Source organism: Sphingobium chungbukense, from assembly GCF_001005725.1.
Taxonomy (GTDB): domain Bacteria; phylum Pseudomonadota; class Alphaproteobacteria; order Sphingomonadales; family Sphingomonadaceae; genus Sphingobium; species Sphingobium chungbukense.
This window is the reverse complement of record NZ_LBIC01000003.1, coordinates 113,186-170,856: the sequence shown is the minus strand read 5'-3', so window position 1 is coordinate 170,856 and position 57,671 is coordinate 113,186. Positions and strand designations below refer to the sequence as shown.

Genomic DNA, 57,671 nt, shown 5'->3' with positions numbered 1-57,671 from the left:
AAGAATATTGGGACTATGTCATCCGCATCTTCGATTGGGGTGACACGGTCTGCAACATGATCCTGGACGATGGCGGCGACGCCACCATGTTCGCGCTGTGGGGCGCGCGGGTCGAGGCCGGGGAAGAATTGTTCACGCCCGGCAATGAGGAAGAGGAAATCTTCGTCGCGACGCTCAAGCGCTTCCTGGCCGAGCGTCCGGGCTATCTGACCCAGACCGTCGCCGCGATCAAGGGCGTGTCGGAAGAGACCACGACCGGCGTCCACCGTCTCTATGAACTGGCGAAGAAGGGCAAGCTTCCCTTCCCGGCGATCAACGTCAACGACAGCGTCACCAAGTCGAAGTTCGACAATCTCTACGGCTGCAAGGAATCGCTGGTCGACGCCATCCGTCGCGCCACCGACGTCATGCTGGCCGGCAAGGTCGCGTGCGTCGCCGGCTTCGGTGACGTCGGCAAGGGTTCGGCCGCGTCGCTGCGCAATGGCGGCGCCCGCGTGCTGGTGACCGAAATCGATCCGATCTGTGCGCTTCAGGCCGCGATGGAAGGCTATGAAGTCGTGACGATGGAAGAAGCGGCCACCCGCGCCGACATCTTCGTCACCGCGACCGGCAACGAAGCCGTCATCACGGTCGATCACATGCGCGCGATGAAGAATATGGCGATCGTCTGCAACATCGGCCATTTCGACAGCGAGATCGAGATTGCCGGTTTGGGCAACATGGCCTGGACCGAGATCAAGCCGCAGGTGGACGAAGTTCAGTTCCCCGACGGCAAGAAGATCATCGTTCTGGCCAAGGGCCGTCTCGTCAATCTGGGCTGCGCGACCGGCCATCCCAGCTTCGTGATGTCCTCCTCCTTCACCAACCAGGTGCTGGCGCAGATCGAACTGTGGACCAAGGCGGACACCTACAAGAACGAAGTCTATGTGCTGCCCAAGCATCTGGACGAGAAGGTCGCCGCGCTTCACCTGGAGAAGCTGGGCGTGAAGCTGTCCAAGCTGACGCCCAAACAGGCCGCCTATATCGGCGTGACGCCGGAGGGACCGTTCAAGCCGGATCACTACCGCTACTGATGCGGATGGAAAGGGGAGGCTGCGGCCTCCCCTTTTTTGTTAGGGTGTTGAATGTCGCCGCTTAAGTGACACCTGCTCCCGCCTTCGCAGGAGCAGGTCGATGCTTCGGCCCAATCTGCCTTTTTTCTTGCAAAGCGCCTACGCCGTTACGGGTGCCGCATTCCGATTGTTGTCCATCCCGTAATTCTTTGTATCTCGGTGCTTCACGCTGCATCCGACTTGGGTTAGTCCCCTCATCGAACATGATCATGGGCAAGCATATCGCGATGAGGGTGGAATAGGGCGCAATGGCATCGTTGACGCCTTTTGCCGCTGTGATTTTGGGGATCGTTCTGGCCGCTTGGCTGGGTGCGGCGATATGGGCGCTGTCGAGCGGCCAGCGCCGCCGCCGCGAAGGAATGCAGGCGCAGGGCAAGCTGGACCGGCTGGCCGTGCTGCTCGCCTCCGCCCCGGCGGCACCGATCGTTATCCACCCCGACGGACGGCTGGAGGCGGCGGACCGGCTGGCGAAGTGGCTCGGCAAGGAACGGGTGCCGACCTTCGTATCCGAACTGACAGCGCCCGAGGGCGGGCTGGAGCCTGACGATGCCGCCGCCCTGGCACAGGAAATCGCGGCGTCCCAGCGCGCGGGGCGCAGCTTTGCCCTGCCGGTGCGTGGGGTCGATTCGTCCCGCCTGCTCCTGGTCCGGGGCGCGCCCGCGGGGCCTGTGCTGGCCGAAAGCGGCGGGGTCGTCCTGTGGATATTCGACGCCACCGACAGCCAGTCCGAAATCCAGGCGCTCAAGGGCAAGGTCGAACAATTGCGCGAGGCGCTGGAAGCGCTGGCCGGGCTGGTGGAAGCGGCGCCCTTTCCGATGTGGCACCGCGCGGCGGACATGCGCCTCAATCTCGTCAATACCGCCTATGTCCGTGCCGTGGACGGGGAAAGCGCGCGCGAGGTCATCGCCAACGGGATCGAACTGGTCGAAACGGTGGGCGGGCTTTCGCCCCAGGCCGCTGCCGGTCAGGCGCTGGAGGAAGGCAGGTCCATCGAGCGCATGGTGCCTGCCACGATCGACGGCGAACGGCGGACCATGCGCGTGGTCGACGTGCCGTTGGGCGCGGCGGGCGTCGCCGGTTTCGCCATGGACCAGAATGAACTGGAGCAGTCCCGGGTCGAGCATCGGCGGCTGGAATCGGCCCAGCGCGATCTGCTCGACCGGTTGTCGGCAGGCGTGGCCCGTTTCGGCTCCGACCGGGCGCTGCGTTTCTGGAACCAGCCCTTCATGAGCCTGTTCGGGCTGGACCAGGAGCGGCTGGCCGACAATCCGCCGTTCGAGCGCGTATTGGACCAGATGCGAGAAGCGCGGCGCCTGCCGGAAAATCGGGACTTCCCCGCCTGGCGCGCGGAGCGGCGCGACTGGTTCCTCTCGCCCGATCCGCGCGAGGAGAACTGGCTGCTGGCCGACGGCACCCATTTGCGCGTCTATGCCCAGCCGCTGCCGGACGGCGGGCTGCTGCTGATCTTCGAGGATCGGACCGAGCAGGTGCAGTTGTCGAGCGCCCGCGACACGCTGTTGCGGGTGCGCACGGCCACCTTCGACAATCTGTTCGAGTCGATCGGCGTCTTTTCCTCCGACGGCCGCCTATCGCTCTGGAACAGCCGGTTCCGGACGATCTGGGACGTGCCGGAGGACCTGCTCGCCAAGCATCCGCGTATCGACGAATTGATGCGCGCCGTGCAGTCGCGCCTCGCCAAGCCGCAGCAGGCCAATCTGGTCCGCGAACTTGTGCGCGCCGCCACGGTGGAGCGCAAGCAGCGCGTCGGCCATGTCGGCTTTGCGGACGGGCGCATCTTCGAATTCGCGGCGATCCCTCTGCCCGACGGCAATGCGTTGTTCACCATGCTGGACGTCACGGACAGCCGCCGGGTCGAGCAGGTGCTGCGCGACCGCAACGACGCGCTGGAGCAGGCGGACAAGGTCAAGACCGCCTTCGTCACCAATATGAGCTATGAACTGCGCACGCCGCTGACCACCATCGCCGGCTTCGCGGAGATGATGAGCGCGGGCTATGCCGGGGAAATGAGCGATTCCGCCAGGGAATATGTCGACGGCATATTGCAGAGCACCAATCGCCTCTCGATGCTGATCGACAATGTGCTCGACCTGACCCAGGGCGAGGCCGGGATGCTGCCGGTGGACAAGGCCCCGGTGGACCTTGCCGCCGAGGCACGCGATGCGGTGGCGCGGATCAGGGGCGATGCGACGGCCAAGGGCATCGACCTTGCCTTGTCGCTCCAACCCACGCTGGGCACGGTGCAGGGGGACAAGCGCCGGATCGGCCAGGCGCTGGACCATCTGCTGGAAAATGCGGTGCGCTATTGCAGCCGGGGCGGACGGGTATTGCTGCATGGCGATGGCGAGACGGACAAGGCCCGGCTGGTGGTGTCGGACAATGGACCGGGCATCAGCACCAAGCGGCAGGCGACGATCTTTGACGCGTCATCCCGCACGGAGCAGGCGCGCAATGGCGGCAAGGCGGGCATCGGCCTGCCGCTCGCCCGCCAATTGGCGCAGGCCCATGGCGGCACGCTGCAACTGGTCTCCGAACCAGGTCAGGGCACCATGGTGGTGATCGAGCTGCCGCGTGGCTGAGTCAGAAATCATCCTGGCCGGGGAGGCGGCGATGCTGGCTTTCGGGCAGAAACTGGCCGGGCTGGTGCGGATCGGCGACGTCATCGCGCTCGAAGGTGGCCTTGGCGCGGGCAAGACCACGCTCGCGCGGGGCATATTGGAGGGTTTGGGGCTGGAGGAGGAGGCGCCGAGTCCCAGCTTCGCCATCGTGCAGCCCTATGATATTCCGGAAGTCCGCCTGCCCGTCGCCCATGTCGATCTCTATCGGCTGGATGGAGCGGCAGAGGCGGAGGAACTGGCGCTGGACGACTATCTGACGGACAGCCTGCTGATCGTCGAATGGCCGGACCGGTTGGGGGAGGGCGCGTGGCCCGACGCCCTGCGGTTCCACATCGACATCGAACCCGACGGCGCTCGGCGCTTGACAGCACGCGTGCCGGGCGCTTGGACGGAGCGATGGTCACAGATATGATCCCGCCCGCCGCTGCCCCCGCCTTTCTCTCAGCTGCCGGATGGGGGGATGCGGCGATCGTCCCGCTGGCCGGCGACGCATCCTTCCGCCGCTATTTCCGGGTGATAGACGGTTCGCGCCGCGCGGTCCTGATGGATGCGCCGCCACCGCACGAGGACCCGCGGCCGTTCATCGCCATTGCCGAGCATCTGACGGGTAACGGCTTTGCCGCACCCCGGATATTGGCCCGCGATCTGGAAGAGGGCCTGGTGCTGATCGAGGATTTCGGCGACCTGCGCGTCAAGGAGCATGTCGAGGAACTGCCCGCCGCCGAGGTGGAGGTGTATAGCCGCGCGGTCGACCTGTTGGCCGAACTGCATCGCCTGCCCGCGGCCGATGTTCCGCCCTATGACCGGGCGGTCTATCAGCGCGAGGCGGGCCTGCTGACCGAATGGTATTGCCCCGCCATCGGCCTGGCCGTGGACGAGGATGCCTATGTCCGGGCCTGGGATGCGGTCCTGCCGATCGTCGAGCAGTCGGCCAGCCCGGTCGTCACGGTGCTGCGCGACTATCATGCGGAAAATATCATGCTGATCGACCGGGCGGCTTCGCATGGTCTGGGCCTGCTCGATTTCCAGGACGCGCTGGCGGGGCACCCGGCCTATGATCTGGTGTCGCTGCTCCAGGACGCGCGGCGCGACGTTCCACCCGCGCTTGAGGCCGCGATGCTGGATCATTATCGCGCCCTCGCCAATCCGCCTGTCGATTTCGACGCCGCCTACGCGGTGCTGGGCGCGCAGCGGAACGCGAAGATCATCGGCATCTTCACCCGGCTGTGGAAGCGCGACGGCAAGCCGCGTTACCTCTCCTTCCTGCCGCGCATGTGGGATTTGCTGGAACGTGACCTTGCCCATCCGGCGCTCGCTCCCGTGGCGGTATGGTTTGCGGCCAACATCCCCGCCGACAGGCGCCACAACGCCCTTGAGGACTTTGCCCCCGCATGATCGACACCGCGATGCTGATGGCCGCCGGATTGGGCAAGCGCATGCGCCCGCTCACGGCCACCCGCCCGAAACCGCTGGTCAAGGTGGCGGGCAAGCCGCTGATGGATCATGCGTTGGACCGCCTGGCGGCTGGCGGTATCAGGAAGGTGGTGGTGAACGTCCACTATCTGGCGGATACGGTCGAAGCGCATCTTCATTCCCATTGCAACGGCATGGCCGTCGCCATTTCCGATGAACGGCGCAAGCTGCTGGAAACGGGCGGCGGGCTGATGCACGCCAGGGAGCAGTTGGGGGATGCTCCGTTCTTCTGCGCCAACAGCGACAATCTGTGGATCGACGGGCCGCAGGAAACGCTGGGGATGATGCGCCGACTCTGGGACCCCGAGCGGATGGATGCACTGCTGCTGCTGGTGCCGCTTGCGCGCGCGAATTGCCACAGGGGGCCGGGCGATTTCCATATGGATGCGAACGGCCGCCTCACCCGGCGGAAGACGGCCCATGTCGCACCCTTCGTCTTCACGGGTGTGCAGATCATGTCGCCCCGCCTGCTGGTCGATCCGCCGGCCGAGGTCTTTTCCACCAATATCTTCTGGAACCGGGCGATAGAGGCCGGGCGCCTGTACGGCGTTTCGCATCAGGGCCTGTGGTTCGATGTCGGCACGCCACAGGCGATCCCGGTCGTGGAGTCGATGCTGGCCCATGGGTGATCGCACCCGGCCAGCCCTGTTCAACATCCCCGCGCACCGCGCCTTTTCCGATGCGCTGGTAGCGGGCATCCTCGCCCAGCATGGCGCCGATCCGATGAGGCTGGCGCAGGGGATGATCCTGTTGCCCAGCAACCGCGCCGTCCGCGCTGTCAGCGACGCCTTCGTGCGCAAATCGGGGGGCGGATTGTTGCTGCCCCGACTGGTGACATTGGGTGATCCCGATCTGGGCGAACAAATCGGCGGCGCGCTCGATCCGCTGGGCGAGGGGGAGGCTGTTGCGCCCGCCATCGCCGCCATGCGCCGCCAGATGATCCTTGCCCGCATGGTGCAGCAGGCATCGGCGCATCCGGTGGACGCGGGGCAGGCGCTGATGCTTGGCCAGGCGCTGGGCGCGGTACTCGACCAGATGCAGGTCGAGCGTGTGCCGGTCACGGCGCTGGGCGATCTTGGCCTGTCCGATGAACTCTCCCGGCATTGGCAGACATCGCTCGACCTCTTCTCCATCCTCCTGGCGCGCTGGCCGGATGAACTGGCGCGGCTGGGGTGCATCGATCTTGCCGATCGCCGCAACCGGCTGCTGGATCGCATGACGGCGCGCTGGGCAAAGGAGCCGCCGGGAGGATTCGTGATCGCAGCGGGCATTTCCACCACGGCCCCCGCCATCGCCGCCCTGCTGCGCCGGATCGCGATCATGCCGAATGGCGCGGTCGTGTTCGCCGGTCTCGATCAGGAGATGGACGGCGAGAGCTGGGACGCGATCGGCCCCTTCGATCCCGATCCGATCACCGGCCGCGCCCCGGCAGGCCATGAAACCCATCCGCAATATGCGCTCAAGCGTCTGCTCGACCGGATGAGTGCGACCCGCGAGGACGTGGCGCTCTGGCGCTGGGGCAGTGAGCATGACGCCCGGGCGGTGCGGGGACGCAACATCTCCAACGCCATGCTGCCGCCGCGCCTGACCAGTCGCTGGCGTGACCTCAGGACGGCGGATCGATCGCTGGCCGGGGTGGAGGCGCTGGAAGTCGCGACCCCCGGCGAGGAGGCGCAGGCCATCGCCATCGCGCTGCGCGAGGCGGTGGAGACGGAGGGGCGCACAGCCGCGCTCGTGACGCCGGACCGGCAATTGGCGACGCGGGTGTCGGCGCATTTGCGCCGCTGGGGCATCGAAGCCGACGATTCGGCCGGTCAGCCGCTGTCCCGCCTGCCGCCCGGCACTTTGCTGATCGCCATGGCGGAGGCCCTGGCCGAACGTTTTGCGCCGGTCGCGCTGCTGACCCTGCTCAAGCATCCGCTGGTGATGCGGGGCGAGGGACGCGTGACCTGGCTGGAGGGCGTGCGCGGGCTTGACCTGCTGCTGCGCGGACCTCGGCCACAGGCAGGGATACACGGCCTCGACCTGTTGCTTCAGGAGCGGGAGGGTGAGGACCGGCAGCGTGTCCTGCGCGCCCGCACGCGCCAATGGTGGGGGGAAGCGCGCATCCTGCTGGAACCGCTGGAACAGGCCTTCCTCACGGCATCCGATCTTGCCGCGCAGCTTGCCGCCATTCGCGAGCATGCGGGCCGTCTGACGCAGGATGCGATCTGGGCCGGGCATCAGGGTCACGCCGCCGCCGACCTTTTCGCCGAGATGGAGGAAGCCGCCGGCGAAGGCCCGCGTCAGGCGGACGTCCGCGCGCTCCCCGCCTTGCTCGATCACCTGCTGAGCGGCCTGTCGGTCCGGCCGCCCCAGGGTGGTCATCCGCGCATCGGCATCCTTGGCCTCATCGAGGCGCGGCTGGTGCAGACCGATCTCATGATCCTGGGCGGCCTCAACGAAGGCACATGGCCGGGTCTGCCTGCGCCCGATCCCTGGTTGGCGCCGCGCATCCGCCGGGAACTGGGCTTGCCCGGACTGGAAAGCCGCATCGGCCTTGCCGCCCATGATTTCGCGAGCGCGCTGGGCGCACCCCACGTCCTCATCACCCGTGCCCGGCGTGGATCGGGCGGCCCCGCCGTCGCCTCGCGCTTCTGGCTGCGGCTGAAGGCGATGGCGGGCGCGCAATGGAAAAGCGCCGACCGCTATGCCGCGCTGGCAGGGGTGCTCGACCATCCGGCCGCGCACAGGCCCGCGCGCCGTCCCGCGCCGGTCCCGCCCCTGTCGGTCCGGCCGAAGCTCATTCCCGTCACCGATGTCGACCGGCTGAAGGCCGATCCTTATGCCTTTTACGCCAAGCGCATATTGCGCCTCGCGCGGCTCGATCCGGTGGATGCCGATGCGGGACCGGCCTGGCGCGGGACGGCGGTGCATGAAATCCTCCAGCAATGGGCGGAGGCGGGCAACGGCGATCTGGCCGATCTGGAGGCACGCGCGCGGGCGATGTTCGATCGGCCCGATGTCCACCCCTTGCTGAAGGCGCTCTGGCAGCCGCGCCTGATCGAGGCGATCCGCTGGATCGCCGAGGAAGTGGCGAGCGACCTTGCCGCCGGGCGCAAGATCCTTGCGGTCGAGATCGAAGGCCGCGCGGAAATCGCAGGGGTCACGCTGACCGGCAAGGCCGACCGCATCGACCTGCTGCCCGACGGGAAACTCGGCATCGTCGATTACAAGACCGGCAAGCCCCCCAGCGCCCGGCAGGTCAGGGCAGGCTATGCGCTGCAATTGGGGCTGCTCGGATTGATCGCCGAATATGGCGGCTTTCCGGGCACTGATGCGGCGCCGGTGGCGGGCGGTTTCGAATATTGGTCGCTGGCCAAGAAGGGCGATGCCTTCGGCTATCGCGAAAGCCCGGTCGATCCGATGGGCAAGCGGGACAAGATCGTGACCGCCGACTTCACCTCCCATGCCCACGCCCAGTTCGACACGCTTGTCGCCGCCTATCTCAACGGATCGGCGCCCTTCGATGCGCAGGTGAATCCCGAAGTCGCGAATTATGGCGATTATGACCAGCTCATGCGGCTGGAGGAATGGTATGGCCGCGACGATGGTTAGGAAGGCCAGAGCCCTGCAACCGCTGGCCGGCGCGCAGACGCAGGCCGCCGCGCCCGACGCGCATGTCTGGCTGTCGGCCTCCGCCGGCACGGGCAAGACCCATGTGCTGACCGCGCGCGTGTTCCGGCTGCTGCTGCAAGGCGTGCGGCCGGAAAATATCCTTTGCCTCACCTTCACCAAGGCGGGCGCGGCGGAAATGGCGGATCGCGTCCATGACCGGCTGGCCGCCTGGGTGCAGATGGAGGAGGGCGATCTCTTCCACGATCTGGAGGCACTGGGCGAGGCGTCCGGTCCCGAAGCCCGTGACAGGGCGCGCCGCCTCTTTGCCGAAGTGCTGGAGTCGACGGGCGGCGGCCTGCGCATCCAGACGATCCACGGCTTTTGCCAGCAATTGCTGACGGCCTTCCCGTTGGAGGCAGACCTGCCGCCGGGCTTCCGCCCGCTCGACCAGCGGGAGCAGGCGACGCTGGCGCGCCAGACGCTGGCCGACATGGTGGTGGTCGCGCAGGAACGGCGAGACGATGCGCTGATCGAGGCGCTACAGGCTCTCAGCCTGCGCATGGGGGAAGGGGGCGCGGAGAATTTCCTGCTCCGCTGCGCCGCCCGGCTGGAGGCGCTGGAGGCTTTGCCGGAAGATATCGAGCCCTGGCTGCTGCGGGAACTGGGCCTGCCCGAAGGCGATATCGACGCGCATATCGCCGCGCAATGCGCAGACGATCTGTTCGACATGCAGACGCTGGCGTGGATCGCGCAGGCGAATGCGGATTGGGGGACGGGCCGGGCGCTGGATCGCTGCGACCGGATTGCGCGCTGGCGGAGCCTTGATCCCGCGGCGCGGGCGGCGGCGCTTTCCGATCTGCATGGCGTCTGGGCCAAGTCCGATGGCGAACTGATTTCCACGGCCAAGGGATGGGCACCGCCGGTCGACGGCTATGGCGACGCCATCGCCCGGATGCACGAGCGCTGTACGGAACTGCTGGGCCTGAAAACGCAGGCGGATTATGCCGCCTTGCTTGCCCGGGCGCTGCATGCGGGGCGTGCCTATGCGCGGGCCTATGCCGAGGCGAAGCAACTGGCGGGTGCGGTCGATTTCGACGATCTGATCACCAACACCGCCCAATTGCTGTCACAGCCCGGCATTGCGGACTGGATCAGGTTCAAGCTCGACCAGCGCATCGATCATATATTGGTGGACGAAGCGCAGGATACCAATGTCAGCCAGTGGCAGATCGTGGGCGCGCTGGCGGCGGAATTCTTCGCGGGCGAAGGAGCGAAGGGCGACAAGGTCCGCACCATCTTCACCGTCGGCGATTTCAAGCAGGCGATATTCGGCTTCCAGGGAACCAGCCCGGAAGCGTTCCGCGCCGCGCAGATCGTCTTCCAGCGCCATGCGGAGGATGCGAGCCATGTCTTCCACGACCTGTCGCTTCAGCACAGCTTCCGTTCCACGCCTGCCGTACTGGACGTGGTGGACCGGACGATCGAGACGCTGCGTGCCGAGCGGCTGGGCCTCGATGCCGGTGAAGTCCGCCATATCAGTGCCAACCGCTTTCCCGGCGAAGTGCTGCTCTGGAAGCCGATCATTGCCGGTCTGTCCGAGGATGCCGAGGGCGAGGAGGATTGGGCCGCCGATCAGGAACGGGTCCTGGCGCAGACGATTGCACGCCAGATCAGGCAGTGGATCGATGACGGGCTGATGTTGGAAAGCCGCGGACGCCCGGTGACGGCAGGCGATATCATGATCCTGGTCCGCCGCCGCAGCGAGTTGGCGCGGTTGATCGTCGCGCGGCTCTATGAGGAGAAGGTCGCGGTGGCGGGCATCGACCGGCTCCGCCTGAACGCGCCGCTGGCGGTGCGCGATCTGCTGGCGGCGCTGCGTTTCGCGGTGCAGCCGGAGGATGATCTGAACCTGGCAGCGCTGCTCGTTTCGCCGCTGATCGGATGGACGCAGGATGAATTGATGGAGCGCCTGATCGGGCGGCGCATCGGCCTGTGGCAGCATCTCAACCGGACGTTGGACGAAGCGCAGCTGGCGCCATTGCGGGCGTTGCTGGGGCAGGCGGACTTCACCACGCCCTATCGCTATCTGGAAGCCATATTGTCCGGGCCGATGGATGGTCGCCGCCGCCTGATCGAGCGGCTGGGTTCCGAAGCGGCCGATCCGATCGAGGAATTGCTGAACGCCGCGCTGGCCTTTGAAAGCGACGATCATCCTTCGCTCCAGCGCTTCATCGACTGGTTCGATCGGGGCGAGGTGGAGATCGTGCGCGACGCCGCCGCGCAGGGCGATTCGCTGCGCCTGCTGACGGTCCACGGCGCCAAGGGCTTGCAGGCGCCGATCGTCATCTTGGCCGATGCCTGTCTTGATCCCGACGCGGGCAATCGCTCGGATTCGCTGGAATGGAACGGCCTGCCGATCATCGCACCGCGCAAGGCGGAAAGGCAGGGGGCGATCGGGGAGGTGGCGCAAGCCGCCGCTGCCGTGGAACGGGCGGAACATTGGCGGCTGCTCTATGTGGCCCTTACCCGGGCCGAGGAAAGGCTTGTCGTCGCCGGTTCGCTCGGGCCTCGGGCCAAGGGCGAGGTGAAACCGGAAAGCTGGTATGCGGCGGTCGAAGGCGCGCTCGTCTCCCTGAATGCCGAATGGGAGGCCGATCCGCTCTGGGGGGCGCGGCGCAGTTGGCGCGGGAGCGAGCTTCTCGCCGCTAAAGACCACGATACCGTCGTGGCCGAGGATCGACCCGTACAGGCCGAACCGCATTGGCTGCGACAGCCCGCACCGGCGGAAGCGCGGCCGCCGCGGCCGCTTGCGCCTTCCGCCGCCGTGGAGGATGACGTGCCCTATCCACCGCCGACCCCCGCCATGCGCGATGCCGCCGAGCGTGGCCGCTGGCTGCACCGGCTGTTCGAGCGACTGGCGGAAGTGCCGAGCGAAAGCCGCCGGACCCGCGCGGATAGCTGGCTGGCACAGCAGGGGCTTGGCGATCCAGCGCGGCGGCATGACGTCATCGAACAGGCCTTGGGCGTGATCGAAAATCCGCAATTCTCCGCGCTTTTCGGGTGCGACGCGCTGGCCGAGGCTCCCATTGCCGCCGTCGTGGGCGAGGCAGTGATTGCGGGTACTGTCGACCGCCTGCTGATCGGCGACGATCTGATCCAGTTGGTGGATTTCAAGACGGGGCGCATATCTCCACTTTCGGTCGCAGAGGTGCCGCTCGCGCATGTGCGGCAAATGGCGGCCTATGCGGCGGCCTTGCAGGTGATCTTCCCCGGCCACCGGGTCGAGGCGTCCCTGCTCTACACCGCAGCGCCGCGCCTGATCATACTGCCGCCCGAGCTTCTGGCCCACCACAAGCCGGGCTTTTCCAGCGCACAGGAGAATTTGCCGCTTCCACCCGTTGAGACGGATGCGCACCCGTCCTAGATAGCTCCCAACTGAAGGAGAATTCCCAAATGGCTACCAAGGCAGTCACCGACAACAGCTTCCAGCAGGACGTCATCGATGCGGACAAGCCCGTCCTTGTCGATTTCTGGGCGGAATGGTGCGGCCCCTGCAAGATGATCGGCCCCGCTCTGGAAGAGATTTCCGAGGAACTGGCTGACAAGGTCGTCATCGCGAAGATCAATATCGACGAGAATCCCGACGCGCCCGGCAAATATGGCGTGCGCGGCATTCCGACGATGATCCTCTTCAAAAATGGCGAAGCCGCCGCGACCAAGGTCGGCGCGGCGCCCAAGAGCGCGCTCAAGGGATGGATCGAAAGCGTCCTCTGAAATCTTTCGGAAAGGCCGGCTTAAGTCAGCGGAATCATGACCGTTTCGACGTAAGCCGGCCTTTCCCGCAGCCTGTCATACCAGGCGCGTAGATGCGGCACGTCGGGTCGGTCGATCTCCAGCGTGAAGAAGGTATGGGCATAAACGCCCATCGGCACGTCCGCGACGCCGAAATCGCCGCCCGACAGCCAGGGCTGAGCGGCCAGCGCCCGGTCGAGAATCCGCATCTGCTCGCCTGACCGCTGGGCCGAGCCGGCCAGCGCTACGGCATCCCGATCCTGGGGCTTTTTGCGGACGAGGTTCAGAAAGGCATCGCGCTGTGCGTCGGCGAAGCTGAACTGCCAGTCCATCCATTTGTCGCCCTGCGCCCGCGCGGCAGGATCGGTGGGCCACATCGCATCCGGCGCATATCGTGCCGCCAGATAGCGCAGGATCGCGTTCGACTCCCACAGCACCACATCGCCATCCTCGATGGTGGGGATCAGCCGGTTGGGGTTCATCGCGAGATAGGCGTCGTTCATGCCGAATGGGCCGCCGACATCATGGCGGACATGAGGCAGGCCGATTTCGCCGGCGAACCAGGCCACCTTCTTCACATTATGCGAGTTGAGGCGTCCCCAGATCGTCAGCATATCCGTCCCTTTCCATTCTCAGAGAAACAGCCGCTCCGCCGCCAGATCCCAAAGACGCGGGGAGGAAGCCCCCAGCAGTCCGCGCCGCAGATCGCCCACGACGTAGGGCGATCCGTCCAGCCGCTGGCATTGCCCGCCCGCCTCATTCAGGAACAGCGTCCCCGCCGCATGATCCCAGGGCAAGGTGCGCGCGAAGACCGAAACGTCATTCTGCCCCAATACCAGGCGCGGATATTGTTCGGCGGCGCAGCGGGGAATATCCACCAACCGGAAACTGGCCTTCGACCGACGCTGGATGTCGGCGCGCTCTTCCTCGGTCATGAAATAGACGGCCAGCGCGGCAATGGGTAAAGCTTCGCCGCTTTCCCGCGCATGGACCTGTTCGCCATCGATATGGCTGCCCGCACCCAATATGGCATGGCACAGGCGTCCGGTCAGCGGGTCCAATATCCAGCCTGCCAGGATCGTCCCCGCATCGGCCAGCGCGACCATGATGCCGAAGGGCGGCTGGCCCGCAGCGAAATTGCCCGTTCCGTCGATGGGATCGATGATCCAGTTGAGGCCGTTGCCCGCTTGGTCAAGGATCGCAGGATCGGCGGCGCAGGCTTCCTCCCCGATGATGCCCGCTTCCGGCAGGATGGCGGACAATCCTTCGGCCAGGCGCAACTCGCTTTCCTTGTCCGCGATGGTGACAAGGTCGTCGGCGGCCGTTTTCGCGCTCACTTCATGGCTGGCGAGATTCCGGTAGCGCGGCATGACGATGTCGCGCGCCACCCCACGCATCAGCGCGACGACCGGCTCGTGCAATTCGATCGGCATCAGCTTCGCCTTATTCTCAGCTACGGTAATCCGCGTTGATCGAGATATAGCCATGCGTCAGGTCGCAGGTCCAAACCGTCGCCCGGCCATTGCCCAGTCCCAGATCGACGCCGATCTCTATATCCTGTCCCTTGAGATGGGCCGCCACCGGCGCTTCGTCATACCCCTCCAGAGCCAGGCCGCCCGAAGCCACCTGGGTCGCGCCGAAGCGGATCGAGAGCTTGTCGCGATCCGCAGGCTCGCCCGCCTTGCCGACGGCCATGACGACGCGGCCCCAATTGGCGTCCTCGCCCGCGATGGCGGTCTTGACCAGCGGCGAATTGGCGATGGAAAGGGCGATGCGGTGCGCGCTGGCGTCGGTCTCCGCGCCCTCGACCACGATCTCGATGAACTTCGATGCGCCTTCGCCGTCGCGAACCACCAGATGCGCGAGCTGGCGGCAGAGATCGCCGAGCGCCGCCGCAAAGGCGTCCGCTCCGGCATCGTCCATCGTGGCCAGAGGCGCATTGCCCGCCTGACCCGTCGCAAAGGCCAGCACCGTGTCACTGGTGGAGGTGTCGCTATCGACCGTGATGCAGGAAAAACTCTGCCTGTTGGCGGCGGACAGCATCTGCTGCAACAGCCTGGCATCGATCGCCGCGTCGGTGAAGATATAGCCGAGCATCGTCGCCATGTCGGGCGCGATCATGCCCGAGCCCTTGATGATCCCCACCAGTTCGACGCGCGTGCCGCCGATCATGGCCGCGGCATGGGCGCCCTTGGCATAGGTGTCGGTCGTACCGATGGTCGTTGCCGCATCCTCCCAGCTACAGGGCACGGCGGTGAAGGCGGCTTCAAGACCGGCCTCGGCCTTGTCCACCGGCAGCGGCACGCCGATCACGCCGGTCGAGGAAATGAAGATGTCCGACGGCTTGCAATCCAGATGATTGGCAACCTTCGCCGCGATCGCTTCCACCGCGGCACGGCCCCGATGCCCGGTGAAGGCATTGGCATTTCCCGCATTCACCACCAGCGCCCGCGCGCTTCCGAGCGGAATCGCGTCCCGGCACCATTCGACCTCGGGGGAGGGGCATCTGCTCTGCGTCGTGACGCCCGCGACGGTCGTGCCCTCGGCCAGTTCGACATAGGTGAGGTCGCACCGGTCCCAATTCTTGTAGCGCGCTCGTGCCGCGCGCGCGGTCACGCCGGCAATGGCGGGAAGAGCGGGGAAGGCGGCGGGGGCGAGGGGAGAGCGCTGTGTCATGCCCGTCGCTTAGCGCAATATGCCCGCCCGTCAACGCCGAGATGGGCTCACCGCTTTCGAAGGGCCGTCCGGACGTAGAGCCTGCCCACGCCATCGGGCATGATCAGCATCCGATAGGCCCGTTTCCGGGCATAGGCGATCAGGCTGTCGTCGGGGCGGAGCGGCAATTTGCGTGTGCCCTTTTCATAGCCGACCAGGATCGCCTCGGGCGGGTCGCGGTCGAGATCGCCCAGAGTCGCAGGGATCATGGCGTTCATCTGGCGGGCATCGCCCTTGTCCATCGTCCATCCGGTGCGATAGACGAAAGGTCCCGCCGCAAAGCGCCGGTCCATGGCGAGACCGCCATCCACCAGTTGCTGGGGCGAAAGGCTGACGACCTCGTCATCGCCCGTCAGCGCGCGAACCTGCGCCCCGGCCCAGCGGGCATTGGCAGCGGCCGCCAGCACAGGCGAGCCATGACGCGCCATCGCGATGACATGGCGACCAGTCGGCAGGAGGCCGGGCAGGGCGGCGAGGCCCAGCACCAGGGCCATGGCTGCGAACGCTATATCGCGCCATCGTCGCGCATCGTCCAGCATATGGCCGAGCGCAAGGCCCAACGGCGGCAGGAGCGGCATGATATATTGGAGCTGGGAGGGCGTGGGCAGGGCCGCGCCGACCAGTCCTCCGCCGATCAACCACAGGGCAAGCCGCCTTTCCGGTTCGATGGCATGGGCGCCGCGCATCCATCCATGCCCCGCCAGCATGACCAGTGCCACCAGGGAAGGCCCGCGCCAGAGATATTTCGCCAGATCTCCCAATTTCTCTCCCAGCGCGAGCTCGTCGCCCGCGCCATTGGCCATGTACCAGGCGAAGGGGCCGGTCGCGCCATAGGTGATCACACCGTAAAGGAAGGCGGCAGGTGCCATGGCCCAGGCCAGGATAGCCGGCAGGATGCCGCTCACCCCGCCCAGGGCGAACCCGATCGCCGGTCGCCACCCGTGCCGGCGTCGGTCGAGCAGGACGAAGCCCCCTGCCGCGGCTCCGAGGGGGATGAAGTTGAGCTTGGCGGTGATCGCCAATCCGAAACACAGCCCCCCTATGAACCAAAATGACCGCTTCCGCATCGTTAGCGCGCTAAGCATTGCCCACATGCCCGTTGTCGCGAGCAGCGTCGGCAGCATGTCGTTGCGAACCACGCCGCCGGTGAACTGGAATGCGGCCGTAGCCCCCATCAGGCCCGCCGCGATCAAGGCACTCCAGCGAGAAATGCCCGCGACACGCTGCGCAGCGAAAAGGAGGCAAAGCGTGCCCAGCGCGCAGGCCGCCGTCGCCAGCCGCATCGCCACGACCGTTTGTGCCGGGAAAGCCAAGGCAAGGGGAGCAAACAGCCAGCTATGCAGAGGCGGCTGGAGATAAAGGAAATCGCGATAGATGAGGAGGCGCGCACTGAAATAGGCGCCGGCTATATATTGGCTCTCGTCATGGTCGAACGGCGTGGCGAGGGCGACCAGCCCGAACCAGAGGCAAGCCAGAACAGCCATTGCGGGCATGAGCAAAGTCGCGCCACGCAACTTCAGGCGGGCTGGTCCGATATTCACGTTAAGCGCCTTCCATGTTCCGACACGTGCCACAAGACGCCGCGCGCCGCCAATATCCCGTCATTCCTGTATTTTTCGGCATGAGGAAATCGGCTCTCTTATCCTGCATGACCGGTTCGGGACATGTCTGCTCTGATTGACTAACGCCTGTGTGCACCCTAAATCGCCGCGCATGTTTGCGTGTTTCGCCATCAAGGCGGGCGCGTCCCCTTTTGTCAGGAACTTGCATGTTCGGCGCACTCGCCAAGTCCATTTTCGGCTCCTCCAACGACCGCTATGTGAAGTCGCTGGGCAAGACCGTCGAACAGATCGCGTCTTTCGAACCCGCCATCTCCGCCATGACAGACGAGGAACTGGCGGTGCAGACCGTGCGCTTCCGCGATCGGCTGGCCCAGGGTGAGACGCTGGACGATCTGCTGCCCGAAGCCTTCGCCACGGTGCGCGAGGCGGCCAAGCGGACCCTGGGCCAGCGGCATTATGACGTGCAGATGGTCGGCGGAATCGTCCTCCATCGCGGCGAGATCGCGGAAATGCGCACGGGCGAGGGCAAGACGCTGGTCGCGACGCTTGCCACCTATCTGAACGCGCTCGAAGGGAAGGGCGTCCACGTCGTCACCGTGAACGACTATCTCGCCAGCCGCGACTGCGAGTGGATGGGGCAGGTCTATCGCTTCCTGGGCCTCACCACCGGGGTGATCGTGCCCAATCTGTCGGAAGACCAGCGGCGGGAGGCGTATAACGCCGACATCACCTATGCGACGAACAACGAACTCGGCTTCGACTATCTGCGCGACAATATGAAATATGACCGCGCGTCGATGGTGCAGCGGCCCTTCAACTTCGCGATCGTCGACGAGGTGGACTCGATCCTGATCGACGAAGCGCGCACGCCGCTGATCATCTCCGGTCCCACCGACGACAAGTCGGAGCTGTATGTCGCCGTCGACGCCATCGTGAAGCGGCTGGACGAGAACGATTATGAAAAGGACGAGAAGCAGCGCACCGTCACCCTGACCGAGGACGGGACCGAGAAGATCGAGCGCATGCTGGAGGAAGCCAACCTGCTGGAAGGCGCCAACCTCTATGATTTCGAGAACACGGCCGTCGTCCATCATGTGAATCAGGCGCTGCGCGCGAACGTCATGTTCCGCCGCGACATCGATTATATCGTCAAGGACGGCAAGGTCATCATCATCGACGAGTTCACCGGCCGCATGATGGATGGCCGCCGCTGGTCGGACGGTCTGCACCAGGCGGTGGAAGCCAAGGAAGCTGTGAATATCGAGCCTGAAAACCAGACGCTCGCCTCCATCACCTTCCAGAATTATTTCCGCATGTACCCCAAGCTGGGTGGCATGACCGGCACGGCCGCGACCGAAGCGACCGAATTTTTCGAAATCTACAAGATGAACGTCGTCACCATCCCGACCAACCGGCCGGTGCAGCGTGTCGATGAGGAAGACAGCTTCTACAAGAATCTGGAAGACAAGTTCCGCGGCATCGCCAAGACCATCAAAATCCACGCCGATCAGGGGCAGCCGGTCCTGGTCGGCACGGTTTCGATCGAAAAGTCGGAAATGCTGTCCGAATTCCTGAACCAGGAAGGGGTGAAGCACGCCGTCCTCAACGCCCGCTTCCATGAGAGCGAAGCGCATATCGTGGCGCAGGCGGGCCGCAAGGGCGCCGTCACCATCGCCACCAACATGGCCGGTCGCGGCACCGACATCAAATTGGGCGGCAACCTGGAAATGCGCGTCGAGGACGAACTGCGCGACATGCCCGAAGGCCCGGAACGCGAAGCCGCCATCGCCCGCATCGACGCAGAGATCGAAGCGGAAAAGGCCGAAGTGCTGGCTGCCGGCGGCCTGTTCGTGCTGGCGACCGAGCGGCATGAAAGCCGCCGCATCGACAACCAGTTGCGCGGCCGTTCGGGCCGTCAGGGGGACCCTGGCCTGTCCCGCTTCTACCTCAGCCTCGATGACGATCTGATGCGCATCTTCGGCCCGGACACGATGTTCGCCAAGATGATACGATCGAACCTGGAGGATGGCGAGGCGCTGCCCCCGTCGAAGTGGCTCAGCAAGGCGATCGAGACCGCGCAGAAGAAGGTCGAGGCGCGCAATTACGATATCCGCAAGCAGGTCGTCGAATATGACGACGTGATGAACGATCAGCGCAAGGTCATCTACGAGCAGCGCAGCGACATCATGGATGCGGAAACCGTGGACGATGTCGTCGTCGACATGCGGCATGAGACGGTCAACGATCTGGTCGGCGCGTCGTGCCCGCCGGGCACCTATCCCGAACAGTGGGACATGGAGCGTCTGAAGGTCCGCACGGCCGAAGTTCTGAACCTCGAACCCGATTTCGACGCCTGGCTGGCGGAGGACCATGTCGATCCGGAGATGATCGAGGAACGGCTGACCGCCATGGCGGACGAAGCCGTGGCCGAGAAGGTCAAGGAACTCGACCCCGAAAACTGGCACATGATCGAGAAGTCGATCCTGCTCCAGAGCCTCGACCATCATTGGAAGGAGCATCTGTCGACGCTCGACGCGCTCCGCCAGGTCGTCCACCTGCGCGCCTATGCACAGAAGACGCCGATCAACGAATATAAGCAGGAAGCCTTCGCCCTGTTCGAGCGCATGCTGGGCAATATCCGCGAGGATGTGACTGGATCGATCGCACGCGTCCAGTTCCGGATGGAAGAGCCGCTGCCCGAATTCGACCTGCCGGTGCTGCCTGACTTCATCACGACGCATATCGACCCGTTTTCGGGCGAGGATAACAGTGCGGATGTCGATGGTGCGCAACTGGGCATCACGACCACCATTCCGCGGCCGCCGGTCGGCAATGCGCAACCGGGCGAATTCGCCAATCTGGATATCAGCCGCAATGCGCCATGCCCCTGCGGATCGGGGCAGAAATATAAACATTGCCATGGTGCGCTGAGCTAAGCGCCTTCATGCCAGGGGGCGTTGATGCCGATGAATCGACGCCCTCAGGCCGAATCCTGCCTAATCGGCAGGCCGTTCATCATTCAGCTTCGCCCATAATTGGGCGGTCCCTGCCTCCTGCGCCTTGTTCACATATTGGGCGGCTACCAGCCATCCCTTGATCGGCCGCAGGGGCAACACCGCGGTCAGGATCAGAACGGGAATACCGACCGCCAGATGCACCCACAGGCCCGGCCGAGCCAGTATCTCCAGCATGACGATGAAGATGACACCCGGCACGCAGGCGAAGAGCTGGACGAACACGGCGGGGCCGTCCGCAGGATCGGCAAAGTCGTAGCTAAGCCCGCAAACCTCGCATCGGTCGCGCAAGGTTAGAAATCCGTGGAATATATGGCCTTCGCCGCAGCGGGGACAGCGGCCAAAGGGGCCTGTTTCGACGGGCGAAAGCCGCTTCCAGCGCTGACCGTCCTCAACGGTCGGCAAGGGAGGGGCTGCATGAGTTTCCATCTGATCCATCATTCCGTCTTCCTGACCGATGCGGAATGGCATTTCCCTGGACGCAGTTCAATTGGGCTTTTTGTCCACGGCGTGGGACCTCATAGCCGGGGCGCACCGACTTTGAGGTGAATTTTGGGAATGACGCTACGGAAATGGAAGGGTAGCCCATTAGATAGATTGTCCAAAACGCATGTTCCTGTTATGGCGAACGCGATTTGGATGCCCGACAGCAGACAAGTCGCGCTCCCGGCAGTCCCTTGCCCGGGAGCGCTTTTTTTTTATCTCAATCCGCTCATTGGCAAAAGGTTCCCGCCCGGCGACCGGGTCGGACACATCGGCGGAAAGACAGCCGACTCAACCCTGGTCCTTCTCCATGGCATCATGCAGGACCTGATCGGAACAGGACATCGCCAGGGCTCTGACCTTGTAACGGAGCGCCAATTCGCGATGCGCCGCAATTTCTTGCCGCGGGCCACTTCTTTTCAAGGCGGCATCGGCTTTCGCGGCTTCTTCACGGGCACGCTGGAACAGGTAGCGCGCGTCGGTGTCGACAGACATCGTCATCTCCCGATAATGGAGGCCATCATTAGCAGGAAAAAGACGGGTCCACATTAACGGGGATCAAATTTGGGGGGGAGAGGATTGTGCCGGTGCAAGCGAATGCGCATGGGAGGACCGGCCTGGAATGATATGGCAAGATCTTGTGAACAGATGGCGGACAGGGTGGGATTCGAACCCACGGTGAGCGTAAACCCACGGCGGTTTTCAAGACCGCTGCCTTAAACCACTCGGCCACCTGTCCGTCGTCCCGCTTCCTAGCGAACCGGGCAGCCATGCCAAGCGCAAAAATCATGAAAAATCGCTTTCGTCGCCATTATCCGGTCATGTGCCAATAAGGGGATTCACGCCGCGGCATCCCTGTGCAACAAAAGGGGACAAGGAGATTCTTCAATGCGTTCGTCGATAGTGTCGCTGTTGCTGGGCATGGCCGCCGTCATGGTGGGCAGCCTGACGGCGGACAGCGTGATGGCGCAGGAGGATGTCGCGTTCCGGTCCTATCTCGAATCCCTCCGCCCCCGCGCCCGCGCCATGGGGATCAGGGACGCGACATTGAACGACGTCTTCGCCACGCTGACGCCCAATCCGCGCGTCGTGCAACTGGACCAGAACCAGCCGGGCGGCGGCGCTTATGCACCCATTCCGAATTTCGAGCCCTATCGCCGCACCCATGTCGATGCCGCACGCATCGGCCGGGGGCGCACCGCCTATCTCGCCAATCGCGCCCGGCTCGCCCGGATCGAGGCGGAGACCGGCGTGCCGGAGGAGATCATGGTCGCCATTTACGGTCATGAGACCAATTACGGCGCCTATACCGGTGATTTCGATCTGATCCGTTCGCTGGCCACCCTCTCCTATGAGGGACGCCGCCGTAGCTTGTTCGAACCTGAATTGCTCGCAACGCTCAAGATGCTGGACAATGGCGTACCTCGCAGCCGCCTGATCGGAAGCTGGGCGGGCGCCACCGGCTATCCGCAATTCCTGCCGAGCGTCTATCTGCGCCTGGGCAAGGATGGTGACGGTGACGGCCGGGTCGATATCTGGAACAGCGAAGCGGATGCGCTGGCCTCCATCGCCAATTATTTCGTCCACGCCGGCTGGCGGCGCGGCCAGCCCTGGGGCATCGCGGTGTCCGTGCCCATGGGGCTCGATCGCGCGTCGATCGCCGCGCGTACCAGGCCGGCCCGCTGCGAGCGGGTATTCAACCGGCACAGCCGCTGGCTCAGCATGGCGGAATGGCGGCGCATGGGGGTGGTCCCGAGCGGCGGCAACTGGCCCGCCGACCCGGTGATGGCGACGCTCCTGGAACCGGACGGCCCCGGCAAGACGGCCTATCTGCTTACCAGCAATTACCGGGCGATCCTGGATTATAATTGCTCCAATTTCTATGCCCTGTCCGTCGGCCTGCTGGCGGACGCGGTCCGGCAATAGACCTCTTTGCGATTGGCCCGGTCAGGGCTAATGAAACAAGAATCCATTCATCCGAAGGCTGTCCTGCATGAAGAAGTCCGTCGCCGCCCTCCTGTTCGTCGGGTTGCTGTCCCAGCCGCTGGTGGCGGCCGCGCCGCCCTACAGCAGCGGAGCGCCGATCGCCTATATGAAGGATCTGTCCTCCGGCGCCGTACTCTTCGACCAGGGCGGCGAAACCCGGATGCCTCCGGCCTCCATGGCGAAGATGATGACGGTCCATGTCGCCTTCCGCATGATCCAGAAGGGGGACCTTAAACTCGATCAGACATTCACTGTCCGTCCCGAAACCTGGCAGCAGTGGCATGGTCCCCAGGCAGGGTCCACCATGTTCCTTTCGCCCGGCGAGCAGGTGTCGGTGGAAAATCTGTTGCACGGCATCGTGACGCTGTCCGGCAATGATGCCTGCGTCGTTCTGGCGGAGGGCATTGCCGGCACCGAACAGGCCTTTGTCGCGCTGATGAACCAGGAGGCGAAGCGGCTGGGTCTCAAGAACAGCCATTTCGGCACCAGCAACGGCTGGCCGGATGAAGGCGTGACCTATGTGACCGCCGCCGACCTTGCCTCGCTTGCGGAAGCGACGATCGAGGAAACGCCTAGCCTCTACAAGAAATTCTACGCCACCCGTGCCTTCACCTGGGGCAAGACCATGGGCGGCGCGGATATCGAGCAGGGCAACCGCAATCCCATATTGGGCAAGGTACAGGGCGCCGACGGCCTCAAGACCGGCCATACCGAGGAGGCGGGCTATGGCTTCACCGGCTCTGCGGAGCAGGAAGGCCGTCGTCTGGTGATGGTCGTCGCGGGTCTCACCAGCGCAAACCAGCGCATTGCCGAATCCGTGCGTTTCATGGACTGGGGTTTCCGCGCGTGGAAGGCGCAGCCGCTGTTCAAGAAGGGGCAGACCGTCGAAACCGCCGAGGTCCAGTTGGGCAGCGCCACCAAGGTCGCGCTGGTCGCGCCGCAGGACATGGCCGTGACCCTGCCGCGGGCGGCTTCGTCCCAGATTTCGGTCAAGGTCGCCTATACCGGCCCGATCAAGGCACCCATCGCCAAGGGCCAGAAGATCGCGCAGCTCATCATCTCCACCCCTGACACTCCGCCGCAGATCCTGCCGCTGGTCGCCGGCGAGGATGTGTCCGAAGCGGGCATTTTCTGGCGTCTGTGGAACGGGTTGAAGTCGTTCTTCGGGTGACGGTGCGGCCGACAAAGGGGCGTTTCATCTCTCTGGAAGGCGGGGAGGGGGCGGGTAAGTCGACCCAGCTTCGGGCACTTGCGGCAGCTTTGCGCGCGCGCGGTGTGGAGGTGGTCGAAACCCGCGAACCGGGCGGCAGCGAAGGCGCGGAGGCGATCCGCGCACTGTTGCTGACCGGCGGTGCCGACCGATGGAATCCCCGCGCCGAAGCCTTGCTGTTCGCGGCCGCCCGGGCCGACCATGTCGAAAAGACGATCCGTCCGGCACTGGATCGGGGTGCATGGGTGTTGTCGGATCGCTTCCTGGACAGCAGCCGTGCCTATCAGGGCATGGGCGAACTGACCGATGCCGACATATTGGCGCTTCACCGGATCGGCAGCGAGGGCTTCCTGCCTGACCGCACCCTCTTCCTGACCTTGCCGGAGGAGGAGTCGAGCGCACGGACCCGCAGCCGTGACGGCGAGGCTTCCGATCGGATCGGGGGACGTGACCGGGCCTTCCATCTCGCCGTGGCGGCGGCTTTCGCGCGCTTCGTCAGGGAAGAACCTGATCGCTTCCTTGCCATTGACGCGTCAGGCGCCGCCGAGGTGGTGACCGGCCGCCTGCTCATCGCCCTGCAAGACCTGCTGCCATGACGTCACTTCTCGGCCATGATGAACAGGGGCACACCTTGCTGGCCGCCGCGCGCAGCGGGCGGCTGCATCATGGCTGGATCCTCTCCGGGCCGCGGGGCATCGGCAAGGCCAGCTTTGCCCGTGCCATGGCGTTGCGTTTGCTGGCCGAGGCTGCCGGCCCGGCCATACTCGGCGAAGGGCTCGACGTGCCGCAGGATCACCCGATCCGGCGCCTGTTCGAGGCCGAAGCGCATCCGGACTATGCGGAACTCTTCTGCCTGGAAAAGGATAGCGGCACGGCGCGCAACATCACGGTGGACCAGATTCGCGGCCTTCAGCGGCTGATCCAGTCCGCACCCTCCATGTCCACGCGCCGCATCGTGGTGATCGACAGCGCCGACGATCTGGAGCGCGGAGCCGCCAACGCCCTCCTCAAAAATCTGGAAGAGCCGCCCGCCGACATGCTGTTTCTGCTGGTCAGCCATGCCCCCGGACGCCTTCTCCCCACCATCCGCTCCCGGTGCCGCACCATGCGCTTCGAACCTTTGAGCGATGAAGCCCTGCGAACGGTATTGCGCGCGACGGATGAAGCATTGTCGCCCGCCGAACTGGACGCGTTGGTCCGTGCCGGGGAAGGGTCGCCCGGAAAGGCGCTACGCTATGCGGGGCTTGGCATTGCCGATATGGAGCAGGCACTGGCGGCCATCGCGGCCGATGGCGATCCCGGAAACCGCCAGCGGCTGATCCTGGCAAAGGCGCTGGCGTCCAAAACGGCCCGCCCGCGCTACGAAGCCTTTCTGGAACGGGCGCCCGCCTTCATCGCGAGCGCGGCGCGGCAGCGGCGCGGCGCGGCGCTGGGCCAGGCGCTCGACCATTGGGAGGCCGCGCGACAGCTTGCGAGCGGCGCCATCATCCTGTCGCTCGAACCGGGTGCCGTGGTGTTCGAACTCGCCGGTCACGTCGCCGCCCTGGCTCGTTGAAAAGCGGCTTTGCGCGGGCGACAACACCCGCTAGTGAAGCCGCATGTCCAAGCCCTATACCATCACCACCGCCATCAGCTATCCCAACGGCCGCCCGCATATCGGCCATGCCTATGAGGTGATCGCCACCGACGCGATCGCCCGTTTCCAGCGGATGATGGGTCGTGACGTCTTCTTCCAGACCGGCACTGACGAACATGGGCTGAAAATGGCCCAGACGGCGCGCAACCGGGGCATCGAGCCGCGCGAACTGGCTGACGAAATGTCAGGTTATTTCAAGACCATGAATGATGGCTTGAATATCAGCTATGATCGTTTCATCCGCACCAGCGAGCCGGACCATCATCACGCCAGCCAGGCCATCTGGCAGGCGATGGAGGCCAATGGCGACCTCTATCTCGGCCGCTATGAGGGGTGGTATTCGGTCCGCGACGAGGCCTTTTACGACGAAAAGGAACTGACCGAGGGAGAGGGCGGACAGAAGCTCTCGCCCCAGGGCACGCCGGTCGAGTGGACGGTCGAGGAAAGCTGGTTCTTCCGCCTGTCCGCCTATCAGCAGAAGCTGCTGGACCTCTACACCAGCCAGCCGGACTTCATCCAGCCCGACAGCCGCCGCAACGAGATCATGCGCTTCATCGAGGGCGGGCTTTCGGACCTCAGCGTCTCGCGCACCAGCTTCGACTGGGGCGTGAAGGTGCCGGGCAGTGACGGCCATGTGATGTATGTCTGGGTCGATGCGCTCACCAATTACCTCACGGGCTGCGGCTATCCCGACGATGCGGAACGCATGGCCCGCTACTGGCCGGAAGGCGGCGATATCACGCATATCATCGGTAAGGATATCGTGCGTTTTCATACCGTTTACTGGCCGGCTTTCCTGATGAGCGCGAAATTGCCTCTGCCCAAACAGGTGTTCGGCCATGGCTTCCTCCTCAACCGGGGGGAGAAGATGTCGAAGTCGCTCGGCAATGTCGCCGATCCGATGGAACTGGCCGATCGCTTCGGCGTCGACCAGTTGCGCTATTTCCTGCTGTCCGAAGTCACTTTCGGCAATGACGGCAGCTATAGCGCCGAAGCGATCGTCGCCCGCGCCAACAGCGACCTTGCCAACAGCTTCGGCAACCTGGCGCAGCGGACATTGAGCTTCATCGCGAAGAATCTCGAAGGCCGCCTGCCCGAACCGGCAGCGCAGGATGTCGACAGCGACCTGCTCAAGACTGTCGCTGAAGCCGCCCGGACCTTCCAGAATGCCATGGCCGATCTGGCCCCCTCGACCGCGATCGAGGCCTGGATGCGCGCCGTCTTCGCCTGCAACGCCTATATCGACGCGCAAGCACCCTGGACGCTGCGGAAGACCGATCCCGCCCGGATGGAGGCGGTGCTTGCCACCCTCTACGAAGCCATCGCCCATCTCGCCATCATCATCCAGCCGATCATTCCGGCCAGCGCGTCGGCATTGCTCGACCAGATGGGCATCGGCGAAGGGGCGCGGAGCTTCGCAACCATTGGCACCGACTGGTACGCGCAACTCCGCGCGTCGGAGTTTACACTCGGCGCGCCCAAGCCGCTTTTCCCGCGCCTCGAACTGCCCGGCGAAGAGGCGTGACGCCATGCTGATCGACAGCCATTGCCATTTGAATTACAAGGGGTTGATCGAAGATCAGCAGAATGTGCTTGAACGGGCACGGGAGGCAGGCGTCGGCCTGATGCTCAACATCGCCACCCGCGAAAGCGAGTGGGATGAGGTATTGGGCACGGCGCTGCGCGAACCCGATGTGTGGGCGACGGTCGGCATCCATCCGCACGAAGCGGACGAGCATCCCCATGTCGACACCGCCAAGCTGGTGGAACGCGCCGCCCATCCGCGTGTCGTAGGCATCGGTGAAACCGGCCTCGATTATTATTACGACCATAGCGACCGCGAACGGCAGCAGAAGAGCTTCCGCGCCCATATCGCTGCCTCGCGCGATACGGGATTGCCGCTGATCGTCCACACCCGCGATGCGGAGGCCGATACGCTGGCCATCATGCGCGATGAAATGGGGAAGGGCGCCTATGGCGGCGTCATCCATTGCTTCACCGCCAGCGGTGCCTTTGCCGATGCGGCGCTGGAATTGGGCTTCTACATCAGCATTTCGGGCATTGTGACGTTCAAGAATGCCAGGGATTTGCAGGAGACCGCCGCCAGCCTGCCGCTGGAGCGTCTACTGGTGGAAACGGACTCGCCTTTCCTTGCTCCGGTTCCCCATCGCGGCAGGCCTTGCGAGCCCGCCTTCGTCGCCGACACCGCCCGCTTCCTCGCCCAATTGCGCGGAGAAAGCGTGGAGCGACTGGCCGATGCCACGTCCACCAATTTCCGCACCTTGTTCAGCAAGGTCGGATGAGCCTTAAAGTCACCATTCTGGGCAGCGGCACATCGTCGGGCGTACCCCGGATCGGCAATGACTGGGGCGCTTGCGATCCCGCCGAACCGAAAAACCGGCGTACCCGCGTCTCCATATTGGTCGAAAGCCCGACCACCCGTCTTTTGATCGATACGTCGCCCGATATGCGTGCCCAGCTTCTGGCGGCCGACGTCATTGCCATAGACGCGATCCTCTGGACGCACGACCATGCGGATCACAGCCACGGCCTGGATGATGTGCGCCAGCTTTATCATCATCGCGGCGCGCCGGTCCCAGGCTATGCCCGTGCCGAAACGCTCAAACTGCTGAGGGAACGCTTCGGCTATGCTTTTGAAGGCCGCCATGGCTATCATCCGACGATAGAGCCGCATGTGCTGCCTGACGGACTGCGCATCGGGGACATCGACATCGCCTGCGCCGATCAGCCCCATGGCGAGATATTTTCGACCGGCTTCCGCTTTACATATGGCGGTAGGTCTGTCGGCTATGCTACTGATTTTCATGATATGACGCCACAGATGATGGCGCTTTACGATGGTCTCGATATCTGGGTGGTGGATGCCCTGCGGGAACGGCCGCATCCGACCCATGCGCATCTGGCGCTGACGCTGGATGCGGTGGAGGCGCTTCGTCCGGGCCGTGCGATATTGACGCATATGGACCAGAGCATGGATTATGCGACATTATGCCGCACCCTACCGGCCGGCGTCGAACCGGGCTATGACGGCATGGTGATGGATTTGGACACGCAAGCGAGCGGGGGCGAGCAGGGATGAGCGGCGACCAGGCGATGTCCAGCCTGTGGTATGTGCTGGCGCTCGTCCTGGTCGGATCAGCCCTGTTGGCCCGGCGGATGCCCATGGGCGGGATGCTGCGCATGGCCATGCTGTGGGCGGTGATTTTCGCTGCGCTGCTCGGTCTTTTCAAGATGGGCGAGCAATATGGCCTGTTCTCCGACCGCATCGGTGGGGAGGGGGGCAGCATATCCGTGCCCGAAACATCATCGCCGCCGGCCGCACGCATAGACGGGCAGGCGTTGCACATCCCGGTTGCGCCGGACGGCCATTATTGGGTCGAGGGGATGGTCAACGGCACGCCGGCGCGTTTCCTGATCGACAGCGGCGCCAGCGTCACGGCCCTTTCGGTCGCCTCCGCGCGCGCATCCGGCCTCAATTTCGACCTCAACGCGCCCGGCGTCAGCATGATGACCGCCAACGGCAAGATCGACGCCAAACGGTCCACCATTTCTACCCTGGCCATCGGCCCGATCCGGGCAAGCGACCTCGACATCGTGATCTCGCCCGCCTTCGGGGAGGTGAATGTGATCGGCATGAACATGCTCTCACGCCTGAAAAGCTGGGGCGTCCAGAACGGCGAAATGGTGCTGACACCATGACGTCATCCCTGGCCGCACCCGACCAGCGTCAGCGCCTGAAGGCCATTATCGGCGGTTCGACCGGCAATCTGGTGGAATGGTATGACTGGTACGCCTATTCCGCCTTCACCCTTTATTTCGCCCAGCATTTCTTCCCCAGCGAAGACCGCACGGCCCAGTTGCTGAGCGCCGCCGGCATATTCGCGGTGGGATTTCTGATGCGGCCGATCGGCGCCTGGATCATGGGCGTATATGCGGACCGGCATGGCCGAAAAAGCGGTCTCACCCTTTCCGTCGCGCTGATGTGCGCGGGATCGCTGCTGATCGCGATCACGCCATCCTATCGGACGATCGGCATCGGGGCGCCTTTGTTGCTGGTCCTCGCCCGGTTGATGCAAGGCCTGTCCATCGGCGGCGAATATGGCGCCAGCGCGACCTACCTGTCGGAAATGGCGGGGCGCAATCGACGCGGCTTTTTCTCCAGCTTCCAATATGTGACGCTGATCGCCGGGCAACTGGTTGCGATCTGTGTGCTGCTGGTCCTGCAAGCGACGCTCAGCGAAGCGGAACTGGACGAATGGGGCTGGCGCATCCCGTTCCTGATCGGTGGTGCGCTGGCGGTGGTGGTGTTCTGGCTGCGGCGCGGCCTCTCCGAAACGCAGAGCTTTGTCAAAGCGAAGGCCGAGGGCGCGCCGAGATCGGGTTTCATCGAACTGATCACACGCCATCCGCGTGAAACGCTGACGGTCATGATGTTGACCGCCGGCGGCACGATCGCCTTCTACGCCTATTCCATCTACATGCAGAAATTCCTGGTCAACACCAGCGGGCTTAATCGAGAAATTGCCTCTCAGATCAATGGGATAACATTGTTCCTTTTCATGCTGTTGCAGCCATTGGCGGGCGCCTTGTCGGACCGTGTCGGGCGCAAACCGCTGATGATCGGCTTCGGCGTGCTGGGCGTGGTCGGCACTTATCCGATCTTCGCGACGCTGGCCGTGACCAAAGATCCATTGGTGGCGGGATTGCTGGTGATGGCGGGGCTCATTATCGTCACCGGCTATACATCGATCAATGCCGTGGTGAAGGCGGAGCTTTTCCCGGCGCACATCCGGGCGCTCGGTGTCGCATTGCCTTATGCGCTGGCCAACACCTTGTTCGGGGGCACCGCGGAATTCGTCGCGCTATGGTTCAAGCAAATGGGCGTCGAGCAGGCTTTCTATATCTACGTCACGGTGATGATCGCCATATCGCTGATCGTCTACATCCGGATGCGCGAGACGCAGCGGTATAGCCGCATTCTGGAAGACTGACGGCCGCGGCAGAGCATGAATTTAACATAATCCTTATTATCGTACTTTATAAATGTAAGTGCCAGATAGAAATGGCACCCTGCGCTAGATAGAGATGACACCCCAGGCGTCGTCCCGCGGATATTGGTGGCATGGCTTTCCTGCGGGTCAGGAGAGCACGCATATGACGGTGCTGACGATGAGCCATGGCGAACTTTCGCGATATGATACGCTGTTGCGCGTGGAGCGGGGCGAGCTTCGGGTTGAGGACGCGGCCGGATTGCTGGGATTGAAGCGGAGGCAGATATTCCGATTGCTCAATCGACTGCGATCTGAAGGCGTATCCGGTCTGGTCTCGCGCAAGCGCGGCCGGCCCAGTAACCGGCGGTACAGCGATGCCATGCGCGATCAGATTGTGGCGATTGTGCGCGAACACTACGCGGATTTCGGTCCGACGCTCGCGCGTGAGTACCTGATCGAACGTCATGGGATCACGGTTGCATGCGAGACGCTTCGCCAGATCATGATTGCGGCGGGCCTATGGAAGGACCGCGAAGCACGGCGGCCGCGCCCTTATCAGCCGCGGTATCGCCGGGACTGCCGCGGTGAGCTGATCCAGGTCGATGGCTCGAAGCACTGGTGGTTCGAGGACCGCGGACCGCAATGCACGCTGTTGGTCTACATCGACGACGCGACCAGCGAGCTCATGCATCTTAAGATGGTCGAGAGCGAGAGTGCGTTCTCCTACATGGATGCGACGCGCGAGTACATCGAGCGGCATGGCAAGCCGGTAGCGTTCTATTCGGACAAGCACTCGGCGTTCCGCAACAACCGGGCTTCTGCCAATGGCGACGGGATGACCCACTTCGGTCGCGCGATGGAGGCTCTCAACATCGAGATCATCTGTGCCAACTCGCCACAGGCCAAGGGCCGCGTCGAACGGGCGAATGCGACGCTGCAGGACCGGTTGGTCAAGGCGATGCGGTTGGAAGGGATATCGACGATCGCCGATGCGAACACGTTCCTGCCCGGCTACATGGAGCGGCACAACGTGCGGTTTGCGAAGCCGGCGTTCGATTCGCGCGATCTACACCGGCCGTTGGCTCCACATGACGATTTGCGCACGCAGCTTGTCTGGCGTGAGTGGCGCACAGTCACGCAGGCGTTGGCGCTGCACTATAACAAAGCGCTGTTCATTCTCGAGCCGGACGAGATCAGCCGTGCACTCGCCGGCAAGCGGGTCGAGGTCTGCGAGTATCCCGATGGCAGCCTTGAGATCCGGCACGGCGACCATGTCCTGCCTTACCGGATGCACGACAAGATCAGGCAGGTAAATCAGGCGGCGATCGTCGAGAACAAACACCTCGACGCAGCGCTGGCGATGGCCAAGGCGATGCAGGCACTGCTGCCGCCGCGGAAGCGGAACAACAGCGAACCAAGCCGCCGATCGCAGGGTGCGCACATGTTTCCATCGCCTGCACAGCCGGACCAACCACCGGCCAAACGCAAGCGGGGTCGTCCTCCCCTTCCCCGGCTGACGCCTATCGAGGCAGCACAGCGCATGCTTGAGGGCTATTGAGGGGGCCCACTGCAAAGCAGCGGGTCCAAAGGCGCTACCAATGCCAGACCAGCGCAGAGGCAGGGGCTACGCTGCACAATACAGAAGGGTTCCGCGCAGCCCCTGCCGCAACACGCGGTGACATTTCTAAATAGATGAAATAGTGTCTTCTCTAACTTGCCCGAACAATAAACCGGTCCGGCGCCTCTGGTCATCCCTCCGCCAACATCCTATTCCCGAGCGCAGTTCCATTATCCGGGTTTCCACATGTCCTCCAGTGCCAAGGCGAGTCCCGCCGACATCATGCCCCTTGCCAATGTCATGGCCCGGCTTCGCGATCCGCAAACCGGCTGTCCATGGGATATAGAGCAGGATTTCGCCAGCATCGCGCCTTATACGATCGAGGAAGCCTATGAGGTCGTCGACGCGATCGAGCGTGACGATATGGCGGCGCTGCGTGACGAACTGGGCGATTTGTTGCTGCAAGTGGCCTTCCATAGCCGCATGGCTGAACAGAATGGGCATTTTGCGCTGCAAGATGTGATCGACGGCATCACCGAGAAGATGGTCCGCCGTCACCCGCATGTCTTTGGAGAAGGCGCGGCCCGCGAGGATGGCCATGCGCAATGGGAAGCGATCAAGGCCGCCGAACGCGCCGACAAGGACCCCGATCCCAGCGCGCTCGCAGGCGTCGCGGTTGCCCTGCCCGCCCTGCTGCGCGCGGAGAAGATTCAGAAACGTGCCGCGCGGACAGGTTTCGAGTGGCCCGATATCGGTGGCGTCATCGAAAAAATAGAGGAAGAATTGGACGAGGTGCGGGCGGCGACCTCTCCGGAGGATCAGGAAGAGGAAATCGGCGACCTGCTTTTTGCGGTGGTCAACCTCGCCCGCCATTTGAAGGTCGATCCCGAGGTTGCCCTGCGCGCCGCGAACGGCAAGTTCGAAAAGCGCTTCCGCGCCATGGAAGACATGGCAGGCGCAGATTTCCCCTCACTGCCTCTCGACCGGAAGGAAGCCCTTTGGCAGGAGGCGAAACGGCAGTTGAAGCGGACCTGATCCGCCCCGCCCTCAATTCGCCCGGCGCTTGAGGAAGCGCGCCAGCGCAGAGTCCGACAGGCGGACATCGACCAGCATAGCCTCACCCTCCGCGCGGCTGCCGATCACCTCGCCATGTTCGTGCAGCCAGGCCATGGCGGCGCCGTCGGCCAGCGGTACGCGCAATTGATGGATTTGCGCGCCCGCGGTCAACCGCGCGCTGATCGTCCTTTGAAGGCTGTCGACTCCCTCTCCCGTCAATGCCGACAGGATCACGACGTCGTCCCGTCGTGCCGCCGTCTCGCGGGCCAGCGCGGCCGCATCCTCATCCAACAGGTCAAGCTTGTTCCACGCCTCGATGATCGGCGGCGGCTCCTGGCCCTCGCCCGCCTCAAGCGCTCCCTCCCCTGCTACACCCAGTTCGCTCAGCACGTCGATGACGTCATCACGCTGCGCTTCGGTGTCGGGATGGGCGATATCGCGGACATGGACGATCAGATCGGCCGACAGCACCTCTTCCAAGGTTGCGCGGAACGCCGCGATCAGCTGCGTCGGCAAGTCGGAAACGAAGCCGACCGTATCGGAAAGAATAGCCTTGTCCAGGCCCGGCAGGGCGATCTGCCGCATGGTCGGGTCGAGCGTCGCGAACAGCAGGTCTTCGGCCATGACCTCGGCCCCGGTCATCCGGTTGAACAGCGTCGACTTGCCCGCATTGGTATAGCCGACCAGTGCGATCACCGGCCAGGGCGCACGTTGCCGCCGCGCCCGATGGAGACCGCGCGTCTTCGTTACCTGATCCAACTCGCGGCGGATCTTCGCCATGCGGTCGCGGATCATCCGCCGGTCGGCCTCGATCTGTGTTTCGCCGGGACCGCCCAGAAAGCCGAAGCCGCCCCGCTGCCGTTCAAGGTGGGTCCAGCTTCGCACCAGCCGTCCCGCCTGATAGTCGAGATGGGCCAGTTCGACCTGAAGCCGCCCTTCGTTGGTCGCGGCCCGTTCGCCGAAAATTTCCAGGATCAACCCGGTCCGGTCGATGACCTTGGTCTCGGTCGCCTTCTCCAGATTGCTCTGCTGCACGGGACTGAGCGCATTGTCGACGATGACCAGTTCGGCTTCTTCCATCCGGGCCAGGGTCGCGATCTGGTCCACCTGCCCGCTGCCGAACAGCGTCGCTGGCTTGCGGTCGCGCACGCGGAAGGCCTGCGCCGCGCGCACGTCGATTCCGATGGCGAGGGCAAGGCCCCTCGCCTCCTCCAGCCGCGCATCGCTGTCGCGACGTTCGGGTCCGTGGACATCGGCACGCACGACGATGGCGCGCGCACCGCGCGACACCTCGTCAGCAGAATCCCGGTTGAAAACAGCCATAGGGGCTTAACGCTTACGCCCCCGGTCCGTCTCATGGGAAGACGGGCGGGGACAAGAAAAAGCGATCAATCCTCGCCCTCGCCTTCGCCGGAGAGGTCGAGATTATGCAACGGCTGCACCGTCGAAATCGCATGCTTGTAGACGAGCTGGACCATACCGTCCCGCTCCAGCAGCATGCAGAAGAGGTCGAAGGCGGCGATTTCGCCCTGCAACATGACGCCGTTCACCAGGAACATGGTCACGGGGCTGCCGGACTTACGCACCGCGCTCAGGAAGATTTCCTGGAGCAGCTTCGACTTGCCGTTGCCGTCGCTGGCCTTGCGCAGATCGGTCAGATCCATCGGTTGTGCTGGCATGACGGTCGAGATCGCATGCTTGTACACCAGTTGCGACTGACCATCCCGCCGCAGCAGCACAGAGAAATTGTCGAACCAGGTGATGATGCCCTGCAACTTCACGCCCTTGACCAGGAACATGGTCACCGGGGTCTTGCTCTTGCGCAGGCTGTTCAGGAAGATGTCTTGGAGGTTATTCACTTTGTCGGCCATGGTCTTCACCATTCCTTTATTGGCGGGACGTTACCCGCTCTCGCACCCTTAAGCAGAGTGTCTTGCCTGCTCCCGCCTGTCGGAAGCAGGGCCAACCTACCGCAATTGCGAAGAGCCGTCCATGCCCTGAATGGCGAAAAGCCGCTCGGCCCGTCTCAACCGTCCTTCCCATCGGTGATGCCCAGCAGCTTCAACTTCCGGTGGAGCGCGGAACGCTCCATGCCGATGAAGGTCGCGGTGCGGGAGATATTGCCGGAAAAGCGCCTGATCTGGATGCGCAGATATTCCCGCTCGAAGCTTTCCCGCGCCTCGCGAAGCGGCGCGCCCATGATCGCGGACTGACCCATGCCTTCCGAACCGCCATTGCTGGTGAGTTCGGCAGGCAGCATGTCGAGCTCGATCCGCCCGATCCGTTCGCCCGGCGCCAGGATCATGGTGCGTTCGATGACATTGCGAAGCTGGCGGACATTGCCCGGCCATTCATTCGCCTGAAGCGCGGCCATGGCGTCGCTGGCGATTTCCGGCGGGGGAACCCGGCGATCGGCGGCAAAGCGCGCCAGATAATGTTCGACCAGCGGCGGAATATCGTCGCGCCGTTCGGCCAGCGGCGGAATGACGAGCGGGACCACGTTGAGGCGATAGAAAAGATCCTCTCGGAACCGCCGCTCCTCGATCTCCGTCGCCAGGTTGAGCGCCGTCGATGAAATGACACGCACGTCCACCTTCACCTGCCGCTGCCCGCCCACGCGGGTGAAGCTCTGGTCGGTCAGCACGCGCAGGATCTTGGCCTGCGTCGTCAGCGGCATGTCCGCGATTTCGTCCAGATAGAGCGTGCCGCCATGCGCTTGCTCCAGATAGCCGGGGCGCACCAGGCCGCTCGGGTCCTCGACGCCGAACAGCTCCTCCTCGACGCGATCGGGGTCCATGCGGGCGGCGGCAACGATGATGAAGGGGGCGTCGGCCCGCCCGCTCCAGCTATGGAGCATGCGCGCCGCCACTTCCTTGCCGACGCCGGCGGGGCCGGAGATCAGTACACGGCTGCCCGTGCCCGCCACCTTCTTGATCGTCGCCCGCACGGAATTGATCGCCGCCGATGTCCCGGTCAGTTCATCATCCTGCCCGAACCGTGCACGCAGCACCTGATTTTCGCGCCGCAGCCGCTCCGTCTCCGTCGCGCGCGACACCAAATGCAGCAGCCGGTCCGCCTCGAACGGCTTTTCGATGAAGTCCGCCGCGCCCTTGCGGATCGCGGCGACGGCGGTGTCGATATTGCCATGGCCGGAGATCATCAGCACCGGAATGGTCGCGTCGCGGCGCTTGATCTCCTCCAGCAGCTCAAGCCCGTCCAGCTTCGACCCTTGCAACCAGACGTCCAGCAGCACCAGCGAAGGGCGCCGCGCGTCCAGCGCCTCGATCGCGCTGTCGCTGTTCGCGGCGGTGCGGGTCGCGAAGCCTTCATCCTCCAGCACACCCGCAACCAGATCGCGGATGTCCTCTTCATCGTCTACTATCAGAATATCAAGCGCCATTGGCCGTCACTTTTCCTTTGGGCAAGGCGATCACCTGCCCCTCCTCCAATTTTTCGAGCGCGGCGACCGGGAAACGCAGCGTTACCCGTGCGCCGCCGCCTTCGGCATCGTCGAAGCGGATTTCGCCCATATGCTCCTCGACGATCTTCTTCACGATGGCGAGGCCAAGGCCCGTCCCCTTCGTGCGGGTCGTCATATAAGGTTCCAATATCCGTTCCCGTTCCGGCGGCAGGCCGATGCCGTCATCGCGCACCTCGATCAGCAGATGGCCGTTCTCATGATCCACGGTCATACAGACATGGCCCCGTACGTCGCCATCGTCCGCAGCCGGCTTGGGCTCGATCGCCTCCACGGCATTCTTGACGATATTGGTGAGCGCCTGTCCCAATTGCCGCCGGTCGCAGACCAGTTCGACATCGATGTCGTCCAACCGATATTCGAAGCGGATATCGGGATGTGCGACCTCATGCAGGAACAGCGCATGGCGGGCGATATCGTCGATCCGCTCCCGTCGGAACACGGGCTTGGGCATGCGCGCGAAGGAGGAGAATTCGTCCACGATCCGCCGCAGATCGCCCACCTGGCGGACGATGGTGCCGGTAAGGCGGGTGAAGGTCGCCTTGTCGCTCGTCACCTCCTCGGCATAGCGGCGTTGCAACCGTTCGGCGGCAAGCTGGATCGGGGTGAGCGGATTCTTGATTTCATGCGCGATCCGCCGCGCCACGTCGGACCAGGCAGCGCGCCGCTGGTCGGATAGCTGCTGGGTGATATCGTCGAAGGTCAGGATATGGCGCGAGGCATCCTCCGACACCTTGACCGCCAGCGTGCGTACATCGCCATGGGCGCGGATCTGAACGATCCCGGCGCCCTCCTCCGACGCGATCAGCGCCGCCAGTTCCGGCGACACGTCCGTCAACGGACGCCCGACAGGATCGTCGCCTTCACGCGCCAATATCGCCGCAGCAGAGCTGTTGAGCAGCAGGATGACCCCTTCCCGGTCCACGGACAGCACGCCCGCCGACACGCCTGACAGGATCGCCTCGATGAAGGCGCGGCGTTCATCGAGCTGGCTGTTAGCGGCCACCAGGGCGCCCGTCTGCGCCTCCAGCCGCTGGGTCATGCGGTTGAACGCCGACGCCAGCGTGCCGATCTCGTCGCGTGCCTGCGGGCTGGTTACGCGCGCCGACAGGTCGCCGGCCGTGATCCGTCGTGCCGCCATCACCAGTTCGTTGACCGGCCGCACCATCCAGTCGGCGACCTTGAGCGCGATATAGACCGCCACGCCGACGAGCAGCAGCGACCCGACGAACAGCATGATGTTGAAGCGCAGTTGCAAGGCGCGGGATTGCGCGGCGAAAATGTCGTAATCCGACAACACCTTCTGCGCCCGCTCGACATTGGAAAACGCCGTGGAACCCGAATCCCGCGTGGCGTAGAGATAGATTTTCGCGTTCGGATAAAGCAGCGTCACCGCCTCGATCTGGTTGGGCTTGGCCGCCACCACCACATCTTCGCCGGATGACAATCGTTTCACCACGTCGGGGGTGAGCATTTCCGACACGGGACGGCTTTCCGGATCGACTGTCGCCGCAGTGCGCGCCACGCCGTCCTTGCCGATCTCGATAATGGCCGACCGATTGAGCTTCCGGGTCACGACCTGATAGATATAGCCCTCTGCAAAGCGCGGGCTGGAGACGGTCGATTGGCTGAGATAGTCGCGCAGGTCGCTCGCCATGGTGACGGTTTCGTCCCGGACGTCGCGCAGATTCTGCTCATAATAGCCGCGCGCTAGGTCGCTCGCATTTTGCAGCATCCCGCGCGCGCTGTCGGAAAACCAGAATTGCACGCCATATTGGAACAGCAGTGAGGCGAAGATCACCACCAGCAGCATCGGCACGCTGGCGACGATGGAGAAGATCGCCACCAGCCGGACGTGCAACTGCCCGTCGCTGCCGATGGCCGATTGCGCCGCGCGCCGCTTCGCCACGCGCCGTCCCAGCAGCACGAGCAGCGCGATCGCGGGCACCAGATTGGCCACCAGCAACAATGCCACGATCGGCGGCGTGAGCAAGGTGTAGGATTGCCCCTGCCCGGTCAGCAGGAAATAAGTGATGCCTGCCATGCCCAGGAAAAGGATGAGCGTCACCGCCTCCACCACCGCGGCCAGGCGACGGCGCAGGAAGGGCGGGAAATGCCTTTTCCATGCCCGGCCACGCACCGGAAGAGTGACTGCGCCTTCCATAGTGGCTTGGTTACAACATTAATGTGCCCGATCAAACACAGTAAATGGCGCAGACGCAGCTTCCGGTCGAAAAGAGCGATCGGTTCGTCTTGTCGGGTTCCTGGTGACCCGAATCTGAAGTTCGTCACACTGCTGGGCCAGTGCTGAACGAACTTCAGATTCGCCAGGGTCACTAGCAAATATATGATTCTCGTGTGGTTTATGGATTTGAAATACGCTCCCCACCTGGCCGCTATGATGAGGCGTATTTCAAATCCACCACACTAGAGCGCGCTGCGTTAAATCGTACGCAAGCCGCGCGCTCTAAGTTTTGTTGTCGCATCGTTTTAAGCGCAAAACCGGTTCCCACTTTGCGCACGATGCTCTAGTCGCTGATCCGAAGCTGCAAGGGATCGAGTCCATAATCGGTCAGCTTCTTGCGCAGCGTGTTTCGGTTGATCCCCAACAGGCCAGCGGCGCGAATCTGGTTGCCATCGACACTGGCCAATGTTTCCTGGAACAGGATCGGCTCGACCACCGCCAATAGATCGTCATGCAGGTTGCGGTTGGGCTGGGTCAGGCCGACGCCCAATTGCCGCTTCGCCCATTCCCGCACGGCCTGCGCCAGCAGATCGGCCGGCGCGCCATGATCGGCGGGCACCGCGTCCAGCGGCAGGCTGTTGCGCAGGATTTCCGCCGTGATCACATTTTCGCGGCTGAGAACCGCGAGGCGCTGCATCAGATTCTGCAACTCGCGCACATTGCCCGGCCAGTGATAGGCCATCAGCAATTGCGCTGCCTCCTCCGACAATGATTTTCGTGGCAGCCCCTCCTGCGCCGCCCGGTCCAGGAAATGCCGGGCCAGCAGGATGACGTCCTCCCGCCGCTCGCGCAGCGCGGGCAAGGCGATCGGCACGACATTCAGGCGATAATAGAGATCCTGCCGGAAGCGATTCTCCTCGATCAGCTTCGGCAGTTCCTTGTTGGTGGCCGCGATGATGCGGACATTGACCTTCACCGATTTCGATCCGCCGACGGTCGTGACCTCTCCCGATTGCAGCACGCGCAGCAGGCGCGTCTGCGCCTCCATCGGCATGTCGCCGATTTCGTCGAGGAACAGCGTGCCGCCCTGTGCCTGTTCGAACTTGCCCGCGGTCCGCGCATGAGCGCCGGTAAAGGCCCCCTTCTCATAACCGAACAGCTCCGCCTCGATCAGTTCGCGCGGGATAGCGGCCATGTTGATCGGGACGAAGGGCTTGGTCCGCCGCTGGCCCAGGCTGTGGATCGCCTCCGCCACCAATTCCTTGCCCGTGCCGGACTCGCCCAGCACCAATATGCTGAGATCGTTCGACAGCACCCGCGCAATCGTCCGATAGACCTCCTGCATCGCCGGGGAGCGCCCCACCAGCGGCAGGCCGTCGTGCGGCAACCCCGCATCGGCCGCACCCTCATCGACATTCTTCCGGGAACCCAGCGCGTCGGAAACCGCCCGGGTCAGTTCATTGAGATCGAACGGCTTGGGCAGATATTCGAACGCCCCCTTTTCGGTTGCCCGGATCGCGGTGTTCAACGTATTCTGCGCCGACAGGATGATGACGCTGAGCGCGGGCCGGCGCTCCAATATCCCGGCAATGCCGTCCAGCCCGTCGCCGTCAGGCAGCATGACGTCGGTGATCAGCACATCGGGCGAGAAGCTCTCCAGCAAGGCGCTGCGTTCCCGGATCGATCCGGCCGTCTTGACCCTGTGCCCCTGCCGCCGCAGTGCTTCGCCGACAACCACGCAGATCGCCGGATCGTCATCCACCACCAGAATCGCGCCCGTCACCGCCATTGCCTCGCCGTCATCAACCCATTCCCATCGGCAGCAGGATACGGAAGGTGGATTCCCCCACTTGCCCATCGCGCGAATATTGCACGAACCCGTTCATGTCCCGGACCAACTTGTCCACCAGTGCAAGGCCCAAACCCGTTCCGTCCCGCCGCCCGGTGATGAAGGGATTGAACAGGTGATCCAGAATATGCTCGGGCACACCCGGCCCATTGTCGATCACCAAAATCTCGATCGGAAGCACCGCGCTGCCCTTGCCCTTGCCGACCACCACCGAAACACCGTGACGGAAAGCGGTCTCCACCCGGATACGCGGCTTTTCCGTATGCTCCAGTGCCTCGGCGGCATTTTTGAGCAGGTTGATCATCACCTGGACCAGCGCATCGTCATTGATGTTGGCAAATGGCAGGGATGGGTCGTAACTCTTTTTGATACGGATATTTTTGGCAAATCCGGCGGCCGCGATATCGGCCGCGCGGTCGATCAGCGGATAGATATTGCCGCTGCGGCATTCCAGCGTCCGGTCGGTGGTGAAATCCTGCATCCGATCGATCAGCGCCGCAATGCGATCCACCTCGTTGCAGATGAGCTGCGTCAAGGCCTGGTCCCGGCCCTCATTGCCGGATTCCAGCAATTGCGCCGCGCCCCTGATGCCGGACAACGGATTCTTGATCTCATGCGCCAGGATCGCCGCCGCCCCGATGGCCGAACGCGCGCCGCCGGCCGTGCCCCGATGCCCGATCTTGCGAGCCTGGCTCTGCGTGTGGATCGACACCACGCGCCAGCCTTCATGATCCACTATGGGGGAGATCATGAGGTCGACCTCCATCTCTGCCGTCCGCCCGGCATGGACGCGGATGTCATAGGCGGAGATCGGCTTGTTGCTGTGCCAGATATCGAAGCGCGCACCCATTTCCGCCATGCGGATGGTCCGCGCGATATCGCTGCCGACAATGGCGGACCGCGCCATGTTGAGCAGCGTTTCGGCCCGCACATTGGCGTCGGCGATGCTGTTGTCCGGCCGGATCACCAGCGTCGCCACCGGCAGCGCCGTCATCAGTTCCGAAAGCGAAGGTCCATCCTGTTGCGGTCGAAGCGACGGGATGGTCGACATATCCGCCGTCATGCCGCCTTGCGTGTCTCGACCGGCCCTTCGTCGGCGATCAGCGGTTCGTAGAAACGCGCCAGCATGTCGAGCACGACGTCGCCGTCCGGCTCCTGGTTCACCGCATTGCGGAACTCGGCCGAACCCGGCAGGCCCTTGGTGTACCAGCCGATATGCTTGCGCGCCATGTTGACGCCGGTCAGGCCGTCATAATGGTCGATCATCGCGCGATAATGTTCCACGATCACGCGATATTGCTCTTCCAGCGCGGGATCGGCCAGCCGCTCACCCGTGCGGAACCAGTGCATCACCTGCCCGATCAGCCAGGGCCGCCCATAGGCACCGCGCCCGATCATCACGCCGTCCGCGCCGCTCTGTTCCAGCGCCGTTTCCGCGTCATCGATGGAGCAGATGTCGCCATTGACGATCACCGGCAGCGACACCGCCTCCTTGACGCCGCGCACGAACGCCCAGTCCGCCGACCCCTTGTACATCTGGCAACGGGTGCGGCCGTGGACAGTGATCATCTTCGCGCCCAGATCTTCGGCAATCCGCGCCAGTTCCGGCGCGTTCAGGCTGGCATGGTCCCAACCCATGCGCATCTTGACGGTGACGGGCACGTCGACGGCCTTGACCGTCGCCTCGATCAGCGATGCCGCCAGCGGCAGGTCGCGCATCAGGGCGCTGCCCGCATCGCCGTTGACGACCTTCTTCACCGGACAGCCCATGTTGATGTCGATGATCGCAGCGCCCCGATCGGCATTGAGCTTCGCCGCTTCCGCCATCTCCCCGGGCGAACAGCCCGCAAGCTGCATCGACACCGGCTCTTCCAGCGGATGCCAGGCGGCCTTTTGCAGCGACTGCCGCGTTTCCCGGATCATCGCGGCGGTCGCGATCATCTCCGTCACATTGAGGCCCGAGCCATAGCGCCGCACCAGCGTGCGGAACGGCATATCCGTCACGCCCGTCATCGGCGCCAGCACGACCGGCATGTCAATCGTCACCGGGCCAACGGAAATCGGGGAAAGCTTCGTCATCAACTCGTCATCAATCCGGCAGTGCCTAAAAAACAGGCAGCCCTTAGCCGAAATCGCCCCTTTCGGCAAGCAATGCAGGTCTGGCGATCCGGCCCGCCCTGCGATACAGGCGCGCCATGACAGAAAAAACCGTCGCATTGCTGGTCGCAGCCGGACAGGGAAACCGCGCAGGCGGCGGGACTCCCAAGCAATTTCGCATGATCGGCGGCAAGCCGGTGCTTGCCCATGCCGTCGACGCCCTGATCGCCCATCCCGGCATCGACTCCGTGACGGTGGTGGTCGGCGCGGGACAGGAAGCCGCTGCCATGACCGCTCTCGCCGGTCGCCCCATCGCCGCCATCGTAGAGGGCGCGGACAGCCGCCGCGGGTCCGTCCGCGCCGGACTCGAACAGATCGCCTCTTCGGGCGGCGCCGGGCGCATCCTCATCCATGACGCCGCCCGCCCCTTCCTGCCCGCCGCCGTCATCGATCGCCTGCTCTCCGCGCTGGATGAGGCGGCGGGCGCCATCCCCGTGCTTCCGGTCGCCGATACCCTCGTCCGCCATCAGGACGGCCGCGCAGGCGACACGGTGGATCGCGATACCCTCGCCCGGGTACAGACTCCCCAGGCCTTCCATTTCGACACCCTGCTCTCGGCTCACCGCGCCTGGGACAGCCAGCGGGAAGCCACCGACGACGCGCAGATCGTCCGGCATCAGGGCCATGACGTCCTGCTTGTGACCGGCGATGAAAGGCTGGAAAAATTGACCTATCCAGAGGATTTCGTCCGCGCCGAGCGCGGCCTTGGCGTCACCCGCAGCACGCGTGTCGGCATGGGGTATGACGTGCACCGCCTGGCCGACCGGGAAGAGCTTTGGCTGGGCGGCATCCGGATGCCCCATGATCGCGGCCTTTCCGGCCACAGCGATGCCGACGTGGCACTCCACGCGATCGTAGACGCGCTGCTGGGAGCGCTGGCCGAAGGGGATATCGGCAGCCATTTCCCGCCCAGCGATCCGCAATGGCGCGGAGTCGCCTCCGCCCGATTCCTGGAATATGCCGCCGACCGTGTCGCGAAACGGGACGGCATCATTGAGCATATCGACCTGACGATCATCTGTGAGGCGCCCAAGATCGGTCCGCATCGCGACGCCATGCGCGCGCGCATCGCGGAAATCCTTGCCCTTTCGCTTGATCGGGTGAGCGTGAAGGCGACCACCACCGAGCGACTGGGCTTCGCGGGCCGTGGCGAAGGCATTGCCGCACAGGCTGTTGCCACCCTCTCCCTCCCCGCGCTATCCTGACGCCATGCCCGACAGCATCCTTCCCGCGCCGCTTGTCGACCTTGCCGAGCGCGTCATCATTGCCAATCGCCGCGCTGGTCGGACCATTGCCGTGGCGGAAAGCTGCACAGGTGGCCTCGTCTCCGCGGCGCTCACCGAAATCGCCGGATCGTCGGAGGTGTTCGAAGCCGGATTCATCACCTATTCCAATGACATGAAGAGCGAACTGCTCAAAGTGTCGCAAGATGTCATCGAAACCTTCGGCGCGGTTTCCATCGCCACCGCCTGGGCGATGGCGCAGGGCGCGCTCATCAAGAGCCACGCCAATGTCGCGGTCGCCATCACCGGCATTGCCGGTCCCGGCGGCGGATCGGAACAAAAGCCTGTCGGCACCGTGGTCTTCGCCCGTGCAGAACGCGGCGGCAGCCCCGACAAGGTCGTGGCCGACATGCATCATTTCGAGGATAATGGCCGGGGCGGCGTTCGCCTTCAGGCGGCGCTCTGCGCACTCGAACTGCTGCTGCCCGACTCGCCCGCGCCGTAAAGCTCCGCCGCGCGGGTCTCGAACGCGCCGATCATCTTGCGCAGCGCCTTGTCGAACACCTGGCCCGCCAGCATTTCGAACAGCTTGCTCTTGAATTCGAACTCGACTTCGAAATCCACCAGCACGCCGTCCTTGCCGTCGTCGCGGAAACTCCATTCATTGTGGAGGTGCTTCAACGGCCCGTCGAGATAATCGACGCGGACATGATCCGGCCGATGCTTATGGACGCGGGACGTGAAGCTTTCCTTGATGCCCTTGAACCCGACGATCATGTCCGCGACCATTTCGGATTCGCTGTCGGACCGGACGCGGATGGCGCTGACCCAGGGCAGGAATGCGGGATAGGCTTCGACATTCGCCACGAGGTCGAACATCTGTTCCGGTGTATAGGGCAGCGGCCTTGTCTCGTTATGCTTGGGCATCGATCTACTTGGCAGCCTTCGCCAATTGGGCCTCGCGGGCGGCGCGCATCTCGGCGAAATCCTTGCCCGCATGATAGCTGGAGCGGGTCAGCGGACTGGAAGCCACTTGAAGGAAACCCTTGGCCCGTGCGATCGCAGCATAGGCGTTGAACGCCGCCGGCGTCACGAATTCCATGACCTTGGCATGTTTGGGCGTGGGCTGAAGATATTGCCCCATGGTCAGGAAATCGATGTCGGCAGAACGCATGTCGTCCATCACCTGATGGACCTCCAGCCGCTCCTCGCCCAGCCCGAGCATGATGCCGGACTTGGTGAAGATCGACGGGTCGAGCTTCTTCACCGTCTCCAGCAGCCGCAGCGAGGCATAATAGCGCGCACCGGGCCGAATGGTCGGATAGAGCCGGGGCACCGTCTCCAGATTGTGATTATAGACGTCCGGCCGCGCCGCGACGATCATCTCGACCGCCCGCTCATGCTTGTTGCGGAAGTCGGGCGTCAGGATTTCGATCGTCGTGTCCGGAGTCGTGCGCCGCAGCGCCTCGATCACCTTCACGAACTGCGACGCGCCGCCATCGGGCAGGTCGTCGCGGTCGACCGAGGTGATGACGATATGCTCCAGCCCCATTTCCGCACAGGCATCGGCCAGATTCTGCGGCTCATTGGGATCGACCTTGCGCGGCATGCCGGTCTTGACGTTGCAGAAGGCGCAGGCCCGCGTGCAGACATCGCCCAAAATCATCACGGTAGCGTGCTTCTTGGTCCAGCATTCCCCGATATTGGGACAGGCCGCCTCCTCGCACACCGTCGCCAGCCCCTTCGCCCGCATCAGCTTGCGGGTCTCGTGATAGCCCGGGCTGGTCGGCGCCTTCACGCGAATCCAGTCGGGCTTGCGGACGCGTTCGGGACGGTTGGCGGAACGATTGTCGGGGATCGGGGCGATATCGGTCATGCGCCCCAAATAGCGATGCAAGCTCGCTCTTGCCAGCCCCATCATTGTTCGGCACAGGACAGCGCATGACTGATTTCGCCGACATGCTCGCTGGCTATCGCCGTTTCCGCAATACCGGCTGGACGCAGCAGCGCGAGCGATGGGACGATCTCAATGAAGGGCAAAGCCCGCGCGTCATGGTCATCGCCTGCTCCGACAGCCGAGTCGATCCGGCACAGATTTTCGATACCAGCCCTGGCGAGATCTTCGTTGTCCGCAACGTGGCCGCGCTGGTGCCGCCCTTCGAAACCAATCCCGGCCGCCATGGCGTGTCCGCCGCGCTGGAATTCGCGGTCCAGGTGCTCAAGGTGGGTGAAATCGTCGTCATGGGCCATGGCAAGTGCGGCGGCTGCAAGGCGGCGCTCAGCCAGGCGCTGAAGGACGCGCCCCCGGGCGAAGGCGGGTTCATCCACAACTGGATCGAACTGCTCGACGAAGCGCGGGAAAAGGTCGTGGAACGCTTCGGCGACGATCAGGGCCGCAATGCCGAACGCGCCATGGAACAGGAAGGGGTGAAGGTCAGCCTGGCCAATCTGCGTAGCTTCCCCTGCGTCCGCGCCAAGGAACGTACTGGCGAGGTCAAGCTGATCGGCGCCTTCTTCGCCATCGCCGATGGCCAGCTCCATCTGCTGGATGAGACGAGCGGCGAATTCCACCCGGCTCCGCAGGACGCCTGACATGACGGCGCCGATCCCCAGCGGCAATGTCGCCCTGCTGATCGACGCCGACAATGCTTCCGCCGACCATTTCGACCCGGTGCTGACCGTTCTGGCGGAACTGGGCACCGTCAATATCCGCCGCGCCTATGGCAATTGGAGCAAGCCCGCGCTCAAGGGCTGGGCCAGCCAGGCGGTGACGCAGGCGATAGAGACACAGCAGCAGTTCGACCTCACCAAGGGCAAGAACGCGACCGACATGAAGATGACGATCGACGCCATGGACCTGATGGCGAGCGGCCGCGTCACCGGCTTCGGCCTGATGTCGAGCGACAGCGACTTCACCCCGCTGGTGACGCGCATCCGGCAGGAGGGCATTCCGGTCTACGGCTTTGGATCGGCCAACACGCCCCAGGCCTTCCGCAGCGCCTGCACCCGCTTCATTGACGTCGGCGCGCTGACAAGCGCGCGGGAGGCGCCGGTCGAGCCTGAGGAGCCCGACGCAAACCCGGACGGCAAGACCGATGGCGCGGAGGTTGCCCCTGATCTCGTCAATCTGCTGGTGGATGCCTATAACGCCGTGAAGCGCGACGATCAGGGTTTCGCCCGCCTCAGCGAAGTCGGCCAGCTCGCCGGCAACCGCTCCAGCTTCGACACGCGCAACTATGGGTTCAAGCGGCTGTCCGACCTCGTCCGCTCCATCAAGAATTTCAAGGTGGAAAGCCGCGACGGCCAGACCTGGATCAAGCGGGTGCATTGATGGCTGTCGTGGCCCGCCATCTGATGATCCTCGGGCGGGTGCAGGGTGTGTTCTACCGCAATTGGACCGTGGAAACGGCGAGTGGGCTCGGCCTTGCAGGCTGGGTCCGCAATCGCATGGACGGCAGCGTCGAAGCGCTGGTGGAAGGGGCGGAGCAGGCGGTCGAGCGGTTCATCAGCCTGGCTCATGAAGGTCCTCCCGCAGCGCATGTGGCGCGGATCGATGCCACGGTCATCGATGTCGAGGAACTCACATCCTTCCAGAAGCGGCCGACCTGCTGATTGGCGCCGCCATCGCGGCTTGCGGCGGGAATGGGTGGATTGCTGCCATTAAGCCCCTCTCCCAGCGGGAGAGGAAGAGGCCCGCTCGGGGCAGCCGAGTGGGAAGGTGAGGGTGAGCCATTCCGCGCCGTTTCGCCCTCACCCTTCCGCCGTGCTGTGCACGGCTCCCTCCCTCTCCCGGTGGGAGGGGGCGGAATGTCTGCACCTGACCAAAACATTCCACCCCCTCCCATGGCGCAAAAAAAGGCCGATCCCATAGGGACCGGCCTGAAAGTTTTAGGAGAGGATGCCTGAAAGGCCTTCTCTATGTGCATCGCAATATATTATTTTGCAAGTGCGAAATGTGGAGCAAGGATTGCAACCATTGCAAGCCGTTCCTTGTCTCCGCATCGCACCATGCAAATCAGCGGGTCAATTTCTTATATGCCAACCGCGTAGGACGGTCCGCCGCATCGCCCAGACGGCGACGCTTGTCTTCCTCATACATTTCGAAATTGCCCTCGAACCATTCGACATGGCTGTCACCCTCGAACGCCAGGATGTGAGTCGCCAGACGGTCGAGGAAGAAGCGGTCGTGGCTGATCACCACGGCGCAGCCCGCGAAATTCTCGATGGCTTCTTCCAGCGCCGCCAGCGTTTCGACGTCAAGGTCGTTGGTCGGTTCGTCGAGCAGCAGCACATTGCCGCCCTTCTTCAGCATCTTGGCGATGTGCACGCGGTTGCGCTCACCACCCGACAGCTTGCCGACATTCTTCTGCTGGTCCTGCCCCTTGAAGTTGAAGGCCCCAACATAGGCACGGGTCGACATGTCGTGGCCGTTGACCTTCACATAGTCGAGGCCGTCGGACACTTCCTCCCAGACATTCTTCGAGGCATCGAGATGATCGCGACTCTGGTCGACATAGCCCAGCCGCACCGTCGAGCCGATATCGATCTCACCCGAATCGGGCTGCTCCTGACCGGTGATCAGCTTGAACAGGGTCGACTTGCCCGCGCCGTTCGGCCCGATCACGCCGACAATGCCGCCCGGCGGCAGCATGAAGGAGAGGTTCTCGAACAGCAGCTTGTCGCCATAGGCCTTGCTGATATTCTTCGCCTCGATCACCTTGCCGCCCAGGCGCTCAGGCACCTGGATGACGATCTGCGCCTTGCCCGGCGTGCGGTTCTCCTGGCTGGCGACCAGTTCCTCGAACTTCTTGATACGCGCCTTGGACTTGGTCTGGCGGCCCTTGGTCCCGGCCCTGATCCATTCCAGCTCGTCGTTGATCGCCTTCTGGCGGCCGGTCGCCTCGCGGTCTTCCTGCTCCAGGCGCTTGGCCTTCTTCTCCAGATAGGTGGAGTAGTTGCCCTCATAGGGGAAATATTTCCCGCGATCGAGTTCCAGGATCCAGCCGACCACATTGTCGAGGAAGTAGCGGTCGTGGGTGATCATCAGCACCGCGCCCGCATATTCCTTCAGGTGATTTTCCAGCCACTCGACGCTCTCGGCATCCAGATGGTTGGTCGGTTCGTCGAGCAGCAGGATGTCCGGCTTCTGGATCAGCAGGCGAGTGAGCGCGATGCGGCGCTTTTCACCGCCCGAAAGGCTGTCGACCGGCCAGTCCGAAGGCGGGCAGCGCAACGCTTCCATCGCGATCTCAAGCTGGTTGTCGAGCGTCCAGCCGTCCACGGCGTCGATCTGCTCCTGCAACGTGCCCATTTCCTCCATGAGCGCGTCGAAATCGACGTCTTCGGGCGGATCGGCCATAATCATGCTGATCTCGTTGAAGCGGTCCAGCTTGTCGGCGATTTCCCGCGCGCCGTCCTTGACGTTTTCCAGCACCGTCTTGCTCGGGTCGAGTTGGGGCTCCTGCGGCAGATAGCCGACCGAGATATTCTCGCCCGGCCAGGCCTCACCGCTATAATCCGTGTCGATGCCGGCCATGATCTTCATCAGGGTCGACTTGCCCGCGCCGTTGGGGCCGACGATGCCGATCTTCGCCCCGCGATAGAATTGCAGGTTGATCTGGTTGAGCACCGGCTTGGGGGCGCCGGGAAAGCTCTTGGTCATGCTCTTCATGACGAAGGCGTATTGGGACGAGGCGGACATGGCTTGAAGCAGCTCCGAAAGGACAATCGTTGGAAATTGGCGCCGGGTTAGCGGAGGCGGAACGCGTTGGCAAATGGGGGATGGCCCGCTAAGCCTTCATCCATGCAGAAAATCCGATCGGGCACGCTCGCCGCCCTTCTCCTCGGCAGCATCTCCACCCCCTCCTCCCTCCTGGCCGCGCCGTCCAGCGTCGAGACGATTCGCGTAACCGCCTTGGCGGACACGGTCGCGATGGATTTCACCGAGGGCCTCACCACCGAAGTCGGTCCCCGCCCCGCCGGCACCCCGCAGGAGGCGCGCGCCCGCGACTGGGCCGTGGCGAAGCTCAAGAGCCTCGGCTTCTCCAATGTCCGCGTCGAACCCTACACCATGCCCGTCTGGCTACGCGGCCGTGATGAAGCCCGCGTGATTTCACCCTTTCCGCAAAATCTGGTCCTCGCCGCGCTCGGCAACAGCGCTTCCACCCCGGAAAAGGGCATTGACGGCGAAGTCGTCTATTTCCCGACACTGGCCGACCTTGAAGCCGCCCCCGAAGCCAGCCTCAAGGGCAAGATCGTCTTCGTCAGCCACGCTATGCACGCGACCCAGGACGGCAGTTCCTACGGCACGTTCGGCGCCACCCGCCGTCAGGGACCGAGCATCGCTTCCAAAAAAGGCGCCATCGCCATCCTGATCCGCTCCATCGGCACCGACAATCATCGCCAGCCGCATACGGGCGTGCAGATGTGGGCCGATGGCGTGAAGCCCATTCCCGCTGCCGCGCTCAGCGTGCCCGATGCCGAACAGCTTGCCCGCATGGTCGCGCGCGGCCAGCCGGTCCGGCTGCACCTGACGCTCACCTCCAAGATGCTGAAGGACCAGCCGTCGGGCAATGTCGTCGCCGAAATCCCGGGCGGCGACCCCAAGGCAGGCGTCGTCGTCGCCGCCTGCCACCTCGACAGTTGGGATCAGGGCACCGGAGCGATCGACGACGGCGCGGGTTGCGGCATCGTCGCGGCCGCCGCGCTCCAGGCGGCCAAGGGCGGGCCGCTCCGCCGTACCATCCTCATATTGATGGCCGGCGCGGAAGAAGTCGGCGGCAATGGCGGCCGTGCCTATTATGACGCCCATGGTAGGGAGCCTCACGCCATGGCGATGGAATCGGACTTCGGCGCCGATCGTGTGTGGCGCGTCGATTTCAAGCTTCCGCAGAACCACGACGCCCTGGCCCGCCGCATCATCGCGGGCCTTGCGCCGCTCGGCATCGGCGCCAGCCGCCTGCCCGCGGGAGGAGGTTCCGACATCGAACCGCTGGTGAAGGCGGGTGTCCCCGTGGTCGATCTCCAGCAGGACGGCACGCGCTATTTCGACATTCATCACACGCCCGACGATACGCTGGACAAGATCGATCCGGCGCAACTGCAACAGAATGTTGCGGCCTGGGCGGTCGCACTTTTCGAAATCGCAAATGCGCCGGAATCGCTAGGCGTTAACTGAACTTTTATTGTAGACAACTGCTTGTCGCGTGATTCTGTCGCTTCACCGACGCAGAAAAGCATTGATTTGTGCAGCGCACACGTTAATGCGGGTCGCTCGCGTAGGTCACGAATTTAACGTGTCTGACGCGGCAAAATGCTATGGGAGCCGTACACAATGAAGAAGATCGCTGTTGTTTTCGCTTCGGCCGGCCTGCTGGCCCTCGCCGCTTGCGGTGAGAAGCCGGCCAACGAGACCGCGAACGCTTCGAACGCTGTTGTCGAGAACGTTGTCGAAAACGCTGCTAACGCTGCCGACAACGCCGCGAACGCTGCTGACAACGCCGCGAATGCTGCAAACGTTGCTGGCAACGCCGCCAACGCCAAGTAATCTTCGCTTCAGCGAGATTTTCGAAAGGGCGGATCGTCTGGGACGGTCCGCCCTTTTTATTTGGTCAAAGCCGATGCATGTCGCGCAAAACCCTGATTGACGGGGGACATGCTTCACCGCTAAGGCCCGCAAGCGCCGGGGAGTAGCGCAGTCTGGTAGCGCGCCTGCTTTGGGAGCAGGATGTCGCAGGTTCGAATCCTGTCTCCCCGACCACCATCCTGAAAAAGCGAAATGCCACCGCCGCCGGCTCCTTCCGGCAGCGATGGCATTGCTGTAGCGCGCGGCCTTGGCCGCCGTCACATATCAGAGGGCGTAATCGATCTGCGCCCAGAATTTCTTCGTATCGGCATCACCGGTGAAGCTGGCGATCCCCTTGCGCTCATAATCGGCATATTTGATCAGCGCGCTCAGATGCTTGTTCAGCTTCATCGTGACCTGCGCATTATATTCGTCGCCATAATGGATCGACAGCCGGTCGCTGCTGAAATGGTGGAAGGTGAAGGACGCCACCAGCGGCCCCGCCTTCCCGATCTTCGGCACGGTATAGCCGATCCCGGCATAATAGTCCTGGATACCGGTGCCCGGCGTGGCCAGGAACTTGTCCGCCCAGCCATTGAACTTGTGCAGCGTCGCAAAAGGCGTCTGGAAGGCGAAGCCGCCCGCAATCCCGGTGGCCCCCGCGTCGGACCCCAGCAGTTCATAGCCGCCCGTCAGCTTGAACGCGGCGACGTCCAGCCCCAGTTCTGCCGCGACATAGTCGGCCGAATAATGCACCGGATTGGTCGCATAGTCGCTCTGCCGGGCATAGCTGGCGAGGTAGCTGAGCTTCACCTTCTTCGTGAACGGCAGGGCGCCCACGAAACGCGCACCATAGGTCTGACTGCTGTTCCGGCGCAGCGCGACGACCGCCTCATCCTCGTCGACCAGATAGGCAAAACCGGTCAGCGTGCCCAGCTTGGTCTTGTAGGAGACATTGGCGAACACATCGTCGCCATCGATCTGCGTCGGCCGGTTGGCCGAGCCGAACTTGCCGCCGTCAATGCCCCAGATGGTCCGGGCGGAAATCGCATAGGTCACGTCGACCTTCAGATTCTTGACGCCCATATATTCGACGCGCACCGCATCGAAGGTCTGCTCATTCTGCCGCCAGGCGACCGAACCGACGAAACGCTGGTCGTCCAGATTGATCCGCTGGCGGCCGACCGTCACGATCAGCGGCTTGGTGCGGTACTGAAGCTGCAAACGGTTCAGCTCGACATTTTCCGGATCGGCGACGATCGGATAGAGCGTCTTCCCATTGACGCCGCTATTATAATCCTCGTCGATCGCCAGCGTGCCTTCGCCTTCGGCCAGGAAAGCGAACGGCCCCTTGGAAATCTCACCGCCTGCACGCAACCGCATCGTCACCGCATTGGCGTCGCGGCTGCTGGTGAGCGGCGCCGGACCGGCCTGATCGACCGTTTCATAACGTAGCCGCGCCTCGACGACCGGTTTGAACACCACATCCTGCGCCAGTGCCGGCACCGCGATTGCGGACAAGGCCGACGCCGACAACAGGAAAGAAACCTTCTTCATAAATCCCCCTTCATTTGCTCCCGATGGCTGTTTTGGGCCTTTCCAGAGCATCCTCTCCAAACTGGATCGTCTTGATGTTCAGGCGGCGAGCGTCGCCGGATTGCGGTAACGCTCGTGCAGGAAATGGATCACGGCCGACCGCGCCTCGGCATATTCAGCCGTATCGATCGCCTCCAACCGGTTGCGCGGCCGCGCCAGCGATACGGCCCGATCCTCTCCGATCCGTGCCGCCGGGCCGTTGGTCATCATCACCACCCGGTCGGCCAGCAGCACGGCCTCATCCACATCATGGGTGATCATCAGCACGGTGTTGTTGAGCCGCGCCTGCAAATCCATGACCACGTCCTGCAATGCCGCCCGCGTCAGCGCGTCGAGCGCACCGAAGGGCTCGTCCATCAGCAAGACGCGCGGGTTCATCGCGATGGCGCGGGCGATGCCGACACGCTGCTTCATGCCGCCGGACAGTTCGCCCGGACGTTTGGACGCGGCATGGGCCATCTGGACCAGTTCCAGATTGTGCATGACCCAATCCTTGCGTTCGGCCTTGTTCTTGCCGCCCGCCGTCTTGTCGACCGCGAGGCGCACATTTTCCTCCACCGTCAGCCAGGGCAGCAACGAATGGTCCTGGAAGACCACCGCCCGGTCCGGCCCCGGCGCATCCACGACCTGCCCATCGAGGAAGATCGCGCCCCGCGTCGGCTTGACCAGCCCCGCCACGGCATTGAGCAGCGTCGACTTGCCGCAGCCCGAATGGCCGATCAGCGCCACGAACTGGCCCTTCTCAACCTCCAGATCGATCCCGTCGAGCGCGCAGAAACGCCCGGCCTTGGTCGGAAATTCGACGGTGATGCCCTCAAGCGCGAGATAGCTGCGCTGTTTCATGACGCTGTCTCCCCATGAGCATTTTCTCTCGGAAAATGCGTCCACTAAAAACTATCCGGCGCGGCCGATGATGCGGCCCGCGAAGGAAACGATGCGATCCAGGGTGAAACCGACCATGCCGATCCAGATCAGCGCGACGATCGTGTCGGTCAGCAGCGAACTGTTGTAGCTGTCCCAGATGAAGAAGCCGACGCCGGTGCCGCCCTGCACCATTTCGGCGGCGACGATGGCGAGCCAGCTCATGCCGACGCCGATGCGAAGCCCGGTGAACATGTGCGGCACGGTGGCGGGCAGCATGATGCGTGTGAAATATTCGACCGGATTGAGCGCCAGCACCTTGGCGACATTGCGATAGGCCGCTGGAATGGTCTGCACACCCGCCGCCGTGTTCAATATGACCGGCCAGATCGCAGTGATGAAAATCAGGAAGATCGCCGATGGTTGCGCCTGCTGGAAAATCGCCAGGCTGATCGGCAGCCAGGCCAGCGGCGGCACGGTGCGCAACACCTGGAACAGCGGATCGAGCGCGCGGAAGGCAAAGACGCTCTGGCCGATCAATATGCCCAGCGCCACGCCGATCACCGCCGCGATGCTATAGCCGATCAACACGCGACTGAGGCTGGTCAGCACATGCCCGGCAATGCCGACATCGCCGCCATCCTGGATGCTGAAATGGGTCAGGCCGATATCCACGCCCTTGAACGGATGGATGATGACGTCATGGCTTTGCTCCCAGACCGCGAGCGGGCTGGGGAAAGTCGCGCTCGGCGATCCGCAGAGCAATTGCCAGAAGGCCAGCAGCACCGCGATCATCACCATGGTCGGCAGCACGCTCGCCGCCACGGACCGCGCACCCCGGACCAGCGGATGCTCCGGCGCGGCAACCGGTTCGAAGCTGCGGCGGGCGATGGCCTCTTCAGGATAGGGCACGATAACCCCCAATTCGGTGGTGGACGAAGGGGTGCCACCGGCAGAAGCCGAGGGTCCGCTGGTCTTGCTGGGCGATGACGACGCCATGCTGCTCTCCTTCCTCATCAGGCCCGCTTGATCGCCAGGCTGGCCAGATAGGCCTTGGGATTGGCGGGGTCGAAGCTCTTGCCGTCGAAGAATTTCTCGACGCCGCGACTGTCGCTGGCCGGCCCCTTGCCGCCCAGCATCGCGGCGGCCTTGCGCCAGATGTCGGACCGGTTGACCTTGGCGATCACACCCTTGGTGTCGAGCGACATGGGCAGCTTGCCCCAGCGCTGGTTCTCGGTCAGGAACCACAGGTCATGGCTCTTGTACGGGAAGCTGGCATAGCCGTTCCAGAACTTCATCTTGAACGGCGCGTTCGGATATTTCCGGCCGTCGCCCATGGTGAAATTGCCCTGCAAACGATCGGCAATGTCGGTGATCGGGCACTTCAGATAATCGCGGCCCGAAATGGCACCGGCCAGACGCGTGATATTGTTCGGATTGTCCGCCCAGCGCTGCGCTTCCAGCACCGCGGCTGTGATCGCCAGCGCCGCCTTGGGATATTTCGCCACCCAGTCGGAGCGCATCGCAAAGCTCTTTTCGGGGTGGTTCATCCACATCTGGCCGGTCGAAACGGCGGTATAGCCAAGCTGCTGCGCGACCAACTGGTCGTTCCACGGTTCACCCACGCAGAAGGCATCCATGGTATCGGCCTTCATGTTCGCGACCATCTGCGGCGGCGGAATGGTGATCAGTTCGACATCCTTGTCCGGATCGATCCCGCCCGACGCCAGCCAGTAGCGGATCCACAGGTCATGCGTGCCGCCGGGGAAGGTCATGGCCATGGTGATCTTCTTGCCCGCGCCCTTGCGCTGCGCGATCACGCCCTTCATCTTCGCGGAACTGAGGTCGGCCTTCGCCCCCAGATATTCCTTGGACACCGAAATGCCCTGGCCGTTGACATTGAGGCGGGCCAAAATGCTCATCGGCGTCGCCTTGCCGATTGTGCCCAGCGTCAGCAGATAGGGCATGGGCGTCAGGATATGCGCGCCGTCGATACCGCCACCTGCGCTGCCCAGCACCAGATTGTCGCGTGTCGCGCCCCAACTCGCCTGCTTCGCCACCTGCACATCGGGCATGCCATATTTGGCGAAAAAGCCCAGTTCCTTGGCGATGATCAGCGGCGCCGCATCGGTCAGCGCGATGAAGCCCAATTTGGCCCCGGTCACTTCCGGCCCGGTTCCCGCCGCGAATGCACCCGACGGGAACGCCTGGTGCGCCGCAGCAAACAGCGCCGCCGTACCCGACGTCTTGAGCAGTCCACGCCGGCTGACGCCGTCCGGATTATCCCCCTCTGCCATTCCCCAAAATCCTTCCCTGTCCATCATCCCGCTGCGCCAGGCGCGCAGCCAGCCATCGCCGGAAACGCATGTCCGACGTTCGAAAGTCGATGCTGAGAGCCGCCCGGCGACCTCCCGGCCGCCAGCGGAAAACCAAATAAAAAAGCCGCCTGGACGAAGGTCGTCAGACCTGTCCGGGCGGCGTCATTGCCTTATCGATCCCCTTGAGGACCGGGACCGAACTCCACCGTCATCGGTAAGTTCGACCTATGTTTCGAAGCGCCCCTGCTTCGATGCAATGCAAGCTGTCATCGAATCATTCCATGCGCAAGCAAAATTTTTGCGTTGCACAAATTGCAACTGCTCAACGATTCACGCATCCGGCGCTTAAGGGAATTTGGTGGGCCCGGCAGGACTCGAACCCGCAACCTAGCCGTTATGAGCGGCCAGCTCTAACCATTGAGCTACAGGCCCCACCGTGAAGCGATTTCCAGGCAATCACGCTCCATCAACATGCGCCCGGATAGGCAGCATCAGGCCGCTTGGCAAGCCCGTCTGCGCATCGGCACCGCGCTCAATAGCTGATCCAGCGTTGCCGCCGATATATTTCGCCGCGCCAGATGGTCGAGCACCACGTCCCACCAGCGATAAAAGGCCGTCCTGTCGCCTTCATCCCGCACATAGGGCGTATGCCCCGGCGTCAATGTCGGCGAATGGAAGCTGAAGTTCAGCACCCGCACCCCCTCCTCGATCAGCGCGTCGATCGCCTGGACTGCCTCCCGCGCGGGAATGCCTTCCGGCGTCAATGGCACCCGGCTCAACATCCGTGCCCGCGCCAGCGCGCCTGCCATCGGCCCCATGCCCTGCGCCGCGCGATAGAGGCGCTCTCCACCCCCGCGCAAAAGGCCGACAAAGGCCGTCGACAGCGGCAATTCCACCAGCGCCCGGTTCGGCCCCGTCCAATAAGGATGCTGCGGCAGTCCCTGGAAATCAGGCCCATGCTGCGCGCTATAGTCGAACCGGCTGCGCACCGAACTGTCGAGCCGGAACCCCGCCTCTTCCAGCAGCCGTGCGCTGTTCGGCCCGACGCCATAGCGCCCCGCCCGATAGGCCATGGGCCGCTGCCCGAACCGATCGGCAATGCGTTGGCACAGGACTTCCAGCTTCGCCCGTTCCACCGCTTCGGGCAAGAAACCGACATAGCTGTTCGCCGCCGTCACGTCCTCGACATGCGGCGGATTGACCCAGGGATGGAGGTGCGCACCAATATCCGCGGTCCCATCAGCCAGCCAGCGCCCCATCATGTCCACCGCGGCATCGCTGTCGACCACCGGATAATCGGTCACATAGACCGGCTTCACGCCCGCCGCCGCAAAATAGGCCTGCCCCCGCGCCATGCCGTCAATCGCCGTCACGCCATGCCGGGTCCGGCTGAACGGCGCGTCCCAGTCGAATTCCTCCTCGGTATCCACGAACAGCATGAAACGCGTGCCGAACGCCGGATCGAGCGCGATCCTGTCTTCCGCAGCAGGCGCGCGAAGCAGATTGCCGTCATGGAAAAGCCTGTCCATCCCGCTTTCCTAAGCGGCAATGGTTGCCATCGGGTTTCCCGATCCGGCCCGTCCGGGCATCAGGCGCTG

49 protein-coding genes and 3 tRNA genes (2 of these 52 running past the window's edge) are annotated in these 57,671 nt (G+C 63.9%); 28 read left to right on the top strand and 24 right to left on the bottom strand.

Annotated elements, in window-relative coordinates:
- From ahcY to trxA, 8 genes are all read left to right on the top strand, one after another.
- Positions 1 to 1,073, top strand: partial view of an adenosylhomocysteinase gene (gene ahcY, locus YP76_RS06735; RefSeq protein WP_046762841.1) — the 3' portion only. It extends 337 nt beyond the left edge of the window; the window shows 1,073 of its 1,410 coding nt (coding positions 338–1,410); its start codon lies beyond the left edge, outside the window; the stop codon is at positions 1,071 to 1,073.
- 287 nt (positions 1,074 to 1,360) lie between these two features.
- Entirely contained in the window at positions 1,361 to 3,709 is a 2,349-nt protein-coding gene (locus YP76_RS06730; protein ID WP_046762840.1) for a sensor histidine kinase, read from the top strand.
- Positions 3,702 to 4,160, top strand: coding sequence for a tRNA (adenosine(37)-N6)-threonylcarbamoyltransferase complex ATPase subunit type 1 TsaE (gene tsaE / locus YP76_RS06725; RefSeq protein WP_046762839.1), 459 nt, complete (start codon positions 3,702 to 3,704; stop codon positions 4,158 to 4,160). Before YP76_RS06730 ends, tsaE begins: the two co-directional genes overlap by 8 nt.
- Complete coding sequence (locus YP76_RS06720) at positions 4,157 to 5,143, top strand: aminoglycoside phosphotransferase family protein (RefSeq protein ID WP_046762838.1); 987 nt, start codon at positions 4,157 to 4,159, stop codon at positions 5,141 to 5,143. The genes tsaE and YP76_RS06720 overlap by 4 nt, the downstream gene beginning before the upstream one ends.
- Positions 5,140 to 5,850: a nucleotidyltransferase family protein gene (locus tag YP76_RS06715; RefSeq protein ID WP_046762837.1), complete on the top strand. Its 711-nt coding sequence runs from the start codon at positions 5,140 to 5,142 to the stop codon at positions 5,848 to 5,850. The genes YP76_RS06720 and YP76_RS06715 overlap by 4 nt, the downstream gene beginning before the upstream one ends.
- Positions 5,843 to 8,818, top strand: a complete 2,976-nt coding sequence (gene addB, locus YP76_RS06710; protein ID WP_046762836.1) for a double-strand break repair protein AddB — start codon at positions 5,843 to 5,845, stop codon at positions 8,816 to 8,818. Before YP76_RS06715 ends, addB begins: the two co-directional genes overlap by 8 nt.
- Complete coding sequence (gene addA, locus YP76_RS06705) at positions 8,799 to 12,242, top strand: double-strand break repair helicase AddA (RefSeq protein WP_046762835.1); 3,444 nt, start codon at positions 8,799 to 8,801, stop codon at positions 12,240 to 12,242. The genes addB and addA overlap by 20 nt, the downstream gene beginning before the upstream one ends.
- 29 nt (positions 12,243 to 12,271) lie before the next feature.
- Positions 12,272 to 12,592 carry a thioredoxin TrxA gene (gene trxA / locus YP76_RS06700; RefSeq protein ID WP_046762834.1) on the top strand — a complete coding sequence of 107 codons (321 nt, stop codon included), beginning with the start codon at positions 12,272 to 12,274 and terminating at the stop codon, positions 12,590 to 12,592.
- A gap of 20 nt (positions 12,593 to 12,612) precedes the next feature.
- Here the strand turns inward: trxA and YP76_RS06695 are convergent, their stop codons facing one another.
- Genes YP76_RS06695 through YP76_RS06680 form a run of 4 tightly spaced genes read right to left on the bottom strand, consistent with a single transcriptional unit; the run spans position 12,613 to position 16,809 of the window.
- Positions 12,613 to 13,224, bottom strand: coding sequence for a glutathione S-transferase family protein (locus YP76_RS06695; RefSeq protein WP_046762833.1), 612 nt, complete (start codon positions 13,222 to 13,224; stop codon positions 12,613 to 12,615).
- 18 nt (positions 13,225 to 13,242) lie between these two features.
- A complete protein-coding gene (locus YP76_RS06690) occupies positions 13,243 to 14,043 on the bottom strand; it encodes an inositol monophosphatase family protein (RefSeq protein ID WP_046762832.1) in 801 nt (266 codons plus the stop codon).
- A gap of 16 nt (positions 14,044 to 14,059) precedes the next feature.
- On the bottom strand, positions 14,060 to 15,286 hold the full coding sequence (gene argJ, locus YP76_RS06685) for a bifunctional glutamate N-acetyltransferase/amino-acid acetyltransferase ArgJ (protein ID WP_046762831.1): 1,227 nt from the start codon (positions 15,284 to 15,286) through the stop codon (positions 14,060 to 14,062).
- Positions 15,287 to 15,333: 47 nt separating this feature from the next.
- Positions 15,334 to 16,809 carry an ArnT family glycosyltransferase gene (locus YP76_RS06680; RefSeq protein WP_232307470.1) on the bottom strand — a complete coding sequence of 492 codons (1,476 nt, stop codon included), beginning with the start codon at positions 16,807 to 16,809 and terminating at the stop codon, positions 15,334 to 15,336.
- Between the two features lie 284 nt (positions 16,810 to 17,093).
- Here YP76_RS06680 and secA point away from each other — a divergent pair, with 284 nt between their 5' ends.
- On the top strand, positions 17,094 to 19,823 hold the full coding sequence (secA, locus tag YP76_RS06675) for a preprotein translocase subunit SecA (protein WP_046762830.1): 2,730 nt from the start codon (positions 17,094 to 17,096) through the stop codon (positions 19,821 to 19,823).
- A gap of 60 nt (positions 19,824 to 19,883) precedes the next feature.
- Here secA and YP76_RS06670 read toward each other — a convergent pair whose 3' ends face one another.
- From YP76_RS06670 to YP76_RS06660, 3 genes are all read right to left on the bottom strand, one after another.
- On the bottom strand, positions 19,884 to 20,330 hold the full coding sequence (locus YP76_RS06670) for a DUF983 domain-containing protein (RefSeq protein ID WP_100238850.1): 447 nt from the start codon (positions 20,328 to 20,330) through the stop codon (positions 19,884 to 19,886).
- A 345-nt stretch (positions 20,331 to 20,675) separates the two neighbouring features.
- The gene (locus YP76_RS06665) at positions 20,676 to 20,879 is read right to left on the bottom strand and encodes a hypothetical protein (RefSeq protein ID WP_046762829.1); all 204 of its coding nucleotides are present in this window, start codon (positions 20,877 to 20,879) and stop codon (positions 20,676 to 20,678) included.
- A gap of 154 nt (positions 20,880 to 21,033) precedes the next feature.
- Positions 21,034 to 21,123 (bottom strand) — tRNA-Ser (locus YP76_RS06660).
- Positions 21,124 to 21,272: 149 nt separating this feature from the next.
- Here YP76_RS06660 and YP76_RS06655 point away from each other — a divergent pair.
- From YP76_RS06655 to mazG, 11 genes are all read left to right on the top strand, one after another.
- Complete coding sequence (locus YP76_RS06655; RefSeq protein ID WP_046762828.1) at positions 21,273 to 22,310, top strand: lytic murein transglycosylase; 1,038 nt, start codon at positions 21,273 to 21,275, stop codon at positions 22,308 to 22,310.
- Positions 22,311 to 22,377: 67 nt separating this feature from the next.
- Complete coding sequence (locus YP76_RS06650) at positions 22,378 to 23,541, top strand: D-alanyl-D-alanine carboxypeptidase family protein (RefSeq protein WP_046762827.1); 1,164 nt, start codon at positions 22,378 to 22,380, stop codon at positions 23,539 to 23,541.
- Positions 23,511 to 24,176 (top strand): dTMP kinase, encoded by a 666-nt coding sequence (gene tmk / locus YP76_RS06645; protein ID WP_232307469.1) that lies wholly within the window; start codon positions 23,511 to 23,513, stop codon positions 24,174 to 24,176. The genes YP76_RS06650 and tmk overlap by 31 nt, the downstream gene beginning before the upstream one ends.
- Positions 24,173 to 25,135, top strand: coding sequence for an AAA family ATPase (locus YP76_RS06640; protein ID WP_046762826.1), 963 nt, complete (start codon positions 24,173 to 24,175; stop codon positions 25,133 to 25,135). Before tmk ends, YP76_RS06640 begins: the two co-directional genes overlap by 4 nt.
- Positions 25,136 to 25,178: 43 nt before the next feature.
- A complete protein-coding gene (metG, locus tag YP76_RS06635) occupies positions 25,179 to 26,741 on the top strand; it encodes a methionine--tRNA ligase (protein WP_046762825.1) in 1,563 nt (520 codons plus the stop codon).
- 4 nt (positions 26,742 to 26,745) lie between these two features.
- Positions 26,746 to 27,519: a TatD family hydrolase gene (locus YP76_RS06630; RefSeq protein ID WP_046762824.1), complete on the top strand. Its 774-nt coding sequence runs from the start codon at positions 26,746 to 26,748 to the stop codon at positions 27,517 to 27,519.
- Positions 27,516 to 28,316, top strand: a complete 801-nt coding sequence (locus tag YP76_RS06625; protein ID WP_046762823.1) for an MBL fold metallo-hydrolase — start codon at positions 27,516 to 27,518, stop codon at positions 28,314 to 28,316. Before YP76_RS06630 ends, YP76_RS06625 begins: the two co-directional genes overlap by 4 nt.
- Entirely contained in the window at positions 28,313 to 28,936 is a 624-nt protein-coding gene (locus YP76_RS06620) for a retropepsin-like aspartic protease family protein (protein WP_046762822.1), read from the top strand. Before YP76_RS06625 ends, YP76_RS06620 begins: the two co-directional genes overlap by 4 nt.
- Entirely contained in the window at positions 28,933 to 30,228 is a 1,296-nt protein-coding gene (locus YP76_RS06615; RefSeq protein ID WP_046762821.1) for an MFS transporter, read from the top strand. Before YP76_RS06620 ends, YP76_RS06615 begins: the two co-directional genes overlap by 4 nt.
- Before the next feature lie 163 nt (positions 30,229 to 30,391).
- Positions 30,392 to 31,786 (top strand): ISNCY family transposase, encoded by a 1,395-nt coding sequence (locus YP76_RS06610; protein WP_046762820.1) that lies wholly within the window; start codon positions 30,392 to 30,394, stop codon positions 31,784 to 31,786.
- A gap of 246 nt (positions 31,787 to 32,032) precedes the next feature.
- Positions 32,033 to 32,821, top strand: coding sequence for a nucleoside triphosphate pyrophosphohydrolase (gene mazG / locus YP76_RS06605; protein WP_046762819.1), 789 nt, complete (start codon positions 32,033 to 32,035; stop codon positions 32,819 to 32,821).
- 12 nt (positions 32,822 to 32,833) lie between these two features.
- Here mazG and hflX read toward each other — a convergent pair whose 3' ends face one another.
- From hflX to dusB, 7 genes are all read right to left on the bottom strand, one after another.
- A complete protein-coding gene (gene hflX, locus YP76_RS06600; protein WP_046762818.1) occupies positions 32,834 to 34,165 on the bottom strand; it encodes a GTPase HflX in 1,332 nt (443 codons plus the stop codon).
- Positions 34,166 to 34,230: 65 nt separating this feature from the next.
- The gene (gene hfq, locus YP76_RS06595) at positions 34,231 to 34,725 is read right to left on the bottom strand and encodes an RNA chaperone Hfq (RefSeq protein WP_269748622.1); all 495 of its coding nucleotides are present in this window, start codon (positions 34,723 to 34,725) and stop codon (positions 34,231 to 34,233) included.
- Positions 34,726 to 34,868: 143 nt separating this feature from the next.
- Positions 34,869 to 36,242, bottom strand: a complete 1,374-nt coding sequence (ntrX, locus tag YP76_RS06590) for a nitrogen assimilation response regulator NtrX (RefSeq protein WP_046762817.1) — start codon at positions 36,240 to 36,242, stop codon at positions 34,869 to 34,871.
- Complete coding sequence (locus YP76_RS06585; RefSeq protein ID WP_046762816.1) at positions 36,232 to 38,484, bottom strand: HAMP domain-containing histidine kinase; 2,253 nt, start codon at positions 38,482 to 38,484, stop codon at positions 36,232 to 36,234. The genes ntrX and YP76_RS06585 overlap by 11 nt, the downstream gene beginning before the upstream one ends.
- 364 nt (positions 38,485 to 38,848) lie before the next feature.
- Positions 38,849 to 40,294, bottom strand: a complete 1,446-nt coding sequence (gene ntrC, locus YP76_RS06580; protein ID WP_046762815.1) for a nitrogen regulation protein NR(I) — start codon at positions 40,292 to 40,294, stop codon at positions 38,849 to 38,851.
- Between the two features lie 13 nt (positions 40,295 to 40,307).
- Positions 40,308 to 41,417 (bottom strand): two-component system sensor histidine kinase NtrB, encoded by a 1,110-nt coding sequence (locus tag YP76_RS06575; RefSeq protein ID WP_046762814.1) that lies wholly within the window; start codon positions 41,415 to 41,417, stop codon positions 40,308 to 40,310.
- Positions 41,414 to 42,433 carry a tRNA dihydrouridine synthase DusB gene (gene dusB, locus YP76_RS06570; protein ID WP_046762813.1) on the bottom strand — a complete coding sequence of 340 codons (1,020 nt, stop codon included), beginning with the start codon at positions 42,431 to 42,433 and terminating at the stop codon, positions 41,414 to 41,416. Before dusB ends, YP76_RS06575 begins: the two co-directional genes overlap by 4 nt.
- Positions 42,434 to 42,549: 116 nt before the next feature.
- Here dusB and YP76_RS06565 point away from each other — a divergent pair, with 116 nt between their 5' ends.
- Positions 42,550 to 43,716: a bifunctional 2-C-methyl-D-erythritol 4-phosphate cytidylyltransferase/2-C-methyl-D-erythritol 2,4-cyclodiphosphate synthase gene (locus YP76_RS06565; protein ID WP_046762812.1), complete on the top strand. Its 1,167-nt coding sequence runs from the start codon at positions 42,550 to 42,552 to the stop codon at positions 43,714 to 43,716.
- Positions 43,717 to 43,720: 4 nt separating this feature from the next.
- On the top strand, positions 43,721 to 44,239 hold the full coding sequence (locus YP76_RS06560; protein ID WP_046762811.1) for a CinA family protein: 519 nt from the start codon (positions 43,721 to 43,723) through the stop codon (positions 44,237 to 44,239).
- On the opposite strand, the gene YP76_RS06555 is transcribed toward YP76_RS06560, so the two are convergent.
- Together YP76_RS06555 and lipA are read right to left on the bottom strand one after the other, a co-directional pair.
- Complete coding sequence (locus tag YP76_RS06555; protein ID WP_046762810.1) at positions 44,185 to 44,661, bottom strand: type II toxin-antitoxin system RatA family toxin; 477 nt, start codon at positions 44,659 to 44,661, stop codon at positions 44,185 to 44,187. The genes YP76_RS06560 and YP76_RS06555 overlap by 55 nt on opposite strands.
- A gap of 4 nt (positions 44,662 to 44,665) precedes the next feature.
- Entirely contained in the window at positions 44,666 to 45,655 is a 990-nt protein-coding gene (gene lipA, locus YP76_RS06550) for a lipoyl synthase (protein WP_046762809.1), read from the bottom strand.
- Between the two features lie 20 nt (positions 45,656 to 45,675).
- Between lipA and YP76_RS06545 the strand changes: the two genes are divergently transcribed.
- The 3 genes from YP76_RS06545 to YP76_RS06535 are packed head-to-tail and all read left to right on the top strand — an operon-like array spanning position 45,676 to position 47,346.
- On the top strand, positions 45,676 to 46,326 hold the full coding sequence (locus YP76_RS06545) for a carbonic anhydrase (protein ID WP_046762808.1): 651 nt from the start codon (positions 45,676 to 45,678) through the stop codon (positions 46,324 to 46,326).
- Position 46,327: 1 nt separating this feature from the next.
- A complete protein-coding gene (locus tag YP76_RS06540) occupies positions 46,328 to 47,065 on the top strand; it encodes an NYN domain-containing protein (RefSeq protein ID WP_046762807.1) in 738 nt (245 codons plus the stop codon).
- The gene (locus YP76_RS06535) at positions 47,065 to 47,346 is read left to right on the top strand and encodes an acylphosphatase (RefSeq protein WP_046762806.1); all 282 of its coding nucleotides are present in this window, start codon (positions 47,065 to 47,067) and stop codon (positions 47,344 to 47,346) included. Before YP76_RS06540 ends, YP76_RS06535 begins: the two co-directional genes overlap by 1 nt.
- 403 nt (positions 47,347 to 47,749) lie before the next feature.
- Here YP76_RS06535 and ettA read toward each other — a convergent pair whose 3' ends face one another.
- Entirely contained in the window at positions 47,750 to 49,435 is a 1,686-nt protein-coding gene (gene ettA / locus YP76_RS06530) for an energy-dependent translational throttle protein EttA (RefSeq protein WP_046762805.1), read from the bottom strand.
- Between the two features lie 102 nt (positions 49,436 to 49,537).
- Between ettA and YP76_RS06525 the strand changes: the two genes are divergently transcribed.
- From YP76_RS06525 to YP76_RS06515, 3 genes are all read left to right on the top strand, one after another.
- Entirely contained in the window at positions 49,538 to 50,911 is a 1,374-nt protein-coding gene (locus YP76_RS06525; RefSeq protein WP_046762804.1) for a M28 family peptidase, read from the top strand.
- A 156-nt stretch (positions 50,912 to 51,067) separates the two neighbouring features.
- Positions 51,068 to 51,280, top strand: a complete 213-nt coding sequence (locus YP76_RS06520; RefSeq protein WP_046762803.1) for a hypothetical protein — start codon at positions 51,068 to 51,070, stop codon at positions 51,278 to 51,280.
- 136 nt (positions 51,281 to 51,416) lie between these two features.
- Positions 51,417 to 51,493, top strand: a tRNA-Pro gene (locus YP76_RS06515).
- A gap of 90 nt (positions 51,494 to 51,583) precedes the next feature.
- On the opposite strand, the gene YP76_RS06510 is transcribed toward YP76_RS06515, so the two are convergent.
- The 7 genes from YP76_RS06510 to YP76_RS06480 form a co-directional block, all read right to left on the bottom strand.
- Positions 51,584 to 52,855, bottom strand: a complete 1,272-nt coding sequence (locus YP76_RS06510) for an alginate export family protein (protein WP_046762802.1) — start codon at positions 52,853 to 52,855, stop codon at positions 51,584 to 51,586.
- A gap of 78 nt (positions 52,856 to 52,933) precedes the next feature.
- A complete protein-coding gene (locus YP76_RS06505) occupies positions 52,934 to 53,737 on the bottom strand; it encodes an ABC transporter ATP-binding protein (protein WP_046762801.1) in 804 nt (267 codons plus the stop codon).
- 51 nt (positions 53,738 to 53,788) lie between these two features.
- Complete coding sequence (gene ntrB / locus YP76_RS06500) at positions 53,789 to 54,754, bottom strand: nitrate ABC transporter permease (protein ID WP_232307468.1); 966 nt, start codon at positions 54,752 to 54,754, stop codon at positions 53,789 to 53,791.
- Between the two features lie 17 nt (positions 54,755 to 54,771).
- Positions 54,772 to 56,052 (bottom strand): CmpA/NrtA family ABC transporter substrate-binding protein, encoded by a 1,281-nt coding sequence (locus YP76_RS06495; RefSeq protein WP_046762799.1) that lies wholly within the window; start codon positions 56,050 to 56,052, stop codon positions 54,772 to 54,774.
- 377 nt (positions 56,053 to 56,429) lie between these two features.
- A tRNA-Ile gene (locus tag YP76_RS06490) sits at positions 56,430 to 56,505 on the bottom strand.
- 59 nt (positions 56,506 to 56,564) lie between these two features.
- Positions 56,565 to 57,602, bottom strand: coding sequence for a polysaccharide deacetylase family protein (locus YP76_RS06485; protein ID WP_046762798.1), 1,038 nt, complete (start codon positions 57,600 to 57,602; stop codon positions 56,565 to 56,567).
- Positions 57,603 to 57,661: 59 nt separating this feature from the next.
- A protein-coding gene (locus YP76_RS06480) for a sensor histidine kinase (protein WP_046762797.1) crosses the window boundary here: on the bottom strand, positions 57,662 to 57,671 show its 3' portion. 1,703 nt of this gene lie beyond the right edge of the window; the window shows 10 of its 1,713 coding nt (coding positions 1,704–1,713); its start codon lies off the right edge, out of view; it ends in the stop codon at positions 57,662 to 57,664.

Coding starts and splice junctions, on each gene's coding strand:
- YP76_RS06540 (WP_046762807.1), top strand. CDS start 46,328: ATGACGGCGCCGATCCCCAGCGGCAATGTCGCCCTGCTGATCGACGCC.
- dusB (WP_046762813.1), bottom strand. CDS start 42,433: ATGACGAAGCTTTCCCCGATTTCCGTTGGCCCGGTGACGATTGACATG.
- ntrB (WP_232307468.1), bottom strand. CDS start 54,754: ATGGCGTCGTCATCGCCCAGCAAGACCAGCGGACCCTCGGCTTCTGCC.
- ettA (WP_046762805.1), bottom strand. CDS start 49,435: ATGTCCGCCTCGTCCCAATACGCCTTCGTCATGAAGAGCATGACCAAG.
- addB (WP_046762836.1), top strand. CDS start 5,843: ATGGGTGATCGCACCCGGCCAGCCCTGTTCAACATCCCCGCGCACCGC.
- YP76_RS06615 (WP_046762821.1), top strand. CDS start 28,933: ATGACGTCATCCCTGGCCGCACCCGACCAGCGTCAGCGCCTGAAGGCC.
- YP76_RS06545 (WP_046762808.1), top strand. CDS start 45,676: ATGACTGATTTCGCCGACATGCTCGCTGGCTATCGCCGTTTCCGCAAT.
- YP76_RS06505 (WP_046762801.1), bottom strand. CDS start 53,737: ATGAAACAGCGCAGCTATCTCGCGCTTGAGGGCATCACCGTCGAATTT.
- YP76_RS06555 (WP_046762810.1), bottom strand. CDS start 44,661: ATGCCCAAGCATAACGAGACAAGGCCGCTGCCCTATACACCGGAACAG.
- metG (WP_046762825.1), top strand. CDS start 25,179: ATGTCCAAGCCCTATACCATCACCACCGCCATCAGCTATCCCAACGGC.
- YP76_RS06730 (WP_046762840.1), top strand. CDS start 1,361: ATGGCATCGTTGACGCCTTTTGCCGCTGTGATTTTGGGGATCGTTCTG.
- mazG (WP_046762819.1), top strand. CDS start 32,033: ATGTCCTCCAGTGCCAAGGCGAGTCCCGCCGACATCATGCCCCTTGCC.
- YP76_RS06680 (WP_232307470.1), bottom strand. CDS start 16,809: ATGGCTGTTCTGGCTTGCCTCTGGTTCGGGCTGGTCGCCCTCGCCACG.
- YP76_RS06665 (WP_046762829.1), bottom strand. CDS start 20,879: ATGTCTGTCGACACCGACGCGCGCTACCTGTTCCAGCGTGCCCGTGAA.
- hfq (WP_269748622.1), bottom strand. CDS start 34,725: ATGGTGAAGACCATGGCCGACAAAGTGAATAACCTCCAAGACATCTTC.
- YP76_RS06535 (WP_046762806.1), top strand. CDS start 47,065: ATGGCTGTCGTGGCCCGCCATCTGATGATCCTCGGGCGGGTGCAGGGT.
- YP76_RS06655 (WP_046762828.1), top strand. CDS start 21,273: ATGCGTTCGTCGATAGTGTCGCTGTTGCTGGGCATGGCCGCCGTCATG.
- ntrC (WP_046762815.1), bottom strand. CDS start 40,294: ATGGCGGTGACGGGCGCGATTCTGGTGGTGGATGACGATCCGGCGATC.
- YP76_RS06625 (WP_046762823.1), top strand. CDS start 27,516: ATGAGCCTTAAAGTCACCATTCTGGGCAGCGGCACATCGTCGGGCGTA.
- YP76_RS06565 (WP_046762812.1), top strand. CDS start 42,550: ATGACAGAAAAAACCGTCGCATTGCTGGTCGCAGCCGGACAGGGAAAC.
- YP76_RS06670 (WP_100238850.1), bottom strand. CDS start 20,330: ATGGAAACTCATGCAGCCCCTCCCTTGCCGACCGTTGAGGACGGTCAG.
- YP76_RS06695 (WP_046762833.1), bottom strand. CDS start 13,224: ATGCTGACGATCTGGGGACGCCTCAACTCGCATAATGTGAAGAAGGTG.
- YP76_RS06640 (WP_046762826.1), top strand. CDS start 24,173: ATGACGTCACTTCTCGGCCATGATGAACAGGGGCACACCTTGCTGGCC.
- YP76_RS06720 (WP_046762838.1), top strand. CDS start 4,157: ATGATCCCGCCCGCCGCTGCCCCCGCCTTTCTCTCAGCTGCCGGATGG.
- YP76_RS06630 (WP_046762824.1), top strand. CDS start 26,746: ATGCTGATCGACAGCCATTGCCATTTGAATTACAAGGGGTTGATCGAA.
- YP76_RS06485 (WP_046762798.1), bottom strand. CDS start 57,602: ATGGACAGGCTTTTCCATGACGGCAATCTGCTTCGCGCGCCTGCTGCG.
- addA (WP_046762835.1), top strand. CDS start 8,799: ATGGCCGCGACGATGGTTAGGAAGGCCAGAGCCCTGCAACCGCTGGCC.
- YP76_RS06510 (WP_046762802.1), bottom strand. CDS start 52,855: ATGAAGAAGGTTTCTTTCCTGTTGTCGGCGTCGGCCTTGTCCGCAATC.
- YP76_RS06585 (WP_046762816.1), bottom strand. CDS start 38,484: ATGGAAGGCGCAGTCACTCTTCCGGTGCGTGGCCGGGCATGGAAAAGG.
- YP76_RS06495 (WP_046762799.1), bottom strand. CDS start 56,052: ATGGCAGAGGGGGATAATCCGGACGGCGTCAGCCGGCGTGGACTGCTC.
- YP76_RS06650 (WP_046762827.1), top strand. CDS start 22,378: ATGAAGAAGTCCGTCGCCGCCCTCCTGTTCGTCGGGTTGCTGTCCCAG.
- YP76_RS06620 (WP_046762822.1), top strand. CDS start 28,313: ATGAGCGGCGACCAGGCGATGTCCAGCCTGTGGTATGTGCTGGCGCTC.
- secA (WP_046762830.1), top strand. CDS start 17,094: ATGTTCGGCGCACTCGCCAAGTCCATTTTCGGCTCCTCCAACGACCGC.
- YP76_RS06690 (WP_046762832.1), bottom strand. CDS start 14,043: ATGCCGATCGAATTGCACGAGCCGGTCGTCGCGCTGATGCGTGGGGTG.
- trxA (WP_046762834.1), top strand. CDS start 12,272: ATGGCTACCAAGGCAGTCACCGACAACAGCTTCCAGCAGGACGTCATC.
- ntrX (WP_046762817.1), bottom strand. CDS start 36,242: ATGGCGCTTGATATTCTGATAGTAGACGATGAAGAGGACATCCGCGAT.
- YP76_RS06520 (WP_046762803.1), top strand. CDS start 51,068: ATGAAGAAGATCGCTGTTGTTTTCGCTTCGGCCGGCCTGCTGGCCCTC.
- YP76_RS06525 (WP_046762804.1), top strand. CDS start 49,538: ATGCAGAAAATCCGATCGGGCACGCTCGCCGCCCTTCTCCTCGGCAGC.
- argJ (WP_046762831.1), bottom strand. CDS start 15,286: ATGACACAGCGCTCTCCCCTCGCCCCCGCCGCCTTCCCCGCTCTTCCC.
- YP76_RS06575 (WP_046762814.1), bottom strand. CDS start 41,417: ATGACGGCGGATATGTCGACCATCCCGTCGCTTCGACCGCAACAGGAT.
- lipA (WP_046762809.1), bottom strand. CDS start 45,655: ATGATGGGGCTGGCAAGAGCGAGCTTGCATCGCTATTTGGGGCGCATG.
- hflX (WP_046762818.1), bottom strand. CDS start 34,165: ATGGCTGTTTTCAACCGGGATTCTGCTGACGAGGTGTCGCGCGGTGCG.
- YP76_RS06715 (WP_046762837.1), top strand. CDS start 5,140: ATGATCGACACCGCGATGCTGATGGCCGCCGGATTGGGCAAGCGCATG.
- YP76_RS06560 (WP_046762811.1), top strand. CDS start 43,721: ATGCCCGACAGCATCCTTCCCGCGCCGCTTGTCGACCTTGCCGAGCGC.
- YP76_RS06610 (WP_046762820.1), top strand. CDS start 30,392: ATGACGGTGCTGACGATGAGCCATGGCGAACTTTCGCGATATGATACG.